Here is a 54476-nt window from a genome sequence, read left to right on the forward strand (position 1 = left end):
GCGGGCGACGACGAGGCGATCAACGTCAACCTGGCGGGTCTCCCGGCCGACATCGACAAGATCGTCTTCCCGGTCTCGATCTACGACGCGGAGAACCGCTCGCAGAACTTCGGCCAGGTCCGCAACGCCTACATCCGCATCATCAACCAGGCCGGCGGCGCCGAGATCGCCCGCTACGACCTCTCGGAGGACGCGGCGACCGAGACGGCGATGGTCTTCGGCGAGCTCTACCGCAACGGCGCCGAGTGGAAGTTCCGCGCCGTCGGCCAGGGTTACGCCTCGGGCCTCGTCGGCATCGCCCAGGACTTCGGTGTGAACGTCTGAGCGACCCCTCGCACCGCACGCACCACACGGAGCCCCCGGCCGGAAATGGCCCGGGGGCTCCGGCGCACCCCCGGGTAGGTTGCCCGGATGATCCTCGAATCCCTGCCCCTCACCGCCGACCACGACATCCCGGCCCCCCTCCTCACCGAACTGACCGCCCTGTACGCCTCCAACCGCGAGTTCCAGGCGCTCAGCGGCGACTTCCCGGACCCGGACGACATCCGGCCGGAGCAGGTGGCGAGGGCCCTCGCGGAGGAGTTGGCGAACCCTGACGTGGAGGTGCTGCTCGCCCGCGCCGAAGGACGGCTCGTCGGCGTGGTGATCACCCTGGCCCGGCATCCCGACCCCGCCGACCCCGACCCCTGGATCGGGCTGCTGGTGGTCGACGCGGGCCGGCACGGAGAGGGGCACGGGCGGCGGATCGTCGAGGGGGTGGAGGATCGGTTCCGCGGCGACGGCCGTACCGCCGTGCGGCTCGCCGTCCTCGACGCCAACCCCAAGGGACTCGCCTTCTGGACCGCCCTCGGGTACGAGGTCATCGATCACCGGTCCGATCGCCAACTCGGCCGTGCCTGTGCCGTGTTGCGCAAGCAGCTCCGCAGGGAGCGCCCCGCCGCCCGGGTCGCCGTGCTCGACCCCGACGGCGCCGTCTTCCTCTTCCGGTACTCCAACGCCGAGGACGGCGTCCACTGGGCGCTGCCCGGCGGTGGTCTGGAGGCGGAGGAGACCCCGGCGCAGGGGGCCCTGCGGGAGCTGCGGGAGGAGACGGGGTGGGAGGACCTCGTGCTCGGTCCCCTCCTGTGCACCTGGGAGCACGACTTCGTCCGGATGCGGACCCATGTCCACCAGCGCGATCACATCTACGTCGCCCGTGGCCCACGCCGGGAGCCCGTCGGCCCGCACATCGCCGCCGTCCACGCCTCGGACGGCATCCTCGGCGCACGCTGGTGGAGCCGTGAGGAACTGCACACGCCCGCCGAGCCGGTGTGGCCGCCGCAACTGGCCCAGCTGCTGGACCGGTTCGAGTCCGGCGACGAGGTCTGAGCGCGCCATGGAGTGGACCACCCTCGCCGCCACCGGCCTCGGCGCGTTCGTCGGTGTCGGCTCGACCCTGCTCGCCGACCGGGTCCGCCGGCACCACGACCTGGCCGAGCGGACCCGTCAGGAGCGCAAGGAGATCTACGTGGCCTGCCTGACGAAGTACCGGCAGGCATACGAGGACATGTACGCGGCGGCGAGCCGGCCCCCGGAAGGGGTCGCCCGGGAGACCGCCGTGCACGAGGCCTTCCGCGCCTCCGGCTGCGACGAGGTCCGCGAATCGGCGCTGATATGCGCCCCGCAGGAACTGTCCGACGTCATCGAGCGCGTCTACGAGACCCTGCGGGACCTGCTCGACGTCCTCGCTGGCGGCGAACCCCCGCTCGACTCCCCCGAGTTCCAGGAGCGTCGGCTCCAGCACGGCCGGGCCGTCTGGGCGGCCCGCACGGCGATGCGCCGCGATCTCGGCCTGCGGGACTGAGCACGCCCTCGACCGACGAGGGCCTACGCGTCCGGGAGAGACGGCTTCCCGTCCCCGTACAGCCAGTCGTCCCAGATCTCGTCGAAGTCCTCGTCAGGAGCCTGCCGCTCCACGTACGCCGTGAACTCCGCGCTGCCGGCGTTGCCGTGGCGGTGGGCGGCGGCCCAGCCCTGGACGATGTCGTAGAAGGTGTCGTCGCCGACGGTCTGCCGGATGCGGTGCAGCACCATCGCGCCGCGCTGGTAGACGGGGTTGTCGGAGATGTGCGCGGCGCTCGTGGGCTTGCCGGGCGGGAAGTCCCACAGGTCCTCGTAGGACTCCTCGCCGTGCTCGTAGAGGTCGGTGAAGGTGTCCTCCGCCGTGTCGCCGCCCTCGTCCTCCGTCCACAGCCACTCGGCGTAGGTCGCGAAGCTCTCGTTGAGCCACATGTCCTGCCAGGTCCTGGGCGTGACCGAGTCCCCGAACCACTGGTGGGCGATCTCGTGGACGAGGGTCGCGGTGTCGGGGGCGCCGGGGTACACGGGGCGGTTCTGGGTCTCCAGGGCGTAGTCGGAGTCCTCCGGGCGGTCGACGATCGCGCCGGTGGAGGAGAAGGGGTACGGGCCGAAGTTGTCCTGCGCCCACTCCATCACCTCGGGGAGCAGGCCGAGCACCTCACGGCTCGCGGTCACCTGCGACGGGTCGACCGCGACGTACACCGGCAGGCCGTCCTTCGTGGTGGAGCGGGTGACGGTGTACCGGCCGATCGCGACCGTCGCCGCGTGGCTCGCCATCGGCTCGGCGGTGTGCCAGGTGAAGGTGGTGCGGCCGTTCGCCGTCCGCTCGCCGGTCAGCTCCCCGTTGGAGACGGCCGTCAGGTCCTTCGGGACCGTCACGGCGACGTCGTACGACGCCTTGTCGGAGGGGTGGTGGTTGCCGGGGAACCAGGCCATGGAGCCGGTCGGTTCGCCCAGGGCCAGCGCTCCGTCCTCGGTGCGCAGCCAGCCTTCCTCTGAGCCGTCCGGGTCGGTGATGGTGCGGGGGGCGCCGGAGTAGCTCACGGTCACCTCGAACGTCTCGCCCTTGGCCGGCTCCTTCCGCGGCCGGACGGTCAGTTCCTGTCCCTCGCGGTCGAAAGCCGCCTCTCGGCCCTCGACGGTGACCTTCGTGACGTCCAGGCCGTGCAGGTCGAGGTCGAAGGAGGACAGCGCCTGGGTGGCGCGGGCCGTGATCACCGCCCTGCCGGTGAGGCGGTTGCCGTCCGGGTCGTAGGCGAGGGTCAGGCCGTAGTGGGAGACGTCGTAGCCGCCGTTGCCCGCCTTCGGGAAGTACGGGTCGCCGACCCCGGAGGCACCCGCGTGCGGGCCGCTGCCCTGTGCCCCGCCGTCCCCGCCGTCGTCGCTGTCGCACCCGGACAGGGTGAGGACGAGGGCCAGGGACACGGCGGCCGGAACAACACGCGCGGATCGGGACATGTCAGTGATCCTATGGGCGCGCCCGGCGCGGATGCGGGACCGTGACACCATCGCCTACGTGCTCGACATCGGCTACGCCCTCTCCAACCGCTTCCCGGATCCGCCGCAGACGGACTATCGCCGCGCGGACGTCCACGCCCTGCGCCACGACCTGTTCTGCGGTGACGTCTACCTCGCCGACACCAAGGCGGACCGGGAACTGTCCACAGCCTGGGGATGGGTGCCGGTGCTCGACTTCGCGTGGGCGCTGTGCGACATCGTGGAGCGCATCGACCAGGACCCGGCGGGTTCCCGCGCCTCCCGCCCGCAGTACGCGGAGCTGGACTTCACCGAGTCCACCGACCGCATGCTCTTCGAGCGCCGCTTCGGCTGGGTGGACATCGAGGCCGACTGGATGCCGGCCGAGGAGGCCCCGCTCACCTTCTCCCACGCCGAACTGCGCCGCGAGTCCCGCGACTTCCTGCACGACCTCCTCGCCGATCTGATCGACCTGCACGAGGACCTGGGCGAGAACCCGGCGATCTGGACCCTCCAGGCCCGCTTCCCCCGGCTCGGATAGCCCCGGCCCCTCCCCGGCTCCCATAACCCCCGCCTCATCCTCCGGCTCGCATAACCCCCGCCCCACCCTGCGGCGCGCACAACCCCCGGCCCGTCCCCCCGCTCACCCCTCCACCCTGATCCCCAGCTGCCCCGCCAGCACCGGCGCCAGGTCCAGCAGTTGGGCCGCGCTGATCACCGCCCCCGACAGCCGGTCCACGCCCGCCGCGATGCCCAGCTCCGCCGCGTCGCGCAGGTCGACGTCCGTCAGGGTCGCCGCGGTGAGGTCGGCCGCCTTCAGCGTGCAGTCCACGAACTCGACGCGCTCCAGGCGGGCGCCGCCGAAGTCCGGTTCGACGAGGACGCAGGACTGGAAGACGACGTCCCGCAGCCGCGCCTGGCGGAGGTTCAGGAAGTCGATCTTGCCGCCGCGGATCAGCACGCGCTCGAGCACCGCGCCGTGCAGCTGGGTGCCGCCCAGGCGGGCGTCGACGAGCTCCACGTCCCGCAGGGTCGCGTCCGCCAGGTCCGTGCCGACGCCCCGCACGCCGGTGAGGACCGAGTCGAGGACCCGGGCCCGGGTCAGCGCCGTACCGTCCAGCGCGCACTCCGTCAGGGCGCAGTCCATGAAGCGGGCGCCCGCGCCGTCCTGCCCGGCGAGGTCCGCCGCCCGGAACTCCACCCCGTCGTAGTCCCCGTCGGGCTCCAGCTCCCCGCCCCCGTACGGCTCCAGCGCCGGCAGCCGCACCTCCGGCCGCCGCGCACGCTTCACACCCGTCCCACTGGTCCCACCGCTCGCTCTCCTCGCCATGCCCTCCATCGTGCACCCCGCCACTGACAATCCCCCCGACCTGCACAAACACCCTCGATGTCACAGAACCGGGCCGTCGGGCCGTCGTACACACGACAGCCCCGAAGAGAGAGGCGCCCCACCATGCGACACCCCCTGACCGTCATCGGCGGCGGCTTCGCCGGCCTCACCGCCGCGATCGCCGCCGCCGAGGCCGGCGCCAAGGTCACCGTGTACGAGGCCCACCACACGCTCGGCGGGCGCGCGCGGACCGCCGAGGGGCCGTACCGCACCAACGAGGGACCGCACGCCCTCTACAACGGCGGCCCGCACTGGACCTGGCTCAAACAGCGCGACCTCATCCCCCCGCTCGCACCCCTGCCCGCCCTGGAGGCCACCCGGCTGCGGCTGAGGCACCACGGCGTCCTGCGCCGCACCCCGCCCTTCGGCATGCTCAAACTGCTGCGGCGCACCTCCCACCAGGCCCCCGTCGACCTCGACTTCCGCACCTGGGCCACCCGCCTCGTCGGCCCCGAAGGCGCCGACGCGGCCGCGAACTACTCCGCCGTCGCCCTCTTCCACCACGACCCCGGCGCCCTGTCCGCCGCCTTCGTGCAGGAGCGCCTGCGCCGTGCGACCAAGCTGCCGCCCGAGGCGCACTACCCGCGCGGCGGCTGGGCGAGCCTGATCGACCGGATGGCCGCCCGGGCCTGGAACCTCGGGGTGCGGATGGAGACCCTGTCCCGCGTCGACACCCTCCCCACCGACACCCGGGTCGTCGTCGCCACCTCCCTGGACGCCGCCCGCCGGCTGCTCCGCGACGACTCCCTGACCTGGCCCAGTGGGCGCACCGTCCTCCTCGACCTCGCCCTGCGCACCCGGCGCAGTGACGCCTTCGTCGTCTCCGACCTGGACTCCCCCGGCTGGATCGAACGCTTCACCGCCCAGGACCGCACCCTCGCCCCGGCCGGAGAGCAGCTCCTCCAGGGCCAGATCCCCGTCGCCCCGCACGAGAGGAAGGCCGACGGCGTCGCCCGCGCCGAGCAGCTGCTCGACCTCGGTTTCGAGGGCTGGCGCGAGCGGGTCACGCTGCGGCGGGAGTCCGTCGCGAGCGGCCGTACGGGCGCCGTGGACCTGCCCGGCACCAGCTGGCGCGACCGGCCCGCCGTCGACCGCGGCGACGGCGTCTATCTCGCGGGGGACCAGGTGGCGGCGCCCGGTGTGCTGTCCGAGGTGTCCTTCAACAGCGCGCTCACCGCCGTGTCCCTGGCGCTGGGCCGGCCCGCCCTTGACCTCAAGCAAGCTTGAGGTTGAAGAGTGGACCCCCGAGAACGCCGACCGGCCCGAACCGCGCCGGCCGACGGAGAACGCCAACCGATGGGGGACCCCGATGCACGCCATCCGCCTGCACGCCTTCGGCCCGGCCGAGAACCTCACCTACGAGGAGGTGGACGACCCCGTCCCCGCCCCCGGCCAGGTCCGTATCGCCGTACGCGCCGCCGGTGTCCACCTGCTGGACACCGCGCTGCGCGAGGGCGTCCAGGGCCCCGCACCCGCGCCGGCCCCGCTGCCCACCGTCCCCGGCCGGGAGGTCGCCGGTGTCGTCGAGTCCCTCGGCGCGGGCACCCCGGACTCCTGGCTCGGCAAACACGTCGTCGCCCACCTCGGGTTCGCGCCCGGGGGCTACGCCGAACTCGCCGTCACCGACGCCGACCGCCTGCACGAGATCCCGGCGAACCTGGACCCCGCCCAGGCCGTCGCGATGATCGGCACCGGGCGTACGGCGCTCGGGATCCTGCAGTTCGCCGAGCTCGGGCCGGACGCGGTGGCCCTCGTCCCGGCGGCCGCCGGAGGCATCGGCACCCTCCTCGTCCAGTACACCGGGAACACCGGCGCCACGGTCGTCGGTCTCGCCGGCGGGCCGCTCAAGACGGCCCAGGTGGAGGCGAACGGCACCGATCTGGCCGTCGACTACAACGACCCCTCCTGGCCGGACAAGGTCCGCGCCCACCTGGGCGGCCGGGCCGTCACCGTCGTCTTCGACGGCGTCGGCGGGGACGTCGCCCGCGAGGCCGTCGCCCTCCTCGGTCCCGGCGGAAAGCACCTCGTGTTCGGCTGGTCCGCCGAGGGCATCCGCGACGGAAAGGGCCACTTCGTCGAAGGCGTCTCCGAGAGGGTCCTCGGGCCGGTGATGCTGGAGAGGGCCGGAGGGATCCGCGCCCTGGAGGAGCGCGCCCTCGCCGAGGCCGCCGCGGGCCGCCTCACCCCGGCCGTCCAGCGCTTCCCCCTCGCCGAGGCCGCCGCCGCACACCGGGCCCTGGAGAACCGCGGAACCATCGGAAAAGTGGTACTGGAGCCATGAGCGACCAGAAGCCACACCGGCTGCGAGCCGAGTCCGGCAGGGGGGTGCAATTCCTCCCGATCCATGGTCTTCTGGGCCAATGAGTGTCACCCGGACAGGTGAACCCTCGACGGAGCCCGACCCCCGCCGCTGGTGGGGCCTGGTGATCATCGCCCTCGCTCAGCTGATGGTCGTCCTCGACGTGACGATCGTGAACATCGCGCTCCCCTCCGCCCAGCAGGACCTGGGCATGTCGGACGGCAACCGCTGGGGGCACCTCCCACGCCCTTAAGGCAGTGGGGGAGGGTGATCACCGCCTACACCCTCGCCTTCGGCGGCCTGCTGCTGCTCGGCGGCCGCATCTCCGACCTCGTGGGCCGCAAACGCACGTTCATCCTCGGACTGATCGGCTTCGCCGCCGCCTCCGCGCTGGGCGGCGCGGCCGTCACCCCCGGGATGCTCTTCGGCGCCCGCGCCCTCCAGGGCGCCTTCGCCGCCGTCCTCGCGCCCTCCGCGCTCAGCCTGCTGACGACCACGTTCACCGACCCCAAGGAACGCGGAAAGGCCTTCGGCATCTACGGCGCCCTGGCCGGCAGCGGCGCCGCGATCGGGTTCATCGTCGGCGGACTGCTCACCGAGTACCTGAACTGGCGCTGGTGCCTGTACGTCAACGTACCCATCGCGATCATCGCCGTCCTCGGCGCGCTCGCCCTGCTCCACGACCGCCCCGGCCACCCGGGCGTCGGCCTCGACGTACCCGGCGCGCTGCTGGGCTGCGGCGGCCTGGTCGCGATCGTCTACGGCTTCAGCGAGGCCGAGTCCCGCGGCTGGACCGACCCGTTCGTGCTGGCGCTGTTCGCCTTCGGAGCGGTCCTGCTCGCGGTCTTCGTGTGGTGGCAGACGAAGGCCCCGAGCCCGCTCCTGCCGCTGCACATCATCAAGAACCGCAACCGGGCCGGCTGCTTCCTGACCATGATGCTGGCCATCATCGGCATGTTCGGCCTGTTCCTGTTCATGACCTACTACCTGCAGGTCATCCTCGGCTACTCCCCCATGAAGACGGGCTTCGCCTTCCTCCCCCTCACCCTCGCGATCATCACCGGCTCCACCCAGATCTCCGCCCGGCTGATGAACCGCGTCGCCCCGCGCGCCCTGATGGTCCCGGGCATGATCCTCGCGGCCAGTGGCATGGTGATCCTCACCCAGATGACGGTGCACTCGTCCTACGCCACCGAGATCCTGCCCGCGCTGCTCCTGATGGGTCTCGGCATGGGCCTGACCTTCATGCCGGTCTTCGCCACGGCCACCGCCGGGGTCGCCCCGCAGGACGCCGGCGTCACCTCGGCCACCGTCAACACCTCGCAGCAGGTGGGCGGCTCCATCGGTACGGCACTGCTCAACACGATCGCCACCACCAGCAGCGCCGCCTACATCACGGCCCACCTCACCAACCCCGCCGAGCGCGACGCCGTCACCCGCGAGGGCATCGTCCACGGCTACACGGTCGCCATCTGGTGGGCCGCCGGCATCATGCTGCTGGCCGGACTGGTCGCGGGCCTGATGGTGACGACGAAACCCCCGAAACACGAGGTCCCGGCCCACACGGCCGTACCGGAGTCGGTGGGCTGAGCCCAACGGGCAACGGGTTCGGTGGCGTCCGGCGGGTTCAGTGGCGTCCGGACACCCGGTCCGCGATCCGTGCCAGCCGCGAGGACCCGGCACTGTGCCTCTCGGTCTCCCGCCGGTCGGCGGTCCGGTAGGTGGCGTACATGCCCTGCACACCGAGCCAGCGCAGCGGCTCCGGCTCCCACCTGCGCACCTTGTGCCCGACCCACGGCAGCACGGTCAGCTCGGTGTTCCCGCCCTGCCCGGAGTCCAGCAGGACGAGATCGCGCAGGGTCCGCCCGGCCAGGTTGGCGGTGGCGACCCCGGAACCGACGTAGCCCCCCGCCCAGCCGAGGCCGCCGGCCCGGTCCAGGGTGACCGTGGCGCACCAGTCGCGCGGCACGCCCAGCACCCCGGACCAGGCGTGCTCGATCCGCACCCCGGTGAGCGCCGGGAAGAACCCGACCAGGATCTCCCGCAGCGCCTCGACCGTCTCGGGCTGCGTGCGCCCGTCGTTGTCGGTCCGCGAGCCGAAGCGGTACGGCACTCCGCGCCCGCCGAGCGCGATCCGCCCGTCGGCGGTGCGCTGGGCGTACATATAGGCGTGCGCCATGTCCCCGAGCGCCTCCCGCCCCTGCCACCCCACGGCCGCCCACTGCTCGTCGGTGAGCGGCTCGGTGGCGATCATCGAGGAGTTCATGGGCAGCCAGGTCCGCTTCTCGCCCTTCAGCGCGGCCGTGAAGCCCTCCGTGCAGCGCAGCACGTACGGCGCGCGCACGGTCCCGTACGGCGTCACGGCCCGCCCGGCGAGGATCTCCGTGACCGGCGTGGACTCGTACACCTCCACCCCGAGGGCCTCGACGGCCGCCGCGAGCCCCTTCACCAGCTTCACCGGCTGCACCCGCGCCCCGTGCGGCGTCCACGTCGACCCGACGGCCCCCGCCACCCGCACCCGCTCGGCGGTCTCCCGGGCGCCGTACAGCTCACGGTCCCGCTCCCCGTACGACAGTTCGTGCGCGTGGAAGTCCCTCAGCCGGGCCAGCTGCGCGGGTGTCCGGGCCACCTCGAGGACCCCGCCCCGGTGGACGTCGGCGTCGATGCCCTCCTCGGCCGCCACCCGCACGACCTCGTCGACGGTGTCGTTCATGGCCCGCTGCAGTCGTACGGCGGCCTCGTGGCCGTGCAGGGCGGCGTACCGGTCACGGCCCGCGACGCCGTTGTACAGCCAGCCGCCGTTGCGCCCGGAGGCCCCGTACCCGCAGAACCTCTGCTCCAGGACGACGACCCTGAGCGCGGGCGCCGCCTTCTTCAGGTAGTACGCCGTCCACAGCCCCGTGTACCCGCCGCCGACGATCACGACGTCGGCGGACACATCGGCGCCGAGCGGCTCCCGTACCGCCGGAAGACCGTCGTCCGCGTACCAGAAGGAGATCCCGCCGTTCACGACATCGCTTGCCGAGGTGCTCATGGCCGGACGTTATCCGGAGAAACGCCCCCTGTCTCCTTCGGATTCCGCACTCCTGCCCGCCCCGCCACCAGCGGACGGCAGCCGAGACCGACGAGTACGGCGACGAAGTGACCGAAGTCGGTGAAGGTCGGCCCGGCGGCCAGCGGAACGGCGAAGAAGCCGAGCAGGACCGCCAGATACGCGTACCGCCACGGCGCCCGGATCCGGTACCCGAGCACCGCCGCCACCCCCGCCAGCGCGTAACTCACCCCCACATCGAGGGTGTTGACCGCCGACGCCGGCGCGATCCCGTCCCGGATCGCCACCAGCAGCGCACCCTCGCTGACCAGCGTCGCCAGCACATGCGCCGCCCCGCACACCACCAGCCAGCGCAGGGTCCCCAGCCATCGCTCCACCTGGGCGTGGAACACCGAGTACAGCACCGCGTACGGCAGCCAGTACCCGCCGTCGATCCACATCGCGCTCGCGACCAGCACCCGTACGGGGTGCCGGGACAGCTCATGAAGATTGGTCGACCGCTGCCGCAGGAACTCCCGCTCGAACTCCGGGGACATGTGGTGCAGGGCGACCGTGGTGAAGAACAGGATCCCCAGCCACACATACGTGCCGGGCGCGCTGCGGACATACGCCCACACCGCCCGCCGCGCACCGGAAAACCGCGGGAGCCGATTCACAACCGCAAGTATCGTCCGGAAGGTGATCGACATTCCGGGCGCCCTGGTGACAGAACAGGTAAAGATCAACGGCGAGGCCGGCCGGGCGTTCGTCGCGGGACTGCCCGACCTGGTCGCGGAGTTCCTGGACCGCTGGGACCTGCGGATCGACGGACCGTCCCTGCACGGCATGTGCGCCCTGGTCCTCCCGGTCGTCACCACCACCGACCGCACCCGGGCCGTGCTCAAGCTGCAACTGCTGGACGAGGAAACAGTGGGCGAGCCGATCGCCCTGCGCCTCTGGGACGGCCACCACGCCGTCCGCCTCCTCCGCCACGACAGCCGGACGGGCACCATGCTCCTCGAACGCCTCGACCCCACCCGGACCCTGTCCCACATCGACGTCCACGAGGCGGTACCGGTCATCGCCCACCTGCTGGAGCGCCTGACCTCGATCCCCGCGCCACCCGCCATACGCCGGCTCGACGACATCGCCCGGTCCATGCTGGAGCGGACCCCCCGAGCCCTCGACCGAGTCCCCGACCCCCGGGACCGCCGCCTGCTCACCGACTGCGCGTCCGCCCTGCGCGAGGTGTCGGCGACCCCCGGCGACCGCCTCCTCCACTGGGACCTGCACTACGACAACGTCCTCGCCGCCGACCACACCCCCTGGCTGGCCATCGACCCCAAGCCCCTCGCAGGCACCCCGGCCTTCGAACTGTGGCCCGCCCTGAGAAACCGCTTCGACCCCGCCGACGTCCTCTGGCGCTTCGACGCGATGACCGAGGTCCTGAACCTGGACCGGGAGAACGCCCGCGCCTGGACCCTGGCCCGCCTCCTCCAGAACACCCTCTGGAACCTCGAGGACGACAACCCACCGTCCCCGACCGACCTGGAAACAGGCCGCCGCCTACGAGACCGCTGACACGAGCGGCGATGGAGCCCCCTGTCGGACTCGAACCGACGACCTTCGCTTTACAAGAGCGGTGCTCTACCAGCTGAGCTAAGGAGGCGTGCGCGGACGTGGGTGACGTGCGTGCCCGTGCAGTGTACCCAGGTCGCAGGGGCGGCCTGTCGAAAATTTCCGCGAAGTTCACATGGCTGCGGGTACTGACAGATCGGGTGAGCGCCAGGTAGCGTCCAGGCCAGTTCACTCGTGTGGACTACACCAACCACCTTCCTACAACGGATCGTCCGGCACGTTCCTGCCGGTAGAAGGGGGCCTCTGAGCCATGGCCACTGTCACGTTCGACAAGGCGACCCGGATCTACCCGGGTTCCACCAAGCCCGCCGTCGACGGCCTCGACATCGAGATCGCGGACGGCGAGTTCCTCGTCCTGGTCGGCCCGTCCGGCTGCGGCAAGTCCACCTCGCTCCGGATGCTCGCGGGGCTCGAGGACGTCAACGGCGGCGCCATCCGCATCGGTGACCGCGACGTCACGCACCTGCCGCCCAAGGACCGGGACATCGCCATGGTGTTCCAGAACTACGCGCTCTACCCGCACATGACCGTCGCCGACAACATGGGCTTCGCGCTCAAGATCGCCGGCGTCAACAAGGCGGAGATCCGGCAGAAGGTCGAGGAGGCCGCGAAGATCCTCGACCTCACCGAGTACCTGGACCGCAAGCCGAAGGCGCTCTCCGGCGGTCAGCGCCAGCGTGTCGCCATGGGTCGCGCCATCGTGCGTGAGCCCCAGGTCTTCCTCATGGACGAGCCGCTGTCCAACCTGGACGCCAAGCTCCGTGTGTCGACGCGTACGCAGATCGCGTCCCTCCAGCGCCGCCTGGGCATCACCACCGTCTACGTCACCCACGACCAGGTCGAGGCCCTGACGATGGGCGACCGTGTGGCGGTCCTCAAGGACGGTCTGCTCCAGCAGGTCGACACCCCGCGCAACATGTACGACAAGCCCGCCAACCTCTTCGTGGCCGGCTTCATCGGCTCCCCCGCGATGAACCTGGTCGAGGTGCCGATCACCGACGGCGGTGTGAAGTTCGGCAACTCGGTCGTGTCGGTGCAGCGTGACGCGCTCTCCGCCGCCACCGACAAGACGGTCACCGTGGGTGTCCGCCCCGAGCACTTCGACGTGACGACCGACTCCGACACGGGTCTCGCGGTCACCGTGAACGTGGTCGAGGAGCTCGGCTCCGACGCCTTCGTCTACGGCACCGCCCAGGTCGGCGGCGAGTCCAAGGACCTCGTGGTCCGCGTCGGCGGCCGTGACGTCCCGGAGAAGGGCAGCACGCTGCACGTCGTCCCGCGCGCGGGCGAGACCCACGTGTTCTCGACGTCGACGGGCGCGCGCCTCTCCGACTGACGGTTCGGTCTTCACCCCGGTTGACGAGAAGGGCCCCGCAGCAGGCTGCGGGGCCCTTCTCGCTGCCCGGAAATACCCCGGCACACCAGACATTGACCCTCGTCCGGCCCAACGGCCGTCAACGTCTTACCCCAGAAGAGACACCACTTCATCCCCCGTCCGAGTGACCAAATGTCGCTGAATGATTACGGGGCGCTACCCTCTCACGCGTGAAGCACTCCTCGAACCACTCCACCCAGCGCACGCAACGCGGCCAGGGCGGCCCAGCCCGCCGGATCGGCCGCTCGCTCGCCCTCGTCCTGCCCGTCGTCATGGTGCTCTCGGGAACCCTCGCGGTCACCCGGGTGAACTGGTCGGGGGACCCCTCGGATTCGGTGCTCACCGCCTCCGACGTCTCCGCCGCGCAGCACTCCTCCCACGGCGCCGCCCAGGCCCCGCAGGACGTGCTGCGCGACCAGCTGCTGACCGAGCTCCAGGAGAAGGACCCGGGCACCGCCCTGACCCACCTCCAGGCGGCCGTGAACGGCAAGCCGTCACTGGCGAAGCACTGCACCTCCATCGCCCGCGCCCTGGGCCGGGCGGCGGTGCGCATCTACGGCCCCTCGCGTGCCCAGTCCTTCGCCCGCCCCGTCTGCGACACCTCCTTCGCCTCGGGCGTCCTGGCGGCCCACAGCTGAGCCCCCGAGCCGCCGTGGGCCGCCCGCGGCTCCCGTAGGGCTCCCGGTACTGCTCCCATGCGTTGACGTGCGGCTCTCCTCCCCGACGGGGGAGCCGCACGTCCCGCAACCCTCGCCGCGTACAGTGCGGCCATGACCCATCCGCACGCCGTGTCCCGCCCCACGCAAGCCGTCGTCCTGGCCGGTGGCCAGGGATCCCGGCTGCGTCCTTACACCGACGACCGGCCCAAGCCGATGGTCGAGATCCCCGGGACGGGGACGCCGATCATCGGCCACCAGCTGGGCTGGCTCGCCGAGGAGGGCGTCACCGACGTCGTCGTCTCCTGCGGCCATCTCGCCGAGGTCCTGCAGGACTGGCTGAAGACGGCCGACCTGCCGGTGAACGTCACTACGGTCGTCGAGAGCGAGCCCCTCGGCCGCGGCGGCGGCCTGAAGTACGCGGCCGCCCGTCTCCCCCACCCGGACCGGCCCTGGTACGCCACCAACGGCGACATCTGGACCCGCTTCTCGCTCCGCGAGATGGCCGACTTCCACACCGAGCGCGACGCCGTCGCCACTCTGGCGCTGGCGCGGCCGCGCATTCCGTGGGGCGCGGTCAAGACCGACGGCTTCGGTCACATCACCGACTTCATCGAGGCGCCGCCGACGACGTACGAGATCAATGCGGGCGTGTACGTCTTCTCACCCGAGTTCGCCGGGCTGCTGCCCGAGCGGGGGGATCACGAGCGGACGACGTTCCCTCATCTCGCCCGTGAGCGGCGGTTGGCCGGGTTCCCCATTCCGCAGGGGGCGTACTGGCGGGCCATCGACACGGCGAAGGATCTGACGGAGGCGGCGAAGGAGCTGGCGGCGCTCGGTCGTTGACCGTTGGGCCGTCGTTCGGCTGCGGGCCGGTGGGGGTCGTTCGCGCCCACGCGGCGGAGCCGCACATTGATGCAGCCCCGCGCCCCTAAAAGCAAAAGCACAGGTGCCGTGCGCTGATGAGCGCACGGCACCTGTGGCTTTTTAGGGGCGCGGGGCTGTGTCGATATGCGGCTACCGCCGCGCGGGCGCGACCAGCCCCCACCGGCCCGCAGCCAGCCCCCAACCGCTACCCCAGCAGACCCCCCACCAGCCCAGGCTGACCGGAAGACGAGGATCCACCCGACGTACCACCGGTCGAACCACCGGAGGTACTCGTGGAGCCACCCGACGCGGGCCCGGAGCTGGTGCTCGGTGCCTGGCCGCCGCCCGTCGTGGCGGACTGCTGCGGCGGAGCCTGTCCCGCCGTGCCCTGGGTCTGGCTGGGCGCGCCCGCACCCGCGCCGGTGGTGGCGGTGTCGCGGGCGGTCGGCGTGCCGGACGTGCCGGCCGTCGGGGCCGCCGACGTCGCGCCCTGGGTGGGCGAGGTGGACGCCTCGGGGCTGCGGTCGGCCTCGCGGGTGTCGGACTCCTCGGGGAGCGGGGAGCCGGGCAGCTCGTTGCGCGGGGCCTCGCCGGGGCCGGGGACGACGACCCGGTCGGCGTCGCGGACGGCACCGCCGAGCAGGGAGCCGATCAGCAGGGTCAGTCCGACGGCGATCGCGGTGACCAGGGCGCCGCGGCGCAGGACGTACCGGCGCAGCTCCCACAGGTCGGAGCGGGGGCCGAGGCGCCGCCAGGCTCCCGCGGCGAGGCGGCCGTCGACGGAGTAGACGGGGGCGCCGGCGATGATCAGCGGGGACCAGGCGGCGAGGTAGATGATGTCGGGGGTGTCGTAGACCGGGACGGTCTTCCAGCTGACGGTGACGATGAGCGCGGCCGAGAGTCCGGCGCCGACGACCGCCGCGACGCGCTGCCAGCAGCCCAGGACCGTGAGGACGCCCACGACGACCTGGAGGAAGGCGATGACGAGCCCGGAGCCCACGGGGTGGTGCAGGGCGAACTGGCGCAGCGGCTCGGCGACTTCCCAGGGGTGCAGGGTGTTGAGCCACTTCACCATGGAGCCGCGCTTGCCGCCGTCGAAGTAGACGGGGTCGCACAGCTTGCCCATGCCGGCGTAGACGGAGATGAAGCCGAGGAAGACGCGGAGCGGGAGGAGGACCACTCCCAGGTTCATGCGCCGGCCGGGGTAGTAGGCGTGCCGGGCGGGGTCGCCGTCGTTCGCGTGGCGCCTGCTGCGCGGCTCGGCCGCCTCCGCGAGCGCCTCCCCGAAGTCCTCGAACTCGGCGTCGTCGTAGGGGGGTTCGTCGTAGGCGCTGCCGACGGTGCGCATGTTCGGCAGAAGGCGGTGCTCGCCGGCGACGGGGGCGCGCTGGGCACCGACGATGGGGGTCTCGAGGGTCTGGGCGGTGAGGTCGCCGCCGTAGGGGTCGCCGACGCGGGGGATGACCTGGGTGGCTCCGGCGTCGGCCCCGGGCTGTTCGCCGTGGCCCACGCTGCCTGCCCGCACCGCCTGCAGCAGCCGGTGGGCGCCGGTGTCGTCCGGGGCGGTCTGGCCGCTCCAGACGACGGGCCGGCGGCGGGCACCGGAGGCGGCGCCCGCTCTGCCCGCCGTACCGACGACGGGGATGCGCGCGGTGTCCTCGACGGCGCTGGCGTGCCGGGCGATCCGCGGGTTCTGGTGACGCCGCGCCGAGGCGCCCAGCTGCACGCGGAAACTCGCGTGATTGACGATGACCTGCGCCGGATCGCTCGGCACCTTCACCATGCTCAGCGCGGGAGCGTCGTCGATCCCGGAGGTGAATCCCGACGAGCGATCCCCCGTGGGTGTGCGGGGTGTTCTGGTGTCCACACTCATCTAACCGAGTGACGTGTGGTTAGGACACTGCTTTGACCCGCCGGATCTGTCCGGACTCCGTCAAGGTTGCACTACCCGCCGGAATTAACCCGTTGGGGTGAGCACACGCAAGCCCGTTCAGGCCCTGCGCCTGTCTGCGCCGACTGCCGTCAGGCCCGTCGCCGGGCCGCCTCGTACAGCACGATCCCCGCCGCCACACCCGCGTTGAGCGATTCCGCGCCACCCGGCATCGGGATCCGTACCCGGAAGTCGCAGGTCTCGCCGACCAGTCGGGACAGGCCCTTGCCCTCGCTGCCCACGACGATGACGACCGGGCCGTCCAGGGCCTCGAGTTCACCGACCTCGGCCTCGCCGTCGGCGGCCAGGCCGACGACCACGATGCCGGCCTTCTTGTACGCCTCCAGGGCGCGGGTGAGGTTGGTGGCGCGGGCGACCGGCGTGCGGGCGGCCGTACCGGCGGACGTCTTCCAGGCGCCGGCGGTCATGCCGGCCGCGCGGCGCTCGGGGACGACCACGCCGTGGCCGCCGAAGGCGGAGACGGAGCGGACGACGGCGCCCAGGTTGCGCGGGTCGGTGACCCCGTCCAGGGCGACGATCAGCGGGTCCTCACCCGCGTCGTACGCGGCGTCGGCGAGGTCCTCGGGGTGCGCGTACTCGTACGGCGGGACCTGGAGGACGAGACCCTGGTGGTTGAGGCCGTTCGTCATGCGGTCCAGCTCGGGGCGCGGGGCCTCCATGAGGTTGATGCCGCCGCGCTCGGCCGCGAGCTGCAGCGCCTCGCGCACCCGCTCGTCGTTGTCGATGAACTGCTGGACGTAGAGGGTGGAGGCCGGCACGCCCTCGCGCAGCGCCTCGACGACCGGGTTGCGACCGACGACCATCTCGGAGGTGCCCTTGCCGCCCCGGCCGCGCGCCACCGGACGGCGCTGGACCTGCTTGGCCTTGGCGGTGGCGATGCGGTTCTTCTTGTGCCCCTTGCGCATCTCGGCGGGCGGGGTCGGGCCCTTGCCCTCCAGGCCCCGGCGTCGCTGGCCGCCACTGCCGACCTGCGCGCCCTTCTTGCCGGACATGCGGCGGTTGTTGGCTGCCATGACCTACCTGTCTGTGTGAAGCGTGCGTGTGTACGTATATGCAGTGTGCCGCCCGGGGGGCCGGGCGGCACAATCGATCAACGGCGGGTGCTACCGCGGACCGAGCGTCCAGCGCGGTCCCTGCGGGCTGTCCTCGATGGTCAGCCCGGACTGGTTGAGCTGGTCGCGGATGGCGTCCGCGGTCGTCCAGTCCTTGCGCGCGCGGGCCGCCTCCCGCTGGTCCAGGACCAGACGTACGAGGCTGTCGACCACGCCGTGCAGATCGTCGCCCCGGTCGGCCTCACCGGCCCAGTGCGGGTCGAGCGGGTCGAGTCCGAGGACGCCGAGCATGGCACGGACCTCGGCGAGGCGGGCCACGGCGGCTTCCTTGTCGTCTGCGGCGAGGGCGGAGTTGCCCTGCCGGACGGTGGTGTGCACGACGGCGAGGGCCTGGGGGACGCCCAGGTCGTCGTCCATCGCCTCGGCGAAGGCCGGCGGCACCTCGGCGGCGGGCTCGACGACGCCCCCGGCCAGCTCGATCACGCGCTGCACGAAGCCCTCGATCCGCCCGAACGCCGACTCGGCCTCGCGCAGCGACTCCTCGCTGTACTCGATCATCGAGCGGTAGTGCGGGGTGCCGAGGTAGTAGCGCAGCACGATCGGGCGCCACTGCTTGACCATCTCGGAGACGAGGACGCTGTTGCCCAGCGACTTCGACATCTTCTCGCCGCTCATGGTGACCCAGGCGTTGTGCACCCAGTACCGCGCGAACTCGTCGCCGAAGGCCTTGGCCTGGGCGATCTCGTTCTCGTGGTGCGGGAAGATCAGGTCGAGGCCGCCGCCGTGGATGTCGAAGGCGGGGCCCAGGTACTTGTGGGCCATCGCCGAGCACTCCAGGTGCCAGCCGGGACGGCCGCGGCCCCACGGGGTCTCCCAGCTCGGCTCGCCCGGCTTCACGGACTTCCAGAGCGCGAAGTCGCGCTGGTCGCGCTTGCCGGTCTCGCCGTCGCCGGAGGGCTGGCGCAGGTCGTCCAGGTCCTGGTTGGAGAGTTCCAGGTAGCCCGGGAAGGAGCGCACGTCGAAGTAGACGTTGCCGTCCGCCTCGTAGGCGTGACCGCGCTCGATCAGACCGCGCATCATCTCGATCATCTCGGGGACGTGCCCGGTGGCGCGCGGCTCGTACGTGGGCGGGAGGCAACCGAGGGCCTGGTAGCCGTCGTTGAACGCCCGCTCGTTGTCGTAGCCGATGGACCACCAGGGGCGGCCCTGGTCGTGCGACTTGGCGATGATCTTGTCGTCGATGTCGGTGACGTTGCGGATGAACGTGACGTCGTAGCCGCGGTACTCGAACCAGCGGCGCATGATGTCGAAGTTCAGGCCCGAGCGGATGTGCCCGATGTGCGGGGCCGCCTGCACGGTGGCGCCACACAGGTAGATCGAGACACAACCCGGCTGGAGCGGGGTGAAGTCACGGATCTGCCGGGCGCTGGTGTCGTACAGGCGAATGGTCACCACTCCAGGGTAGTGGGCGCGGGGCGATGCCCCGAGCCCGATCCCCCAAGGGCCACACATTCGTGACATGCGTCGGCATATGTCAGCCGGTGCGGACGACCAGGGCGGTCGCGACCGCCATCAACCCCTCGTCGCGGCCCGGGAAGCCCAGTCCGTCCGTCGTCGCGCCCGACACCGAGACCGGGGCTCCGGCGGCCTCCGACAGCAGCTTCTGTGCCTCGTCGCGGCGCTTGCCGATCTTCGGGCGCGGTCCTACGACCTGGACGGCGATGTTGCCGATGGTGAAGCCGGCCTCGCGGACGATCCGGGCGGCCTCCGTCAGCAGCGTGACGCCGGACGCGCCGGACCACTCCGGGCGGCCGGTGCCGAAGTGCTGTCCCAGGTCGCCCAGTCCCGCCGCCGAGAACAGCGCGTTGCAGGCGGCGTGCGCGACGACGTCGGCGTCGGAGTGGCCGGCCAGGCCCGGGCCCTCGCCTTCCCACTTCAGGCCGGCGCACCACAGCTCGCGGCCCTCCTCGAAGGCGTGGATGTCGGTGCCGATGCCGACCTGGGGAAGCGCCATGGGTGTCTCAGAAGCCATCGTTGAGCCTCCTGCGGGCCAGGACCGCCTCGGCGAGGACCAGGTCCAGCGGGCGGGTGACCTTGAAGGCCTCCTCGTGGCCGGGGACGACCACGACGGTGAGGCCGAGCTGCTCGACCATGCTCGCGTCGTCGGTGACGTCCTCGGTGACCGTTTCGTGGGCGCGGACCAGGGTGGCCCGGTCGAAGCCCTGCGGGGTCTGTACGGCGCGCAGCCGGGCGCGGACCGGGGTGGCGACGACCGGCTCGGGCTCGCCGGGGGCGGCGGCCGGTTCGACCTCCTTGACGGTATCGGCGAGCGGCAGGGCCGGGACGACGGCCGGGGCGCCGTCGCGTACGGCCTCGATGACGGCGTCGACCGTGTCCACGGGGACGAGCGGGCGGGCGGCGTCGTGGACGAGGACGATGTCGTACTCGGGCGGCAGCGCGTCCAGGCCGAGACGCACGGACTCCTGGCGGGTGTCGCCGCCGGGCACGACGAGGAAGTCGGTGCGGTCGGGCAGCGCGTGCGCGTCGAGCAGCGACTTGACCTCGGCGGCGCCGTCCGGCGGGGCCACGACGACCACGAGGGAGACGGCGCGGGAGGCGGCGAGCGCGCGCACCGCGTGGATCAGCATGGGCGTGCCGTTCAGCGCGCGGAGCGCCTTGGGGGCGCCCGGACCGAGGCGTACACCCCGGCCGGCGGCCGGAATCACCGCGGCCGTGCGGGCGGGCGCGGGCGAGGGACGCGAATCGTCAGACATCGGTTCCTGTCAGGTTTGTGTGCTCGGCCTAGTTGGGTACGGAGACAGCGTGCCGGGCGCGACGCCTTGACCGGACCCTTCCGTGACGCGCCGGTCGAGCGCTGCCCGGGCTCGGCACGCAAAGTATCGGGAGATCTCCTCCCGAGTATCCGAGTATCGGGGGATCTCTCTTCGCGAGAGTCGGCCCCGAGAGTCGGCAGAGGGTCGGCATCAGCAGGCTCGGCGTCGGCGGGCCCGGCGTGGCGCGGTCTTGCCGGACGCGAACATGCCGCAGCGCCCGGCGACGGGAAATACGTCATCGGGCACCGCGGCATTTTCGGTGTTCTTCAGTGCTGAGGCTGGCTTACGCCGGCGTCAGGACGCGAGAACCTCGTCGAGCAGGGCCTCGGCCTTGTCCTCGTTGGTGTTCTCCGCGAGGGCGAGTTCGCTCACCAGGATCTGGCGGGCCTTGGCGAGCATGCGCTTCTCACCGGCGGAGAGTCCGCGCTCGCGCTCACGACGCCACAGGTCACGCACGACTTCCGCGACCTTGATGACATCGCCGGAGGCGAGCTTCTCCAGATTTGCCTTGTAGCGACGCGACCAGTTCGTGGGCTCCTCGGCGTACGGCGCGCGCAGCACCTCGAAGACCCGGTCCAGCCCGTCCTGACCGACCACATCACGCACGCCGACGAACTCCGCATTGTCCGCTGGCACACGCACCGTCAGGTCACCCTGGGCGACCTTCAGCACCAAGTAGGTCTTGTCCACGCCTTTGATCTGGCGAGTTTCGATGGCCTCGATCAGCGCGGCCCCGTGATGGGGATAGACCACGGTGTCGCCAACCTTGAACGTCATGTGACAGGTACCCCTTCCGTGGCTATCCAGGGTAACACGGAAACTGCGGTTCCTGAATGGCGTTTTCGCAGGTCAGGGCATATCTCGGGGCTTGACAACAGCAACAGGAACGTGCTTCGGACAGTCCGCGGAAGCAGGTATTCGCAGGTCGGAGCGGCTCTCCGAGGGGGGTGAAACGCGTACGTTACACGCATCCGGAGCCCGCTCCGGACGGCCGAACGTCCACATATGTCCGCTTCCAAGCGTGCGACTTCCGCTACTCCGTTCGGTGACCGTGGCCGGATACGGATCGTTTCCGGAATTGATCAACGACGGTTCGAGCGGACCCGTGATCAATTTCCCGGACCGTCGCGCATTCCTTCACGGAAAATCCGCGAGCGGAGCGCGAGGGCGCTTAAGCGGAGGCCGGACGCGCTTATGTGAATGACGGACGAGCAGGAAGAGCAAGGGTGAAGTCGGAGTGGCCGGCGGGTCGCTTGTGAGTGGCGTGACGGGTGTGACGACCAGTGGGCTCGGGGGCCGTGGAGCCGCCGGAACGCGTTAGAGGCGGGTCGGGTGCGGCGGCGCGGGAACGGCTCGGTAACCTAAGGCCGCTGACAGACCCTTAGGGCGGCTTTATCACCAGGTGAGCTGCCCGTGTGCGTTCAAGGAGATGCCGCCGCCGTGAGCAGCAGCCTTCGACGCGGCGCCCTCGCCGCTTCCGCCATCGCGTTCTCGATCGCCTCGCTCGCCGCCTGCGGCGCCGGCAACGACTCCCAGACCCTGGAGATCAAGCCGGACAACGCCGCCACCAGCGTAGGCGACATCAAGATCCAGAACGCGGTCGTCATCACCCAGCCCGACCCCGCCGAGGGCGGGCCGGTCGCCGTCTCCGCGACCATCTTCAACACCGGCGACAAGGCCCAGACGCTGGACTCGGTCGACGTCGAGGGCCTCGGCGCCGCGAAGCTCTCCCCCGCCGAGGGCCAGAAGGAGCTGACCGTCCCGGCCGGCGGCTCCGTCGTCATCGGCGGCGAGGGCAACGCCTCCGCCGTCCTGGAGCATCCCGACGCCGAATCCATCAGCGGCAACGCCCAGAAGACCACCTTCACCCTGAGCAACACCGGCGCGGTGAGCCTGCGGGCCTTCGTCGTCCCGGCCGAGAGCTACTTCTCCAGCTGGGGCCCCACCGACGTCCCGAGCGCCCCGGCGGAGTCCCCCTCGGAGACCGCGACGGCCACCGAGTCCCCGGCCACGGGCGGCACCGAGTCGCCGTCCCCGACGGCCACGGCCTCCGAGACCGCGACCGCCGGCCACTGAGCCCCGTACACACACGACGAGGGCGGCATCCCATGCGGGGTGCCGCCCTCGTCGTACATACCGGAAACCGGTTTACGGCTCGAACTTGTAGCCCAGCCCCCGAACCGTCACCAGGTACCGGGGCGCCCCCGGGCCGGGCTCGAGCACCGTCCCCGACGCACCCCTCGCACCGCTGCGCGGGCAGCGGGACGCTGCGCCGGACTCCGTCCGCCGACCGGAACGAACCCCGGTCTACGGCTCGAACTTGTAACCCAGCCCCCGAACCGTCACCAGGTACCGGGGCGCCCCCGGGCCGGGCTCGAGCACCGTCCCCGACGCACCCCTCGCACCGCTACGCGGGCAGCGGGACGCTGCGCCGGACTCCGTCCGCCGACCGGAACGAAACCCGCTCTACGGCTCGAACTTGTAACCCAGCCCCCGAACAGTCACCAGGTACCGGGGCGCCCCCGGGCCGGGCTCGAGCACCGTCCCCGACGCATCCCTCGCACCGCTACGCGGGCAGCGGGACGCTGCGCCGGACTCCGTCCGCCGACCGGAACGAAACCCGCTCTACGGCTCGAACTTGTAGCCCAGCCCCCGAACAGTCACCAGGTACCGGGGCGCCCCCGGGCCGGGCTCGAGCACCGTCCCCGACGCATCCCTCGCACCGCTACGCGGGCAGCGGGACGCTGCGCCGGACTCCGTCCGCCGACCGGAACGAAACCCGCTCTACGGCTCGAACTTGTAGCCCAGCCCCCGAACAGTCACCAGGTACCGGGGCGCCCCCGGGCCGGGCTCGAGCACCGTCCCCGACGCATCCCTCGCACCGCTGCGCGGGCAGCGGGACGCTGCGCCGGACTCCGTCCGCCGACCGGAACGAAACCCGGTCTACGGCTCGAACTTGTAGCCCAGCCCCCGAACAGTCACCAGGTACCGGGGCGCCCCCGGGTCGGGCTCGATCTTGGCGCGGAGGCGCTTGACGTGGACGTCGAGGGTCTTGGTGTCGCCGACGTAGTCGGCGCCCCAGACCCGGTCGATGAGCTGCATGCGGGTGAGGACGCGGCCGGCGTTGCGCAGGAGCATCTCCAGGAGGTCGAACTCCTTGAGCGGGAGGTCGACCTTGGAGCCGGAGACGGTGACGACGTGACGGTCGACGTCCATCCGGACCGGGCCCGCCTCCAGCGCGGCCGGGGTGACCTCCTCCGGCTCGCCCCGGCGGCGCAGGACGGCGCGGATGCGGGCGACCAGCTCGCGCGAGGAGAACGGCTTGGTGACGTAGTCGTCGGCTCCTATTTCCAGCCCGACGACCTTGTCGATCTCGCTGTCCTTGGCGGTCACCATGATCACGGGGACGTTGGAGCGGCCGCGCAGCTGCCGGCACACCTCCGTACCGGGCAGCCCCGGCAGCATCAGGTCGAGGAGGACGAGGTCGGCGCCGTTGCGCTCGAACTCGTCGAGTCCGTCGGGCCCGGTGGTCGCGACGGCGACCTCGAAGCCCTCCTTGCGGAGCATGTACGACAGGGCGTCGGAGAAGGACTCCTCGTCCTCGACGACGAGCACTCGGGTCACGGAAGGACCTCCGGGGCGGAAAGCGTCTGGTACGCGGTCGAATCGGGGGATGAGGGGCGGGACGGGGTGGGGGAAGGGGAGTGGGAGGTACCGCCGGCCTGCCCGTCCTCGTCGTTGAGGTCGTCCAGGTCGTCGAGGGCGTCGAAGCCTTCGAGGCCGTCCGGGTCGTCGGGATCCGGATGCCGGCGTGCCCGGTCGCGGTCGCGTGCGGCGACCGCCGCCTCGGGCAGCCGCAGCGTGAAGGTGGAGCCCTGTCCCTCGGCGCTCCACACCGTGACCTCCCCGCCGTGCGAGGCGGCCACGTGCTTGACGATCGCGAGCCCGAGGCCCGTACCACCCGTCTGGCGGGAACGGGCCGGGTCGACACGGTAGAAGCGCTCGAAGATGCGCTCCTTGTCCTTGTCGGAGATCCCGATGCCCTGGTCGGTCACCGAGATCTCGATCGAGTCGCCGCCGGGTGCGTTCACGCGGCGGGCGGCTATGCCGACGCGGGTGCGGGCGGGCGAGTAGTTGACGGCGTTCTCGACCAGGTTGCCGAGGGCGGCGGCCAGCTGGCCGCGGTTGCCCCAGACACGCAGGTCGGCGCTGCCGCCGGCGGCCATGGTGATCTGCTTGGTGCCGGCCTGGTGACGGCAGCGGTCGACGGCTTCGGCGACCAGTTCGTCCACGCCGACCGGTTCGGCGTCCTCCAACGGGTCGTCGTTCTGGACCCGCGACAGGTCGATGAGCTCCTGCACCAGGTTGGTCAGCCGGGTGGCCTCGATCTGCATCCGCCCGGCGAACCGCTCCACCGCCTCCGGGTCGTCGGCGGCGTCCATGACCGCTTCGGAGAGCAGGGAGAGCGCGCCGACCGGGGTCTTCAGCTCATGGCTGACGTTCGCCACGAAGTCCCGGCGGACCGCCTCGATCCTGCGGGCCTCGGTGAGGTCCTCGACGAGGAGGAGGACCAGCCGGGAGCCGAGGGGGGCCACCCGTGCGGAGACCGCGAGGGCCTCTCCCCGACCGGTGCCACGCCTCGGCAGATCCAGTTCGACCTGCCGTATCTCGCCGTCGCGCCGGGTGTCCCGGGCCATCTTGAGCATCGGCTCGACGGCCAGTTTTCCGCCACGGACGAGCCCGAGGGCGTACGCCGCCGAGCTGGCCTTGACGACGGCGTCGGCCTCGTCGAGGACGACGGCCGACGAGCGCAGCACCGACAGGACCGTGTCCACGCCGGGAGGCAGTACGGGGTCGGTGTGCAGGGAGGTGCGGGTGGGCCGTGCCTGGTCGCGCTCGCTCCAGCGGAACGCCAGCATGGCGATGACACCGGTGAGCACCCCGGCGATCGCTGCCGCTGCGGCGACCGCCGCGTTCACGTCCATGCGTCCAGGTTAGGCACGGGATCCGGCCTGACCACAGCCATCGAGGTGCGAGCTCGAACACTCGTCGCCCAGAGTTCACCTAGGAGCCAGTGGTGGTTCATTTGAGATGGCGGAATCCGACGCGTACGGGGCGGACCGTGGCACCGTGGGGTTCGCAGCGCCGGTTCCACGGCCGGTCCTGGCCCCCGGAACCCCAAGAATGACGTACGAGAGGGAATCCTGATGCGGGACGCGTACCACGAGGAACTTGACTCGATCGGCGACAGCCTGGTGGAGATGGCCCGGCTGGTCGGGTCGGCGATCGGGCGCGCCACGACCGCCATCCTCGACTCCGACCTGAAGCTGGCCGAGAGCGTCATCGAGAACGACCAGAAGGTCGACCAGCTGCAGCACGACCTGGAGGCGAAGGCGATAGCGCTGCTCGCCCGGCAGCAGCCCGTCGCCACCGACCTGCGCATCGTCGTCACCTCGCTGCGGATGTCGGCCGACCTGGAGCGCTCGGGCGACCTCGCCCAGCACGTGGCCAAGCTGGCGCGGCTGCGCTTCCCGAACCGCGCCGTGCCGCACGACCTGCATGCCACGATCCTCGAGATGGGCCAGCTCGCGCAGCGCCTGATGGCGAAGGCGGCGGAGTGCATCATCACCAAGGACGTCGACCTGGCGCTCCAGCTGGAGTCGGACGACGACGCGATGGACCTGCTGCACCGCACGCTGTTCCAGCACCTGATCGACGAGCGCTGGAAGCACGGCATCGAGACGGCCGTCGACGTCACCCTGCTGGGCCGCTACTACGAGCGGTTCGCGGACCACGCGGTGGCGGTCGCCAAGCGCGTGGTGTTCCTGGTGACCGGCGAGCACGCGGACGAACTGCAGCCGGACATCCAGCCGGAGATCCAGCCGACCGAGAACGCGTAGCCCGCCGGGGGTGCGGCCCTACGGGGGTCGGCTCCGCGGGGCGTGTGGGCGCCTCCGTGCGCCGTTGATGCGCCCGACACAACGGGCATGCAATGGGCACAGGCCCTACGCCTCCGGGAGGAACCATGGCAGAGTCCCCCAGCACTCCCCAGCCCGACCCCACTCAGGAACGCCCGACCGAGCAACCCGCCGAGATCAGGAACCTGATGCTGATCGGCGCGTGCGGCTGCGGTTCGGGGTGCGGCTGCGGGTGCCAGTCGGGCAGCCCGTGCCAGTGCGGCTGAGCACCGTCGTACGAAGGGGGTGGGCTCCGGCGAAGGCACCGGAGCCCACCCCCGACGGGGTTCCCGTTCCTGGCCTCATCGGCGTCCCTGCGTGATCGTCAGCCGCACGGTAGCGGGTGCGCCGGGCCGGGCGCAGCATGGAGAGGACGGACATCGGCAGGGGCGGGCACGAGCACGAAACGAAAGGGGGTGGGCACCATGGCCAAGTACATGGACGTCCACCATGGCATGGAAGGCATCACGGCCGAGCAACTCCGCCAGGCCCACCAGGCCGACCTCGCCATAGAAGCCGACGAGGGCGTGCACTTCGAGGCCGCTTGGGCGGACCCCGAGGCCGGCATCATCTACTGCCTCTCCGAGGCTCCCTCGCCGGACGCCGTCCAGCGCATCCACGAACGCACCGGCCACAGGGCGGACGAGATCCACCCGGTACCGCTGTCGGTCTGAGCGACCCGGACGGGGTCGGGCGGGGCCGGCCGCCCCCGCGCGGACACGCACGCATTGTGCGACACCGGGAAATCGGCATCATGGAGTTCCACCAGGGGGAGGGGAACAAGCCATGGGCGACAGGCCGGCCACTGATTCTGCGGCGATGATCGCGGAGGCGCGGAAGGCGTTCTTCGTGATGTTCGGTTTCCTGGCGGTCGTCTGGCTGGTGCAACTCGGGAACTTCGCCGACGACTACGCACCGGCCCGCGAGTACGGCGTGGTCTCCGGCGACCTCGACACGCTGCCGCACATCCTCACCGCGCCCTTCCTGCACTGGAGTTGGGCCCACATCGAGAGCAACTCCGGCCCGCTGTTCATCTTCGGCTTCCTGGCCGCGTACCGCGGGGTGCTCCGTTTCCTCGGGCTGAGCCTGCTGGTGGCGGTGACGAGCGGGCTGGCGGTCTGGTTCTTCGAGGGCGGGAACGTGGAGACGGTCGGCGCGAGCGGCCTGATCTTCGGCTACTTCGGGTACGTCGTCGTCCGCGGCCTCTTCGACCGCCACCTCATCGACACCCTGATCGGTGTGGTGATGGCGGCGTCCTTCGCCTACATGCTGACGGTGACCGTGCCCGGCACCCCGGGGGTGAGCTGGCTGGCGCACCTCGGCGGGCTGATCGGCGGCCTGGTGGGCGCCTGGCTGTTCCGCGACCGCCGGGGCAAGCGCCCCGCCGCCCAGCCCCCGGCCCCACGCGACACGACCGGGACCACCGGCACCACCAAGACCATCAGCACCACCAAGACCTCCAGCACCACCCAGAACACCGGCGCCGACCACCCCCGGGCGGACCTCCACAAGGAACTCGGCGACCTGGGCCTGCTGTAGCCGGCGGTCACGCGCCGCAGTTTTTCTTGTTCATACCGTTGACACCCCGCACGCCCCCTCCCTAATGTGTCGCGCCAGCATTCCGACCGTGTGACGATATTTCGAACAGCTGAAAGGCGAGTGCCCTGCGCATCACCGACATCAGCACGCATGTGGGCGGAATGCCGGGCCGCGCCGACACCTTGATCGGCGATCCACGGGTCTCCAAGGCGCCTGAGCGGCGACTCGAGCAGCAGGCCGGGCGACCTGACCCGCATTCATTTCAGCGGGATCCACCGGCTGTTCCTTGCGCTTGAGAATACGCACCACGGCTCCGACGACCTCGGCGGCCACGTGCGGAACCACGAGGTCGCCGAGCTGATCCGCCCCGGCGCACCGCTCTGCCCGGGGTCGATTCGGCCTGCCCCAGGGCCTGCCCCAGGACCGGCCGACAGGGCACCCGGGAGCACCGCACTTCGCATCTGACTCTGCCCGGCCCGCACCACCGCTCCTCCCCCCCTGCGACATCTGATACGCCGTCATCCTCTCAACGACGAGAAGAACAAGGACCGATCACCATGCGCAACCGAAGAGCCGCCCTCGCCACCCTCGCCGGTGCCGCCTCCCTCGTCCTCCCCCTGTCCGCCTGCGGCCAGACGAGCGAGAGCAACAGCCCCGAGGGCGGCACCATCGGCATCGCCATGCCGACCCGGGCCTCCGAGCGCTGGCTCACCGACGGAAAGACCATCGTCGACGAACTGAAGGCCAAGGGCTACCAGTCCAAGCTGGTCTACGGTGAGGACGATCCGAAGACCCAGGCCGCACAGATCGAGAACCTGGTCAAGCAGCGCGTCGACGCACTGATCATCGCGGCCATCGACAACAGGTCGCTGAACGACGTGCTCAAACAGGCCGCCGCCGCGGACATCCCGGTGATCTCCTACGACCGGCTCATCCTCGGCACCCAGGACGTCGACTACTACGTCTCCTTCGACAACGAGCAGGTCGGCCGGCTCCAGGCCTTCTACATCATCGACAAGCTCGGCCTGGACGACGGCAAGGGCCCGTTCAACATCGAACTGTTCGCCGGCTCCCCCGACGACAACAACACCGCGTACTTCTACGAGGGCGCGATGCACCTCCTGCAGCCGTACCTGGACAGCAAGCAGTTGGTCGTCCAGTCCGGCCAGACCGCGCTCAAGCAGGTCACCACCCTGCGCTGGGACGGGCCCACCGCGCAGAAGCGCATGACCGACATCCTCGCCGAGTCGTACGGGGGCAGAGACGTCGACGCCGTCCTTTCGCCGTACGACGGCATCTCCATCGGCGTCCTGTCCGCACTGAAGTCGGCCGGCTACGGCTCCGCCGGCAAGCCCCTCCCGGTCATCACCGGCCAGGACGCCGAACTGGCCTCCGTGAAGTCGATCATCGCGGGCGAGCAGTCGCAGACCGTCTACAAGGACATCCGCCAGCTCGGCGAAGTCGCCGCGGACATGGCCGACGAAATACTCAACGGCAGAACCCCGAGAATAAACAACAGAAGAACCTACAAGAACGGCGTCAAGGCCGTACCCGCCTTCCTCCTGCAGCCCACGAGCGTGGACAAGACCAACTACGACTACGTCCTGGTCGCAGGCGGCTACTACACGGCCGCCGAACTCAAGTAAGCCCACAGCCGGCCGGAGAAAGGACGAGGGACGATGGGCGACGAGTACGTCTTGTCGGTATGCGCCGACGTACCTCACGACGTAGTGCTCACCGCCCCTGGCCCCCGTGCGCTCGACGTCGCCCAAGCCGTACGCCGCCTGACCGGACTGAGCCTCTGGCACAGCAAGGCTCTGGCGGCCCGGACACCCGCCGTGGTTCTCAACGGCGTACCACGGGAAGACGCCGAGGCAGCGGCCTTGGCACTTCGCGATGCGGGAGCCGAGGCGGAAGCAAGAGGCTTCGCCTGATGCTTGTCGCCGCTCGCCCCAGTTGGCTGTGATCCCTTGGCCTACGCTTCGGCTCATGGGGGCGACGATCTGGGGCGGTGTCCGTGAGCGGGTGGAGGCTCTGGCTCGAGCTGACAAGGCGAGGGAAGTCTTCGGGGCGTGGGACCGGTACGGCGTAGTCGGGCACCACTTCCGGCTTGCTGATCCGCTGTCGGAGGCGGAGGTCACCGAGGCGGAGGCTCAGTGGGGCGTCTCACTGCCCGTGGACTACCGGGCCTTCCTCCTCGAAGTCGGCGCCGGCGGTGCCGGACCGGGCTACGGACTCACCGTCCTGAGCCGTGGTGATGCCGGGTGGCTGTGGAGCGACCCGGGCGGCGGCACGGTCCACGAGCGACTGCGCTTCCCCTTCCCGGGCGGGGAGGAGAGCAGACGGGTCCAGGCCGAGCACGAGGGCAAGGAGCCGGTGGAGTCCGACTTCGAGGACGAAGCGGCGTTCCGTGTGGCGTATCGCGCCTGGCTGGATGAGGACGAGAGGCTGTTCGACTGGTTCTCCTCCGGTGCCGTGTGCCTCAGCCACGAGGGTTGCGGTTGTTTCCACTGGCTCGTCGTGTCTGGTGCGCAGCAGGGCCGGGTGTGGCTCGACGACCGTCCGGCGGACGGAAGATTCCGCCCCCTCGGAGAGGTCGGCTTCACCGACTGGTACCTCGACTGGGTCGAGAAGACCGAGGCTGCCGTCCAACGTGCCGGCCAGGAGAGGCAGTCAGGTGCGTCAAGCTTGAACTGATGTGAAGGGAATCCATGGACTCGACGGACGAGGTCGTCGACTTGATCCACCTGGCCGACCGGCCGGGCACCAGCGGGCACAGCGTCTCCGTGCGTGTCCTGGGCCGCTCACGGCCCGGCAACCTGCTCGGCCACGACTTCCTCGAATGCGAGATCGTCATCGTGGCGGAGTCCCTCAGCGCCACCTTCTCGGTGACCCTCCTCCCTGAAGATCTGGAGGACTGGGAGGAAGCCTTGGCGACCCTGGAGACGCGGCGATTCGCCATGTGGCTCACTTCGGGGCGGACAGTGTCGTTGGAGTTCAAGCCCGACGGCCACGACCGGATGTCGGTGTCGGCCTACGACGGACCCGCCTCAGGGGTCACCGTCACCGTCCCGCTGTTCGCACTTCCGACGGGTTGGGTCGGCAAACAGCGCGACCTGCTCGCCCGGGTGCACGAGGTCTACCCCCGCGAAGTCGTAGAGACATCACCCGGCGCCTACGAGTGGCGCCGGAACAGCGACGCCTGACGGCCCACCCGAGCAGCACCGAAAAGCCCCCGCCCTGCCGAGAAACGGCAGGTGGGGGCCCAATGGTGTGGCGTTACTTCTTCTTGCCCTGGTTCTTGACCGCCTCGATCGCGGCTGCCGCTGCCTCGGGGTCGAGGTAGGTGCCGCCGGGGGTGAGGGGCTTGAAGTTGGTGTCCAGTTCGTAGGACAGGGGGATGCCCGTCGGGATGTTCAGGCCCGCGATGTCGGCGTCGGAGATGCCGTCGAGGTGCTTGACCAGGGCGCGGAGGCTGTTGCCGTGGGCCGCGACCAGGACCGTGCGGCCGGCCAGGAGGTCGGGGACGATGCCGTCGTACCAGTAGGGGAGCATGCGGACGACGACGTCCTTCAGGCACTCCGTGCGGGGGCGCAGCTCCGGGGGGATGGAGGCGTAGCGGGGGTCGGCGGCCTGGGAGAACTCGGAGTCGTCCGACAGCGGCGGGGGCGGCGTGTCGTAGGAGCGGCGCCACAGCATGAACTGGTCCTCGCCGAACTCCGCGAGGGTCTGCGCCTTGTCCTTGCCCTGGAGGGCGCCGTAGTGGCGCTCGTTCAGGCGCCAGCTGCGGTGGACGGGGATCCAGTGGCGGTCGGCGGCCTCGAGGGCGAGCTGCGCGGTGCGGATGGCTCGCTTCTGGAGGGACGTGTGGACCACGTCGGGGAGGAGGTCGGCGTCCTTCAGGAGCTCGCCACCGCGGACTGCCTCCTTCTCGCCCTTCTCGTTCAGGTTGACGTCCACCCAGCCGGTGAACAGGTTCTTGGCGTTCCACTCGCTCTCGCCGTGGCGGAGGAGGATCAGCTTGTACGGTGCGTCGGCCATGGCTATGAGCGTAATCCACCGTCCTGATCCCTTGCGCCCCTGCTCGTACCGCGGACGGTTGACGGGATCTGTTAATTGAGTGGCCTTCCCGATCCCGTCACTCGTAAGTTCTGAGAGCCGTCTGCGCCACTTACGCCTACGCCACTCGTCTACGCCCGCACCGAGTAGCCATCACCCACGGGGGGCTCCGCCATGTCCGTCGCCACTCTCAAACGCGCCGCCCGCGAAACCCTCTCCGGGCTGCCCCGCGAGTTCTGGTGGCTGTGGACCAGCACCCTCGTGAACCGGCTCGGCGCCTTCGTCGCCACCTTCATGGCCCTGTACCTCACGCTCGACCGCGGGTACTCCGCCTCCTACGCCGGGCTCGTCGCCTCCCTGCACGGGCTGGGCGGGGTCGTCTCCTCGCTGGGAGGCGGGGTGATGGCGGACCGGATCGGGCGGCGGCCCACCCTGCTCGTCGCGCAGACCTCCACGGCCGTGTCCGTCGCGGTGCTCGGGTTCGTGACGGATCCCGTCGCCATCGCCGGCGTCGCCTTCCTCGTCGGCGCGGCCTCCAACGCCTCCCGGCCCGCCGTGCAGGCGATGATGGCCGACATCGTGCGGCCCGAGGACCGCGTACGGGCCTTCTCGCTCAACTACTGGGCCATCAACCTCGGGTTCGCCGTCTCCTCCATGGCCGCCGGGTTCATCGCCGAGGTCAGCTACCGCGCCGGGTTCCTGATCGAGGCCGGGATGACCCTCGTCTGTGCCGTCGTCGTCTTCCTCAAGCTGCCCGAGTCACGGCCGGAGCGGGGGACCAAGGCCGTGGCGGAGGACTCCGTGGGGCTCGGGACCGTGCTGCGCGACACCCGGTTCATGAGTGTCGTCGGGCTGTCCTTCCTCGTCGCGCTCGTCTTCCAGCAGGGGTCGGTCGGGCTGCCGGTGGCGATGGGCGCGGCCGGGTTCACCCCGGCCGACTACGGCATGGCGATCGCCGTCAACGGCGTCCTCATCGTCGCGCTGCAGATCCCCGTGACCCGGTTCATCGAACACCGGGATCCGCGACGGCTGCTGGTGATCTCCTCGGTCCTCGCCGGATACGGCTTCGGGCTCACCGCCTTCGCCGGGTCGGTCGGCGTCTTCGCGCTCACCGTCTGTGTGTGGACGCTCGCCGAGATCGTCAACGCGCCCACCCAGACCGGACTGGTCGTCCGCCTCTCCCCCGTCCACGGGCGCGGCCGCTACCAGGGCATGTACACGCTGTCGTGGGCCGTGGCCTCCCTTGTCGCCCCGGTGATGTCCGGACTCGTCATCGACCGGTTCGGGGCGGAGTGGCTGTGGGGGATGTGCGCGGTCGTGGGGACGGCCGCGGGAGCCGGGTACGGCGTGCTGATGCGGCGCCTGCCGGCCGAGGAGCCCGTTGCCGACACCCGTGCGGCCGAGGTGAAGGCCGACGTCAGCGCCGCCTGATCCCGGCCGGCCCACGGAAATCCACGGACGTCACGGATGCATCCGCGCCCCCTTCAGCACCTTGTCCACCGCGTTGCGCGGCCCGTACACCGCGAGGCCCACCAGGTCCAGCTCCGCCGTCGGCACGGCCCGCACCGCGGCGCGGTTGTCGTGGTCGTTGCCGGTGGCGAAGAGGTCGCTCGTGAACACCGCGCGCGGGAGGGCCCGGGACAGCACGCGCGCGTGGGCGGCGACGAGCGTCTCCTTGGTGCCCTCGAAGACCAGCACCGGCTGCCGGAACATCGGCAGGTAGCCCACGCCGTCGGCGTCCTCGTACGGCTCCCCGATCACCTCGGGGGCCACCGTGCCCAGGCCGCTGACCAGGAACGCGGTGACGTTCAGCCGCTGCCAGGACTCCAGGTCCTCCCGCAGCAGGACGGCGATCTTCGTATCGAAACGGGGTTCGGCTGTGCTCATGCACTGAGACTGCCGTCCGGTCCACGGCCCGGTCTTGTACGTTCTTTGCATGGCCACCCGGCAGGAAGTCTCCGCCTGGCGCCCGGCCGTACGAGGCGTCGTCGAGGTCTTCCACGCCCACTTCACCGAGTACGCGTACCCCATGCATGTGCATGACGCGTGGACGCTGCTCATCGTGGACGACGGCGCCGTACGGTACGACCTCGACCGGCATCGGCACGGCACCCCGCACGACACGGTCTCGCTGCTCCCGCCGCACGTGCCGCACAACGGCTCGCCCGCCGACCCGCGCGGCTTCCGCAAGCGGGTGCTGTACCTCGACGCCGACGTCCTGGGAGAGGACCTGATCGGGCCCGCCGTCGACGCCCCCGACCTGCGGGATCCGGTCCTGCGGCAGCGGGTGGGGCAGTTGCACTCCGCGCTCGTCCGGCCCGGCGACGAGCTGGAGGCGGACAGCCGGCTGACGCTGATCGGGGAGCGGCTGCGGGACCATCTCCGGCACCCCGCGGGAGCCGACGTACGGGCCCCGCGCCCCGACCCGGCCCTGGCCCGCCGGCTGCGGGAGCTCCTCGACGCGTCCGTCGTCCAGGGCATCGGGCTGGAGGAGGCCGCACGGGTCGTCCAGGCCCATCCCGCGCATCTCGTACGGGCGTTCAGCGGCGCGTACGGCATCGCACCGCACCAGTACCTGACCGCCCGCCGGGTCGACCGTGCCCGGCGGCTGCTGCTCGGCGGGGTGCCGCCGGGCGAGGTCGCGGTGGCGGCCGGCTTCTACGACCAGGCCCATCTCACCCGCCACTTCCGGAAGTTGGTGGGGGTCACGCCGGGGCGGTATCGCCGGAAGTCCTCCGTCCGCTGATCGTCCCCGGTTAGCGTCGCCGCCATGGACGAGATACAGGACACACGGAACGGACACAGACCCTCCCTGCGCCTCGGGCACCGCTTCTCGGCCACCGTCGCGGGGGCGGTGGCCCTGGTGGTGCTGAGCGTCGGCGCCGCCCTCGCGGCCGGTTCGGACGACGACGATCCCCTGCCCACACCGAGCACGTCGGCCAGCAGCGCGACGGAGACCGAGGTACCCGCCGACACCGGCGGCAGCACCGGCGACAGCACGGGCGGCAGTACCGGCGGCAGCGGTGACACCGTCGGCGCCGACGGCGGCGGGACCGTCGGCGGGACCGACCCGGACGCCACCGAGACCCCGGTCGATCCCGAGCCGAGCGCCACCTCGCCCACCTCGACACCGGACCTGGAAGAGCTCGACCGGCGTATCGCCGAGCTCGACGCCAAGGTCGACCAGTTGCCCACCAAGAAGGAACTGGCCGACGCCCTGCGGGCGTTCGCCGACCAGCTCGACCCGTAGGCCGGACGTCTCGAAGGCTCCCGGGGTCAGTCCGCCGGACGTCGCGTCAGGTGCGCGAAGGCGTCGAGGTTGCGTGTCGGCTCACCCCGGGACACCCGCCAGGCGTACTCCCTGCGGATCGCCGAGGCGAACCCCAGCTCCAGGAGGGTGTTGAAGGCGCCGTCCGCCGCCTCCAGGACCTGGCCCAGCAGACGGTCGGTCTCCTCGGGGGTGACGGAGGACAGCGGCAGGCGGGCCGTGACGTAGACGTCGCCGAGCTGGTCGACGGCGTAACTCACGCCGTACAGCTTGAGGTTGCGCTCCAGGAGCCAGCGGTGGACGCCGGACTCGTTCTCGTCGGGGTGGCGGATGACGAAGGCGTTCAGCGAGAGGGAGTGGCGGCCGACGATCAGGGAGACCGTCGTCTTCAGCTTGCGGGTGCCGGGGAGCTGGACCACGTAGGTGCCGGGCTGGGGGCTCTCCCACTCCAGCTCGGCCTCTTTCAGGAAGCCCTCCAGGATCCGTGCTGCCGTCCGCTCCGCGTCACCCATGCTGGGAGCGTACAGAACGGCGGTGGGCCTGGACCGCGGCCGTGTAGACGTCGGCGGTCGCGGCGGCCGCGGTGTCCCAGCCGAAGGACTGGGCGTGGGCGGCGGCGGCCGCGCCCATGCGGGCGGGCAGTTCCGGCGCGTCGGCGAACCGCGCGAGCACGCGCGCGTACGCCGCCGGATCGTGGCCCCGGACCAGGAAGCCGGTCTCGCCGTCCCGTACGGCCACCGGAAGCCCGCCGACCGCCGCGGCGAGCACGGGGGTGCCCGCGGCCTGGGCCTCTATGGCGACCAGGCCGAAGGACTCGCTGTAGGAGGGGACGACGAGCAGCGACGCGGCGCGGAACCAGTCCGCCAGCTGGTCCTGGCCGACCGGCGGGCGGAAGCGGACGACGTCGGCGATGCCGAGGCGGGCGGCCAGCTTCTGCAGGCCCTCCGGCTTGGCGAGGCCGCTGCCGCTGGGGCCGCCGACGATCGGTACGACGATCCGCGAGCGGAGTTCCGGGCGCTCGTCCAGGAGGACGGCGACCGCGCGGAGCAGCACGTCGGGGGCCTTGAGGGGCTGGATGCGGCCCGCGAAGACGGGGACCAGGGCGTCCTGGGGGAGGTCGAGGCGGGCGCGGGCGGCGGCGCGGCCGTCGGCGGGGGAGAAGCGGTCGAGGTTGACGCCCGGGTGGACCACGGCGACCTTGCCGGGGTCGGCGCTGTAGTGGCGTACGAGTTCGTCGGCTTCCTCGGAGGTGTTCGCGATGAGCCGGTCCGCCGCCGTGACGATCTGGGTCTCGCCGATGACGCGGGCGGCGGGCTCCGGGGTGTCACCGTCGGCGAGGTTGGCGTTCTTGACCTTGGCCATGGTGTGCATGGCGTGCACCAGGGGGGCGCCCCAGCGCTGGGCGGCGAGCCAGCCGACGTGGCCGGAGAGCCAGTAGTGCGAGTGGACCAGGTCGTAGTAACCGGGGCGGTGGCCGGCCCAGGCCTGCATCACTCCGTGCGTGAAGGCGCACAGCTGGGCGGGGAGGTCCTCCTTGGCGAGGCCCTCGTAGGGGCCGGCGTCGATGTGCCGGACCAGGACGCCCGGGGCCATCTCCACCTTCGGGGGGAGGCTGGCCGTCGTCGCGCGCGTGAAGATCTCCACCTCGATGTTGATGGCGGCGAGGCGCTGGGCGAGCTCCACGATGTAGACGTTCATGCCGCCGGCGTCGCCGGTGCCGGGCTGGTGGAGTGGTGAGGTGTGCACGGAGAGCATCGCGACACGGCGGGGGCGGCGGTGGAGCCTGAGCCGCGAGGGTACCGCCGGAGAGCGACGCCCGAGCCTGCTGACGTGGTGGCTCACGTGGCGTTCCTCCTTGCTGCGGGCATGCCGGACGGAGGGGGTGGGGCTCCCTCCAGGGGGCTGCAACACCGGAGGGAGGCATTCCCATTCCGGACGGGACGGAGCGTGAGGGGATTTTTGCCGGAGCGTTACCGTTGTCGCTCAACCGTTCGACCCCGGGATGCGTCTCTCGCGCTCCTCCCGTCGGAGCGGGCAGCGGCTTCGCACCGCATACCCTCGTAGCCATGCCCTCCCGCGCGCCCCTCCCCCACTCTCGGCTTCGCCCGAGCGGGGGGACCCCCGTCGTGGGCACCGTCACGCGCGGGACCACCAACCCCAACCGGCTGCGCCGCATGGACCGCTGGATCGCCGCGACGCACGGCGCCGAGCTGCGACGGGCCGCCGATCCCGTGGCCGTCGACCTCGGGTACGGGGCGGCACCCTGGACGGCCGTCGAACTGCTCGCCCGACTGCGTTCCGTCGCGCCACGCGCGCGTGTCGTGGGCGTGGAGATCGAACCGGCACGGGTCGTGGCCGCGAAGCCCTACGAACGCGAGGGGCTGGCCTTCCGGCACGGCGGGTTCGAGATCCCCCTCCCCCAGCGGCCGCAGCTGGTGCGCGCCGCCAATGTGCTGCGGCAGTACGACGAGGACCAGGTCGCCGCGGTCTGGGAGCGGCTGTGCGCACGGCTCGCGCCCGCGAACGGGACCTCGGCGGGCGGGCTGCTCGTCGAGGGGACCTGCGACGAGATCGGGCGCCGCCACGTGTGGGTCGCGCTCGGGCCCGAGGGGCCGCGCACGGTCACCTTCGCGGCCCGGCTGGGCTCCCTGGACCGGCCGTCGGAGCTGGCCGAGCGGCTGCCGAAGGCGCTGATCCACCGCAATGTCCCCGGGGAGCCGGTGCACACGTTCCTGCGCGACTTCGACCGCGCCTGGGCCGCCGCCGCGCCCTACGCCTCGTACGGTGCCCGCCAGCGCTGGATCCGCGCGGTACGAGACCTCACGACCGACTGGCCGGTGACCGACGGACCGGCGCGGTGGCGGCAGGGGGAAGTGACGGTGCGGTGGGGGGCGTTGGCGCCGCGCCACTGAGCGCGGGACGCACATGAGTGCAGCATCGCTGCCCCCGCGGGCCGCGTCGGCGGACGTTGACCTCTTCGACACCTCCGGGAACGATCTCCGTGAGTCGTTCGTCACATTGGCAGGGAGATCATCATTCCGGGGAGTGCCGGGGCGGGTGAGGGGGGAGGGCTCCACCCTACGGGCTGAAAGCGTGCACCTGTTCGGCACCTGTCGGTTCCGTGTCGGGCCCTGTCGTTTTCGGCCGTGACGTGGCACGATCCCCCGGGCACCGTAAGTTACTGACGGGACATCAGTTTGGGGGACGAGGTATGGGACCGGGCAAGCGCGGCCTGTTGACGGCGGCGGTGGCGGTCGTCTGCGCGGTGACCGTACTGGGGGCACCCGGCACGGCGTTCGCGAGCCCCGAACCCTCGCCGTCCTCCACGGCGACGACCAGCCCGGACCTGACGCCCGCGCCCAGCACGGACCTCGAGGAGATCCGCGAGAAGCTGGAGACGCTCTACCACGACGCCGCGGTCGCCACCGACGCGTACAACGCGGCCGAGGAAGCGGCGAAGAAGCAGTCCGCGGAGATCGTCGCCCTGGCCAGGAAGATCGTCGAAGGCCAGGAGCGGCTGGCCGAGTTGAAGAACCGCGCCGGGGCCGCGGCCCGCTCCCAGTACCGCACGGGCGGGCTGCCCGACGAGGCCCAGCTGATGCTGAGCGACGACCCGACCGAGTTCCTCGACGGCGCCGGCCGGGTCCTCCAGGGCCAGCGCGCCACCAAGGGCCTGATCGCGGAAGTGACCCGCGCCCAGGAGGACTTGGAGCAGTACTCCAAGGACGCCTCCGCCCAGTGGGAGAAGCTGGAGGCCAACCGCAAGGCCAAGGCGGCGGCCCAGAAGAAGGTCGAGAAGCAGATCGCGGCGGCCGAGAAGCTCGAGTCCCAGCTGGAGAAGGAGGAGAAGGAACGCCTCGCCAAACTCCAGGAACAGGCCGACCAGCGGGCACAGACCGCCTGGCTGGACACCGGCATCCTCGACGAGATCGACGGCAAGGCGACCGCACAGGGCAAGAAGGCCATCACGTACGCCACCGCGCAGATCGGCAAGCCGTACGAGTGGGGCGCCGAGGGCCCGAACTCCTACGACTGCTCCGGGCTGACCTCCGAGGCCTGGAAGAGCGCCGGGGTGTCGATACCGCGCACCTCGCAGGAGCAGTGGAAGCAGCTCACTCGCGTCCCCGTCCAGGACATGCGCCCCGGCGACCTGATCATCTACTTCGACGACGCGAGCCATGTCGCGCTCTACGTGGGCGACGGCGCGATCATCCACGCCCCGCGCCCGGGCCGCACGGTCACCCTCGCCGGGGCGGGCACGATGCCGATCCTCGCGGTGGTGCGACCGGACGCGTAAGGGCCCAAACACCCAAAAGGGACAGCCGCATGACCCCGGCTCGCCCCGGGGTGAGCGCCACCACGTGATCCACGGCACGTCCGGCGGCCACCAAACCCCGTACGGACGTGACGTTCGTCATCCCCACCCCCGTACCGGCCTGCCCAACTGCGGTAGGGAACGCGGCATATGACAGTGGCCTGAGATCAAGCCGCGTGCCGCACACCATTCCGTTGCGGCGCCTTCTGCCGCTATGGTCCCCGTCGGTGGGTCGAGGTCCCTCGTCCCCGCCGTGCCCTCGGGGGGAGGGAAGGAACCCGACAACCATGCCCGTACCCGTACCGCGGCAGAGAGCGATCCCGGCCGTGGAAAGTGGTCAGGCGCAGGCCGTACCCGCTGCAGGCGGCCCCTCCAACGACGTAGCCCCGCTCCGGCGGGAAGCCGCCCGCAAGGACGAGACCGTTCGCACCACCGCGACGGCTGACAACGACAGCGCCCACATCACGCTCACCCTGCTGCTGATCGAGGACGATCCCACGGCCGCGCCCGTCGTCCCCGACCTGCTCGACTCGGACGGCAAGCCGATCCGGGTCCGTACCGCCCGCAACCTCACCGAGGCCGAGCGGCTGCTCACCGACGACGTGCACTGCATCCTGCTCGACCTGGCGCTGCCCGCCCCCGGCCGGGCCGGCGAGACCGACGACGAACTCGCCGTGCTGCGCCACGTCCTGCGGCTCGCGCCCCGGCACGCCGTGCTCGCGCTCACCGCCTCCGGCGACGCCGAGCGCGGCGCCGAAGCCGTGCGCGTGGGCGCCCAGGACTACCTCTTCCGGGACGAACTGGACGGCCGGCTGCTGAGCCGCGCGATCCGCTACGCCGTGGAGAGGAAACGTTCCGACACGGCCGAACGGCGGCTCGCCGAGGGCAAGCTGCGCGCACAGGAGAACGCCCGCCTGGAGCGCGGCCTGCTGCCCACGCCCCTGCTGGAGGGCTCCCCGCTGCGCTTCGCCGCCCGCTACCGCCCCGGCCGCTCACGGGCACTGCTCGGCGGCGACTTCTACGACACCGTCCGCACCCCGGACGGCACCGTGCACGCCATGATCGGCGACGTCTGCGGGCACGGCCCGGACGAGGCGGCGCTCGGTGTGGAGCTGCGCATCGCCTGGCGGGCACTGACCCTGGCGGGGCTGTGCGGCGACGAACTGCTGGGCACCCTGCAGCAGGTGCTGGAGCACGAGCGGGACGACGACGAGATCTTCGCGACGCTGTGCACGGTGGACATCTCGCCGGACGGCCGGCGGGCCGGCCTGTGCCTGGCCGGTCATCCGGCGCCGCTGATCGCCGGCCCGGGCCGGCCGGCGCGGCTGCTGCCGCAGGAGAACAACGGGCCCGCGCTGGGGCTGGTGCCGGGCGCCCGCTGGCCGCGGATGCAGGTGGAGCTGGGCGCGGAGTGGAGCCTGATGCTCTACACCGACGGGCTGATCGAGGGGCGGGTCGGTGCGGGGCGGATGGAGCGGCTGGGGCAGGACGGGATGGTGGAGATGATCCGCCGGCAGCTCTCCGAGGGGCTGAGCGGGGAGGAGTTGCTGCGGGCCGCGGTGAGTGAGGTGCGGGAGCTGAACGGGGGCGAGCTGACGGACGACGTCGCCGTGGTGCTGTTGGATCGGGTTCCGTAGCGGGAATCGCCGTCGGGGGTGCGTGGTCTGCCGACCGCGGGCCGTCTGTGGCTGGTCGCTCCCCCACTCTCGGCTTCGCTCGAGCGGGGGGACCCCCATCGCGGCGGAGCCGCATGTCGACGCTGCCCCGCGCCCCTTGCGGGGCTGCCCTTACCGTCCGCCGTTGTACGGCCCGTACGGGCCGTCGCTGCTCGAGCCGCCTCTGCGGCTTCGGCCGCCGCCCGGGAGGGAGCGGAGGGCGGGGCGGACGTCGACCATGTAGACGATCGTCGCGACCAGGCCGATGATCGGCAGGAACGACAGGATCGGGAAGATCAGGTTCACCACGAAGGCCAGCCCGAGGATGATCATCCAGAAGGGCTTCGTCTGCTTGTCGGCCGCCCGGTAACCGTCCTCGCGGCGGACGGCCGCGTCGATCAGAGCGAAGCCGCTGAACACGATCAGGGCCAGGCTCAGCAGCGACATGAACCCTGCGAACCCCTGCATCAGCACTACGTCCACCACCCGACTCGGCACGACCCGGTTCGTCCTTACGCGGTCACCGTACCCGCAACCGCGCGCTCGTTACCCGTACAACGGGCCGGGCACCTGATGAGTGCCCGGCCCGTGATCGTATGTCTGTATTGGCGCCAGTGTCAGCCCGCGGTCTCACTTGGCCGGGGGCGTCGTCTTCTTCGCGGTGGTCTTGCGGGCGGCCGGGGCCTTCTTCGCGACGGGCTTCTTCGCCGCAGCCGGAGCCGGAGCCGCCGCGGGGGCAGGCGCGGCCTTGGCCTCGGCGGCCGGGGCGGGCTTCGGCTCGTCCTTGACCTCGGCGGTCGCGGCCTTCGGCTCGTCCTTGCCCTCGACGGCGATCGCCAGCTCCTCGATCTCCTCGGCGGCCTCGCCGCGCCAGGTCTTCACGGCCTGCTCGCCGTGCTCGGCGACCTTCTCGTAGGTCTCACGGGCCTTGACGGCGTACTCGGCGGCGACGCCGACACCGCGCAGCGCGAGGTCCTGGGCGGACTCGCCGAACTTCTTCAGGTCGGCGTCGAGCGTGGTGCCGAGCTTCTTGATGTCGCCGTCGAGGGCGGTGATGAAGTCGGTGACCTTGGTCTGGAGGGTCTCCTGAGCCTCCTTGGCGCGGGCGTTGGCCTTGGCGCCGGCCTCCTTGGCGCGGGCGGCGGCCTTCTCCTGCACGGCCTTGGGATCGGTGTTGCGCACGGCCTCGATCCGGGCCGGGGCCTCGGCGCGCAGCTGCTCCACCAGGGCCGGCACCTTCTTCGCCTGCTGGAGAGCCAGGTCGGCGGTGCCCGCGGCGAAGTAGAGCGGGGTCGGGTCGCTGAAGGTCTTGCGCAGGTCGTCGGTGATGGCCATGGTGTAGGTCCTCCCGGACGCGCGATCGGATGCGCGCTCGTCGTGTGTGTCGCGTACGTCGTTCGTGTCGCGTACGTCGTGTTCGGCTGAGGGTCGTGCTGGTCCGCAGCCGGGCGGCCGGTCCCCTGGTCCGGTCAACCTGCCGTCTGCTGCGGATCGGCGTCGCTCTTGTCCGCCTTGCCCTCCGGGGTCTCCATCACGCCCTCGCTGAATCCGTTCTCCTTGCGGAAGGACTCGTAGATCTGCAGCAGCGCCTGCTTCTGCGCCTCGGTCAGGGTGGGATCGGCGAGGATGACCGCGCGGGTCTCGACCTCGTCCCGGTCCCGCTCCGCGTCGAGGATCCCGGCCCGCACGTACAGCGTCTCGGCGGAGATCCGCAGGGCCTTGGCGACCTGCTGGAGCACCTCCGCGCTCGGCTTGCGCAGCCCGCGCTCGATCTGGCTCAGGTACGGATTGGACACCCCGGCGGCATCGGCGAGCTGCCGCAACGAGAGCTGGGCGTTGCGCCGCTGCTCGCGCAGGTAGTCACCGAGATTGCCGACGTTGAGCGATGCCATGTCCCCACTGTGCACCACCGGCGCTAACTATTGCAAGCACCCGCTTGCAAAAGTGTGTCGCGCCACTGACACTGAGCGTCCCGCCCTGGAAGGAGCCCGTCTCAGTGATCCCCGCGCAGTCCCCGCCCCCTCCCCGCCCGCGCCCCTCCGTGGGCCTGGTGCTGTCCAGCGGGGCGGCCCTGGGGGCGGCGCACGCGGGTGTGCTGCGGGCCGTGGAGGAGGCGGGGATCGAGGTGACGGTCGTGGCCGGGGCGAGCGCGGGCGCGCTGATCGGCGGAGCCTGGGCGGCGGGCGTGGACAGCGAACGCATCACCCGGCGTCTGCTGCGCGCCCAGTGGGCGGACTTCGGCACTGCCGCGATCAGCCCGCGCCTCGGACTGCTGGACACCACGCCGCTGGTCCGCAACATCGAGGAGCTGGTCGGCGACCTGCTGATCGAGGACCTGCCGACCCGGTTCGGCGCGGTGGTCACCGAACTCGGCACCACCACCCCCCGGTTGGTGACCTCCGGTTCCTTCACGGCCGCCGTACGCGCGAGCAGCGCCGTGCCCGGGCTGTTCCCGCCGGTGCGGCTGGAGGACGGCGGGGCGCTCTGCGTCGACGGCGCGGTGGTGTCGCCGACGCCGGTGTGGGCCGCGCACCGGCTCGGCGCCGAACGGGTCATCGCCGTCGGCTTCGGCCGCGGCACCACCCGCTGGCGCCGCTGGTTCGAGTCCCGCCCCGACCACCCGGCCCAGGGCCTGCTCCCCGACCTGTCCATCACCATCGACACCACCGGCCACTCCTCCTGGTCCCCCGCGGGCGTCCCGAGCCTCATCGAACGGGGCTACGAGACGACACGGGCGGCGCTGGAGGACTGGAACGGGCCGAACGGGCCGGCTTCCGGAGACAACTGAGGGCCCGACACCTGGGGCAACCCCCCTCACTGCCTCCCGAGCCACCCCTCCACCACCGCGAAGTCCCCGTCCGTGAGCCCGTACCGGTGGTCGACGCGGTGCAGGAGAGGGGGCGCGGGATGCTCGGCGGCCACCCAGGCGCGGTCGGCGTCGGTGACCTCGTCGTCGAGCCAGACGAAGGGCCTCCCCGCCGCCCAGGCCACCAGGGTCCGCGTCTTCCAGTGCAGACCGCCTGCCGGCGCCTCCTCGTCCGGCCACTCCACCACCGGCAGCGGGGGCAGCCCGAGCCAGGGCGCGAGGAGGTCGTTCGCGTCGTCCAGCCAGGTCGTCGCCCACACCGGCGCACACCCCAGCGCGAGCAGCCTGGGGCCGAGCGCCGGGTCGAGCCGGGACAGGAGGGGATGGGCCGGGGACGGCAGCTCGGGCACCCGGAACTCCGGGTAGGGGCCCGGGCCCCCGAACGGGATCAGGGTGCCGTCGATGTCCAGGAAGAGCAGCACGGCCGGTCCGTTCAGTCCTGGTGGCCGTGGAGCGCGAGGAGTTCGTCGATGCGGGCGCGGTGGGCCCGTTCCCAGCTGTCGAGTGACTCGGCGGCCTCCTTGGCCAGTTTGGCGCGGGCCGCCGCGAGGATCTCCGCACTGCGGGCGGCCGGTACGACGACCACGCCCTCCTCGTCGGCGACGACGACATCGCCCGGATCGACGTCCACGCCCCCGCACCGCACCCGCTCCCCGAGCGGCCGGACCACCGCCTTCGCACCCGGGATCGGGATGACACCCCGGGCGTGGACGGGGAAGCCGGCCTCGCGCACCTCGGCGAGGTCACGGATCAGGCCGTCCAGGACGAACGCCGCGACACCCCGCCGCTGCGCGACGGCGCAGACGTTGCCGCCGGCCAGCGCGTGGTCGAGGTCCCCGGACTCGACGACGACGACCGAGCCGGGGTCCGCGCGATGGATCGCGGCGTGCAGCATCAGGTTGTCGCCGGGCGGGCAGCTGACGGTGAAGGCGGGCCCGGCGACCCGCGGCGCCGGCCCCCACAGCGGACGTACGCCGATGTCCATGACCTGGGCTCGGCCCAGCAGGTCGGCGAGGGTGGTCGTGGGGATCGCGGAGAAGCCGGTGTCGGGGCCGGCGCTGTCGGGGCTGGTGGCGTCGGGGCTGGTGGCGTCGGGGCTGGTGGCGTCGGTTGTCATGCTCGGGACCCTAGTCGTCCCTCACTCCCCGCCCACGGCAACTCCCGCCCGTGCACCACCTCCAGTCGGGACACCGCGCGGGTCAGGACCACGTACAGCCGGTTCAGGCCGCGTTCCTCCGCCTCGGCGATGGCCGTCGGTTCCACGGCGACCACATGGTCGTACTCCAGGCCCTTGACGAGGGTGGCGGCGATCACGGTCACGCGGCCGTTCGGCTGCCGGGGGTCGATGCCGGCCGCGGTGAGGGCCTCCTCGACGCGGGCGGTCTCGGCGTCCGGGGTGATCACGCCCACCGAACCCTCGTGGGCGAGCGCGCCGCGTACGGCGGCGACGACCGAAGCCGCCAGATCGCCGCCCTCCGCGCGGCGGACGCGCAGCTCGCCGTCGCGGCGCAGGGAGCGGGCCGGCGGTACGTCCGCGTCGAGGCGGGCGAGGAGGCGGTTGGCGAGGGCGAGGACCGCGCCGGGCACGCGGAAGCCGGTGGTCAGCGGGACGATCACCGCGTCGGGCTTGCCCAGGTGGGTCATCTGGACCCGCCAGGAGCGCGCCGCCCACGGGGTGGTGCCCTGGGCGAGGTCGCCGAGGACCGTGAGCGAGCCGAAGGGGACGCGGCGGGCGATGGCCCGGCACTCCATCGGGGACAGGTCCTGGGCCTCGTCGACGACGACATGGCCGTACCCCTCGGGATGTTCGACGAGTCCGGCGATCTCGTCGAGGAGGACCAGATCGGCGGCCGACCAGCGCGCGGACTTCGGCGAGCGGGGCGGACGGGACCACAGCAGCGCTCGCTGTTCGGCCTCGTCCAGCAGGCCGTCGGCCGCCGCCGCCAGCGCCTCCCGGTCGCTCAGCAGCCGGGCCAGCACCTCCTCGGGCCGCGCCTTGGGCCACACCGCGTCCACGCACGCGCTCACCGGCCGCGCCCGTTCGATCCGGCGCAGCCAGGAGCCCGGACACGTGCCGCCACGCCGTTCCGCCTGCGCCTGGATCCGGCGCACGATCCGGCTGCGGACACGTTCGCGGCCGATCTCGTACGGCGGCTCCTCGGCGAGGACCCCGGTGACGATCTCCGTCAGCTCGCGGCCCGCGATCCGCCAGCGGTACGACCCGTCGGGCACGGCCAGATCCTCGGCGTGGCCGGCCGTCACGCGCGCGTACACCGCCCGGCGCAGCACCTCGGCCATCCGTGCGTCGTGCTTGAGGGCGGCGGCGCGGTCGGTGTCGGTCCCGGTGACCGGGTGGCGGGCGATCTCGTCCTGGAGGGTCGACTGGCGTACGCCGGTCTCGCCGAGGGAGGGCAGGACCTCGGCGATGTAGGAGAGGAAGGTGCGGTTGGGGCCGAGGATCAGCAGGCCACCGCGCTTGATGCGCTGGGGGTGGGTGTAGAGGAGGTAGGCGGCCCGGTGCAGGCCGACGGCGGTCTTGCCGGTACCGGGGGCGCCCTGCACACAGACCGAGACGGCGAGATCGCCTCGTACGAGGTCGTCCTGCTCGGGCTGGATGGTGGCGGCGATGTCGCGCATGGGGCCGACGCGGGGCCGTTCGAGTTCGCGGGAGAGGAGGTCGCCCGGCCCGGACTCCCCCCGCCCCAGGTACTCGTCCTCCAGCCCGGTCAGATCGGCGGAGTCGCCCCGGCTGCCGGGTGCCCAGCCGAACCGTCGCCGTACGGCGACGCCCTGCGGGTCGTGGGCGCCGGCCTGGTAGAAGGCGCGGGAGACGGGGGCGCGCCAGTCGACGACGAGGGGTGGGGCGGCGGGGTGCTCGCTGATCCGCAGCCGCCCGATGTGCTGCCCGGGTGCTTCCGTGAAGTCCAGCCGACCGAAGAACAACGGCCCCTCGGGAAGCTCCCGCAGGGCCTTGGCCCGGCTGCGCAGCCCGTAACCGAGCACCTCGGCGTCGGCCCCGGACGCGGAGACGTCCTCGCCGATGACGACCTGGAGGTCGGCGCCCTCGACCATGGCGGCGAGGGCGGCACGACAGGCGTCGTGGTGGGCGCGTTCGTGGTGGAGGGCGGTGGCGAGGTCTTGGTCGGGTCCCTTTACGGCAGGCTCGGCAGACGTCATACGCCCGACGATAGCGAATAACGTAACTGAGTTAAATCTTTTACCGAGTAACGCTCACGTCAATTCCCGCAGCCCCGCGCCCAGCACCGCGAACGCCCGCTCCGCCGCCGCCACCGCGTCCCGCCGCACGTCCTCCGCCCGCTCCCCCGCCGCGATCCGCCGCCAGTTCTCCTCCGCGAGGATCCGTCGCACGGCGATGATCTGGCCGGCGGCCAGCCGGGCGTCGAGCCCGCCGCCCAGGACCTCGGCGAGGGCTGCCTCGGAACGCTCCAGGTGGGCGTGGAGACGGCCGACCAGGGACGGGGTGCCGTAGAGGAGGTCGTAGAAGGCGCGGACCGCGGGGTGATCATTGACCCCGGTGATCGGGTCGCCCGCGGCGATCCCGTCCAGGAAGTGCCGGCGCAGGGCGGGAAGCGGAGCGACCCCCTCGGCCCGCCCGGCCACCACCACCCGCGCGGCCTCGTCCTCATGGTCGGCGATCCGGTGCAGGACGAGGTCCTCCTTCGCCGGGAAGTACCGGAAGAGGGTCGGCTTGGAGATCTCCGCCGCCGCGGCGACCTCGGCGACGGACACCGCGTCGAAACCGCGCTCCATGAAGAGCCGGATCGCGATCTCCGACACGGCCTGATACATCCGCTGCTTCTTGCGCTCACGCAGCCCGGGGTGGGTCATGGGGTGAGCCTACGAGTGCCCCGGGTTCAGAGATGCCCTCCGGGCGGGGATCAGGACTGCACCCGAGCCAGCGCCAGCTCAAGATAGGGGTTGGTCGTGCGAGCGGTCGGCAGGCCGAGGGCGGCGGTGGCCGCGGCCAGTGTCTCGGCGTACGAGTCCACCGCCCGGCGGACGTTGGGCGCGTCCAGGCCCGCCCTGGTCACCAGGCGATCGAGGTCGACGTAGGCCGAGCGGATGATCTCGATCCAGCGGTACTTCGCCCAGTCCAGGCGCCAGTTCGTGCTGTACTCCGGGGGCATGTTCCGCTCCCAGCGTCGGAACATGCGATCCCGGATCTCAGGCCGGGTCGGAGTCAGGTGCATGTGCCTGACCAGGTCGTAGAGGGGGTCGCCGACCAGGGCCATCTCCCAGTCGATGATGGTCAGCAGGAACCTGCCGCCGCGCACCAGGTTCCACGGGTTGAGGTCGCCGTGAAGCAGGGCCGGTGCCCGGTGAGTCACCTCATGACGCGACAGGATCTCGCCCAGCCGCTGGTGGTCAGGCAGCCCAAGCGTACGAGCCAGCTGCATCGACTCCTTTGGAAGCATCTGCACGAGGCCCACGAGCTGGTCCCGCAGCCAGGCGTAGAAGCCGTCGCTGCCCGAGACCGGATCGACCAGGCTGTGGTTGACCTTCGTCAGCGCGCACAGCTGGTCGACGAGCGCGTCCGCCTCACGCGGGCGCAGACCGTTTACCGGATGTTCGGGAGGCCCGCCGCGCCGCGACCCGATGTAGGTGTGGATGGCGAAGGGATCCTTCGTGTAACTCATGCCCAGGGCGAGGATCCGCGGGGCCTCCACCTTCACCCGCGACTTCTCGATCGCCCGGAGTACGGCGTGCTCGCTGAGGATGCTGGGCTCCCTGCGCTGCACGTTGGACAGCAGCCGACGCACCACCACGGGTTCGGGGTAGTCGCTCACCCGCACCACCGTGTTGAGGTGCGCGGTTCCCTTGAACACGTTCTCCGCGGGGGCGGCGCCCTCAGCCAGCAGCGCTTGTTTGACGGCGCTCGCCGGGAACTTCGGGTGCTCGGGAACCCGCCGGTCCCGGGTCCAGGCGATGGCCGGCCCGATCCAGTCCCGGCCGCTGATGTTGCCGTTCGTGCGCGAGGCCAGCCAGCGGTAGAGGGCGCCCTCGATCTCTTCCCGGTCGGGCACGTCCCGCAGCCGGAGCGGCTCGGCAGCAGCCTCCAGGGCCCTGCGCACCTCCGCCGTGGCCCCGTCCAGGCTCTTCTGGGTGAACGACTCTTCCAGCGACCGCGCGGCCCGCATGACGTCCGGGTAGAGGGACTGCGCCCGCTCAAAGGAGATGTAGTGGCGGAGGTCCCTGACGAGACCGTTGGTGGCCGCGGGCTGGAAGTCCAGCATGGACTCCGCCCACGCGTCCACGACCTCGCTCCACTGGTGGGCCGGGTACTGCATGCGCACCAGGTGCGTCGCCAGGTCGTGCAGCGGGTCGCCGTAGGTTGCCAGTTCCCAGTCGACGCAGATGAGGGGCGGGTCGCCGTCGTAGGACACGATCAGGTTGTCCCGGTGCAGATCCGCATGGAGCAGGCTGTACGGCCGCCGCGCCATGGCGGGAACCCGCTCGGCCAGCCCGATCAGCGCGTCGTCGGGAACGCCGAGCGTGTTGAACAGCCCCCCGAACACCTTCCGGTTGGGCTGGCGGATCTGAGCGTCGGCGAGCCGGGCCAGGGTCCTCAGGAAGCCCTGGCTGTCCGTGCGGCTGGCAGGCCACTCGCCTGGCAGCGGCGGCAGCGCGGCCAGACGCACCTGGGTCATCCGCGCCAGCAGTTCGGCCAGCTCCCCGATCAGAAGGCTGTCGACGGGCTTACCGTTTCCGCAGACCAGGGAGAGCGGCACGCCCTCCACATAGCTGTGGATGGCGAAGGACGGTTCTGTCACCAGGCACTTGGACACCTGAGGCAGAACGCTCTGTACGGCCTTGAGGACCGTGGCCTCGTCCTGCCAGGTCCTGATCACTACCGGCAGTACGTCTGGGCGCCGGATCCGCACGGTCACCGGGGTGCCGACTTCCCGGCCGACCAGCCGCGCCACGGGCTCCGTCAGCGGGAGCACATAGTTGAGGTTGTGGTGGCCACTGGACACCACCCCCGCCTGCCGGGCGGCACTGGCGAAGGCCTGGTAGACGGTGTCGTGCTGGTCGTAGGCGGCGCGCTCCCCTGGACGGTGCCGGGGAACTAGGGGGTCGGGCACTGGCCGCTCCGGTACTCACGCAGGATTGGGTAGGGCAAACGGTAAATGCGCCGTACGACCGGAACGACGATCAAGTGAGCACAATGGGTGGTTTGCCACTCATCCGCGTCAGGCCGTTCGAGACTGGCTTGTTCGCCGTCTCATACGTATGGACGGGAGCGGTTGCTCGCACAGTGCGGGCATGCTAGCGCACGCCTATTGGCTATTCGGCGAGATGCTCCCAGACCGATTCGAACCACTCCTGCCAGCTGTCGACGAAGACCGAACCCGGTGAGTCGGGGTCCGCGTCCTTCACATGATGCGTGAGCGTGGCACCCAGACCCAGCACGTCGAGCGCGTCGATCTCTTCCCCCGAGTCGAGCGTGATCCGACGGTCGATCACCTTGTACGGACCCTGTACAGCCTCGGCGCCGTTGAAGAGATAGAGCTTGAAGGCCGGAGTCAGGGCAGCGTGCCGGATCTGCAGCTCGGTGGAGGGCACGAGCCGCTCGGTCTCCAGGTCCCGCAGCAGGCCGCGCAGCGAGACCGTGGCTCTCTGCGTGATGATGTGCAGCCGGTCCCGCAGACGTACGTCGCTCTTGTCCTCCTTGGCCCGCGGGTAGGGCACGGCCAGGTTCTCGGACGGCAGGATCATGCGCAGGGCGATGCGCTCGGGGGCGATGCCCCGCCGGGGGATCCGTTCGGCCTGGACCCGCATGTGCGCGTACAGGGACTCGGCCGTCAGCGTATAGACGTCCAGCGTGAGTTCGGGGCGCCGGAAGGCGTCGTCCAGCAGGGTCTCCAGCGTCACCCTGGCGGCGGCCCGCACGGGTTTCGACTGTTGTGGCACTTCGACCACTCGTGACCCACTGCCTTGCCGGGACTCGACCCAGCCCGCCTCGACCAGCTCCCGCAGCACCCGCTGCACGGTGTCCCGGGACACCCCGAACTCCTCGGCCAAGTCCCGCTGGGACGGCAGGAACGACCGCAGCGGGTAAGTCCCGTCGATCATCCGGGCGCGCAGCACTTCGGCAACCCGGTGGAACTCCCGGCCGCCTGCGTCGCCGCCCTGCCGCTCACTCACACGGCGACCGTACCGCTTCCCGTCCGTTGGCAAACCATTTTCAGTCAAGCAACAGCCGACAATGGCTTGCTAGTTAAGGGATCAATCAGACAGGGGAAACCCACCTCAAGGCAACCGGTCCAATTGGACCGGCACTTGAAAGCTTCACTGACATTTGCAGGGAGGTGGAATGACGTGCTCCTGTTATCGGCGCTTCTGGAACTCCTCGGATACTGCGCGAGCCTGACGGCGCAGGCGAAGCTGGGCGGCCTGGGAGTGATGTTGATGCTCACCGTGATGGTGGGCGTACGGGCCCGGCACGACATGCTCGCCGTGGGGGCCGTCTGTGTGCTCGTGGCGTTGATGCTCAGGGCCGTTCCCTGACCACCCTCAACACCGTCTCCAGCGAGTTCACCACCATCGTCGCCCCCGCCCCCCTCAGCAGCTTCTCCTTGCGTTCGTTACGCGCGTAGCCCAGGAAGGGGACGCCCGCGGCGTGGGCGGCGAGGAAGTCGGAGGGGGTGTCGCCGATCATCAGGGCGGCGTCCGGGGCCGAGCCCATGGCGCGCAGGGCGCGGTGCAGGCAGTGCGGATCAGGCTTGAGAAGAGCGAGTTCCGAGGTACGACCGTAGACGTGGGGGGCGAAGCAGGAGATGAGGCCCCGGCCGGTGAGGTACTTGGCGACCACGCGCGGGGAGTTGTTGGTGGTGATCGCCAGGCGGAGGCCCACGGCGGTCCAGGTGCGTATCAGGGGGTCGGCCCACGCCGTGGGCATCGCGGAGGACGCGGCCCGCATCTCCTCCTGGGTGAGGCGTTCCTCCAGCTCGTCCACCAGGTCGCTGCCGGGCCGCAGTCGGTCCACGGCGCGCAGGACGACGTGCGGGTCCAGCGACTCCCGCTCGGACTCCGTCAGCAGGTGGTGCAGTCCTCGGCCTTCGAGCCAGTCCACCAGTCCGTCGGCCACGTCCTCCGCCGAGTGACCGGCGAAGAGCCGGCAGATCGGTCCGTCGAAGTCCCACAGGACGACCCTCGTACGCGTGATCAGCTCCCGCAGATCCGCGGTTCCGTTTCCCTTGTCGTTCTCGGTGTCGGCTGCCACCTGTTCAGTCTGCGTCGTATCAGAAGTCACTAGGAGAGTGTCAGGTCCGTCGTGATGGTTTCCCAGAGGGCGTTGAACCACTTCTGGGATTCCTCGACGAACGCGGCGTCGCGCTGACCGGCCGAGGACTCGAAGTGGAAGAGGAGGGACTCGGTGCCCATCACGTCGTACATGTCGAGGGTTCCGCTGTCCGTGGACTCCTCGCGTCGCTCGACCATGTAGTACGCCATCAGCGCCTCCGTGCCGTTGAGCAGGTACAGCTTCACGGGCGGGGTGAACGGCAGGGCGCGGAAGGTGATGGTGACGTCGATGCCGTGGGAGCGCAGGGTCTGGAGGTTGTGGCGCAGGACGTGGCCCTGGGCGTTGCGCATCGCCAGCCAGCGCTGATGGACGGGGTCGTCGTCGCCGCGTCCCTCGACCGGGACCGGGAAGGCGAGGTTGATGCGCCGGGACGGCAGCAGGATGCGGACGTCGATCTTCTGGGGGTGGATCTCGCCGGCGTGGATGAGGCGCAGGGGTTCGCCCAGGGCGGGGATCAGGCTCTCGGCGGTCAGGCAGGCCGCGTCGATGCGGACGTGCGGGGCGGAGAAGGCCTCGATGAGGCGGGGGGCCAGGCCGACCATGGTGGGCTGGGGCTCATCGTGGCCGGGGGCGGGCGGTTGGGCGATGCGCGGCGGGCTGCCCTTGCTGACGTTGGTGAGGAGGCCGTCGAGCTGGAGCTCGCGCAGGGCCTGGCGTACGGCGCCGCGTTCCACCCCGAACTCGTCGGCGAGTTCGGCCTGGGTGGGGAGGCGGTCACCCGCCTTGAGGTCACCGACGCGGATGCGTTGCCGCAGGACGTCGGCGATCTCCTGGGGCGACCTTCTGCTGCCGTTCACTGCCACGTTCTCCGCCACGTTCTCCGGGGTCACACGACCAAACGCTACAACTTTGATCCATCTAGCGGGAGTTGCTTGAAAGTTGTTTAGGGGTTGGGACCAAGTGGGGACTAACTAGTAAGAGTTGGTTGCCAACTCTATCGAGTTGGCGAATGGTTTGTCTCCCGCTCCACCCCGACGATCCTCCGAAGGGGGGAACACCATGCCTGTCCTCGCCCTCGTCTCCGCCGCCATCGTCGTCGGCGTCGAGCAGACCATCCAGTGGAAATACGGCACCACCGGTGCCTTCGGCCTGCTGCTGCTCAGTATCGGCATCAAGGTCAGGAGCCCGGCCATCAGCTCGGTCGGTGCCGTGGTCCTCGCCCTCGTGGCCACCGGACCCGCCGTCAGCTCGTGAGCAGCAGCTCGGAGCTGATCGTCTCCCAGAGTGCGTCGAACCACAGCTGGGACTGTTCCACGAACGCCGAGTCGCGCGGCCCGGCCCCCTGTTCGAAGGCGAACAGCACCGACCGCGTGCCCTCGGCGTCGTACATCTCCAGGTGTTCCTGGTCGATCGTCTGTTCGCGGCGCCGGACGGTGTAGTACGCGAACAGCGCCTCCGCCCCGTTGAGCAGGTACAGCTTCACGGGCGGGGTGAACGGCAGCGCGCGGAAGGTGACGTTGACGTCGATGCCGTGCGTGGAGCGCAGGGTCAGCAGGTTGTGCCGCAGCACCTGGCCCTGGGCGTTGCGGTGCGCCAGCCAGTGGCGCTGCAGGCGCTCGGTGGCCGACGTGTCCACCGGCGTCGGGAAGGCCAGGTCGATGTTCCGGGAGGGCAGCAGGACCCGGACGTCGATCTTGGCCGGTTTCAGCTGTCCGGCGTGGATCTGGCGCAGCGGTTCGCCGATCGCGGCCGTCAGCGAGACCGAGGTGAGGCAGAGGGCGTCGACCTCGACGTGCTCGGCAGCGAAGGCCTCGGTGATGCGGGGCGGCAGGCCCACCATGGACGGCTGCGGTGTCGCCGCCGGACCGATCAGGGGGCCGGCCGGGCCGGTCTGCGGGGCGACCGTCGCCGGGCTTCCCTTGGAGACGTTGGTGAGCAGGTGCTCGGACTGCAGGATGCGCAGCGCCTGGCGTACGGCACCGCGCTCCACCCCGAACTCGTCCGCCAGCTTGGCCTGCGTGGGCATGCGCTCACCCGGCCGCAGCACTCCGGTTCTGATCCGGGTGCGCAGCTCGTCGGCCACCTCGCGGTGCGAGCGCTGCGGCCGTTCCGCCCTCCCCCTCCGGTCGTTGACGGAGGCATG

55 protein-coding genes, 1 tRNA gene and 3 pseudogenes (2 of these 59 cut by a window edge) are annotated in these 54476 nt (G+C 71.2%); 28 read left to right on the forward strand and 31 right to left on the reverse strand.

The genetic code is table 11. The features are described from left to right. From ACIRF9_RS17190 to ACIRF9_RS17200, 3 genes are all read left to right on the forward strand, one after another. Nucleotides 1–324: the 3' portion of a TerD family protein gene (locus tag ACIRF9_RS17190; protein ID WP_403822077.1), read on the forward strand. 252 nt of this gene lie to the left of the window's left edge; 324 of the gene's 576 nt are visible here — the last part of the coding sequence; the start codon falls outside the window, past its left edge; the stop codon is at nucleotides 322–324. Between the two features lie 87 nt (nucleotides 325–411). Continuing rightward, nucleotides 412–1368: a GNAT family N-acetyltransferase gene (locus tag ACIRF9_RS17195; RefSeq protein WP_403822080.1), complete on the forward strand. Its 957-nt coding sequence runs from the start codon at nucleotides 412–414 to the stop codon at nucleotides 1366–1368. 7 nt (nucleotides 1369–1375) lie between these two features. After that, nucleotides 1376–1843, forward strand: a complete 468-nt coding sequence (locus tag ACIRF9_RS17200; protein ID WP_403822083.1) for a hypothetical protein — start codon at nucleotides 1376–1378, stop codon at nucleotides 1841–1843. Nucleotides 1844–1866: 23 nt separating this feature from the next. Here ACIRF9_RS17200 and ACIRF9_RS17205 read toward each other — a convergent pair whose 3' ends face one another. Next, nucleotides 1867–3297 (reverse strand): M1 family metallopeptidase, encoded by a 1431-nt coding sequence (locus ACIRF9_RS17205; RefSeq protein WP_403822086.1) that lies wholly within the window; start codon nucleotides 3295–3297, stop codon nucleotides 1867–1869. 58 nt (nucleotides 3298–3355) lie between these two features. On the opposite strand from ACIRF9_RS17205, the gene ACIRF9_RS17210 reads away from it, so the two are divergent. Further along, nucleotides 3356–3856, forward strand: coding sequence for a hypothetical protein (locus ACIRF9_RS17210; RefSeq protein ID WP_403822456.1), 501 nt, complete (start codon nucleotides 3356–3358; stop codon nucleotides 3854–3856). A 102-nt stretch (nucleotides 3857–3958) separates the two neighbouring features. On the opposite strand, the gene ACIRF9_RS17215 is transcribed toward ACIRF9_RS17210, so the two are convergent. After that, entirely contained in the window at nucleotides 3959–4645 is a 687-nt protein-coding gene (locus tag ACIRF9_RS17215) for a pentapeptide repeat-containing protein (RefSeq protein WP_403822089.1), read from the reverse strand. Nucleotides 4646–4768: 123 nt separating this feature from the next. Here ACIRF9_RS17215 and ACIRF9_RS17220 point away from each other — a divergent pair, with 123 nt between their 5' ends. From ACIRF9_RS17220 to ACIRF9_RS17230, 3 genes and pseudogenes are all read left to right on the forward strand, one after another. Continuing rightward, nucleotides 4769–5932, forward strand: coding sequence for an FAD-dependent oxidoreductase (locus ACIRF9_RS17220; protein ID WP_403822092.1), 1164 nt, complete (start codon nucleotides 4769–4771; stop codon nucleotides 5930–5932). 82 nt (nucleotides 5933–6014) lie between these two features. Further along, nucleotides 6015–6986: a zinc-binding dehydrogenase gene (locus ACIRF9_RS17225; RefSeq protein WP_403822095.1), complete on the forward strand. Its 972-nt coding sequence runs from the start codon at nucleotides 6015–6017 to the stop codon at nucleotides 6984–6986. A 79-nt stretch (nucleotides 6987–7065) separates the two neighbouring features. Beyond that, a pseudogene (locus tag ACIRF9_RS17230) lies at nucleotides 7066–8594 on the forward strand (MFS transporter). Nucleotides 8595–8631: 37 nt separating this feature from the next. On the opposite strand, the gene ACIRF9_RS17235 reads toward ACIRF9_RS17230, so the two are convergent. Beyond that, the gene (locus ACIRF9_RS17235) at nucleotides 8632–10038 is read right to left on the reverse strand and encodes an NAD(P)/FAD-dependent oxidoreductase (RefSeq protein WP_403822097.1); all 1407 of its coding nucleotides are present in this window, start codon (nucleotides 10036–10038) and stop codon (nucleotides 8632–8634) included. Next, nucleotides 10035–10745 (reverse strand): rhomboid-like protein, encoded by a 711-nt coding sequence (locus tag ACIRF9_RS17240; protein WP_403822100.1) that lies wholly within the window; start codon nucleotides 10743–10745, stop codon nucleotides 10035–10037. The genes ACIRF9_RS17235 and ACIRF9_RS17240 overlap by 4 nt, the downstream gene beginning before the upstream one ends. Here ACIRF9_RS17240 and ACIRF9_RS17245 point away from each other — a divergent pair. Then, complete coding sequence (locus ACIRF9_RS17245; RefSeq protein WP_403822459.1) at nucleotides 10723–11616, forward strand: aminoglycoside phosphotransferase family protein; 894 nt, start codon at nucleotides 10723–10725, stop codon at nucleotides 11614–11616. The two genes, ACIRF9_RS17240 and ACIRF9_RS17245, sit on opposite strands and share 23 nt — an antisense overlap. Before the next feature lie 12 nt (nucleotides 11617–11628). On the opposite strand, the gene ACIRF9_RS17250 is transcribed toward ACIRF9_RS17245, so the two are convergent. Then, nucleotides 11629–11704: transfer RNA gene (locus ACIRF9_RS17250), tRNA-Thr, on the reverse strand. Between the two features lie 219 nt (nucleotides 11705–11923). Between ACIRF9_RS17250 and ACIRF9_RS17255 the strand changes: the two genes are divergently transcribed. The 3 genes from ACIRF9_RS17255 to ACIRF9_RS17265 all read left to right on the forward strand — a co-directional run bounded on the left by ACIRF9_RS17255 (nucleotide 11924) and on the right by ACIRF9_RS17265 (nucleotide 14550). After that, complete coding sequence (locus ACIRF9_RS17255) at nucleotides 11924–13009, forward strand: ABC transporter ATP-binding protein (protein WP_403822103.1); 1086 nt, start codon at nucleotides 11924–11926, stop codon at nucleotides 13007–13009. 209 nt (nucleotides 13010–13218) lie between these two features. Further along, complete coding sequence (locus ACIRF9_RS17260; RefSeq protein ID WP_403822106.1) at nucleotides 13219–13686, forward strand: hypothetical protein; 468 nt, start codon at nucleotides 13219–13221, stop codon at nucleotides 13684–13686. Nucleotides 13687–13818: 132 nt separating this feature from the next. Continuing rightward, a complete protein-coding gene (locus ACIRF9_RS17265) occupies nucleotides 13819–14550 on the forward strand; it encodes an NDP-sugar synthase (protein ID WP_403822109.1) in 732 nt (243 codons plus the stop codon). 226 nt (nucleotides 14551–14776) lie between these two features. On the opposite strand, the gene ACIRF9_RS17270 is transcribed toward ACIRF9_RS17265, so the two are convergent. The 6 genes from ACIRF9_RS17270 to ACIRF9_RS17295 all read right to left on the reverse strand — a co-directional run bounded on the left by ACIRF9_RS17270 (nucleotide 14777) and on the right by ACIRF9_RS17295 (nucleotide 21185). After that, nucleotides 14777–16444, reverse strand: coding sequence for a DoxX family membrane protein (locus tag ACIRF9_RS17270; protein ID WP_403822112.1), 1668 nt, complete (start codon nucleotides 16442–16444; stop codon nucleotides 14777–14779). A gap of 149 nt (nucleotides 16445–16593) precedes the next feature. Further along, a complete protein-coding gene (gene rlmB / locus ACIRF9_RS17275) occupies nucleotides 16594–17535 on the reverse strand; it encodes a 23S rRNA (guanosine(2251)-2'-O)-methyltransferase RlmB (protein WP_403822115.1) in 942 nt (313 codons plus the stop codon). 90 nt (nucleotides 17536–17625) lie between these two features. Beyond that, entirely contained in the window at nucleotides 17626–19026 is a 1401-nt protein-coding gene (gene cysS, locus ACIRF9_RS17280; RefSeq protein ID WP_403822118.1) for a cysteine--tRNA ligase, read from the reverse strand. 82 nt (nucleotides 19027–19108) lie between these two features. Then, the gene (gene ispF, locus ACIRF9_RS17285; RefSeq protein ID WP_403822121.1) at nucleotides 19109–19606 is read right to left on the reverse strand and encodes a 2-C-methyl-D-erythritol 2,4-cyclodiphosphate synthase; all 498 of its coding nucleotides are present in this window, start codon (nucleotides 19604–19606) and stop codon (nucleotides 19109–19111) included. Further along, entirely contained in the window at nucleotides 19596–20348 is a 753-nt protein-coding gene (ispD, locus tag ACIRF9_RS17290; RefSeq protein ID WP_403822124.1) for a 2-C-methyl-D-erythritol 4-phosphate cytidylyltransferase, read from the reverse strand. Before ispD ends, ispF begins: the two co-directional genes overlap by 11 nt. 354 nt (nucleotides 20349–20702) lie before the next feature. Next, nucleotides 20703–21185 (reverse strand): CarD family transcriptional regulator, encoded by a 483-nt coding sequence (locus tag ACIRF9_RS17295; protein ID WP_003953493.1) that lies wholly within the window; start codon nucleotides 21183–21185, stop codon nucleotides 20703–20705. A 663-nt stretch (nucleotides 21186–21848) separates the two neighbouring features. Between ACIRF9_RS17295 and ACIRF9_RS17300 the strand changes: the two genes are divergently transcribed. Beyond that, nucleotides 21849–22484: a DUF461 domain-containing protein gene (locus tag ACIRF9_RS17300; protein ID WP_403822126.1), complete on the forward strand. Its 636-nt coding sequence runs from the start codon at nucleotides 21849–21851 to the stop codon at nucleotides 22482–22484. A gap of 231 nt (nucleotides 22485–22715) precedes the next feature. On the opposite strand, the pseudogene ACIRF9_RS17305 reads toward ACIRF9_RS17300, so the two are convergent. The 4 genes and pseudogenes from ACIRF9_RS17305 to ACIRF9_RS17320 form a co-directional block, all read right to left on the reverse strand. Next, nucleotides 22716–22787, reverse strand: a pseudogene (locus tag ACIRF9_RS17305) (DNA-binding response regulator); the annotation flags it as partial. An 87-nt stretch (nucleotides 22788–22874) separates the two neighbouring features. Then, nucleotides 22875–22946: pseudogene (locus ACIRF9_RS17310) on the reverse strand (DNA-binding response regulator); the annotation flags it as partial. Between the two features lie 405 nt (nucleotides 22947–23351). Then, the gene (locus ACIRF9_RS17315; RefSeq protein ID WP_015659563.1) at nucleotides 23352–24032 is read right to left on the reverse strand and encodes a response regulator transcription factor; all 681 of its coding nucleotides are present in this window, start codon (nucleotides 24030–24032) and stop codon (nucleotides 23352–23354) included. Beyond that, nucleotides 24029–25393: a sensor histidine kinase gene (locus ACIRF9_RS17320; protein WP_403822129.1), complete on the reverse strand. Its 1365-nt coding sequence runs from the start codon at nucleotides 25391–25393 to the stop codon at nucleotides 24029–24031. The genes ACIRF9_RS17315 and ACIRF9_RS17320 overlap by 4 nt, the downstream gene beginning before the upstream one ends. A 222-nt stretch (nucleotides 25394–25615) precedes the next feature. Here ACIRF9_RS17320 and phoU point away from each other — a divergent pair, with 222 nt between their 5' ends. From phoU to ACIRF9_RS17355, 7 genes are all read left to right on the forward strand, one after another. Further along, the gene (gene phoU, locus ACIRF9_RS17325) at nucleotides 25616–26308 is read left to right on the forward strand and encodes a phosphate signaling complex protein PhoU (RefSeq protein WP_403822132.1); all 693 of its coding nucleotides are present in this window, start codon (nucleotides 25616–25618) and stop codon (nucleotides 26306–26308) included. Between the two features lie 482 nt (nucleotides 26309–26790). After that, nucleotides 26791–27039 (forward strand): SCO4226 family nickel-binding protein, encoded by a 249-nt coding sequence (locus tag ACIRF9_RS17330; protein WP_403822135.1) that lies wholly within the window; start codon nucleotides 26791–26793, stop codon nucleotides 27037–27039. Nucleotides 27040–27151: 112 nt separating this feature from the next. Continuing rightward, nucleotides 27152–27904, forward strand: a complete 753-nt coding sequence (locus tag ACIRF9_RS17335) for a rhomboid family intramembrane serine protease (RefSeq protein WP_403822138.1) — start codon at nucleotides 27152–27154, stop codon at nucleotides 27902–27904. Between the two features lie 557 nt (nucleotides 27905–28461). Continuing rightward, on the forward strand, nucleotides 28462–29550 hold the full coding sequence (gene chvE / locus ACIRF9_RS17340; RefSeq protein WP_403822141.1) for a multiple monosaccharide ABC transporter substrate-binding protein: 1089 nt from the start codon (nucleotides 28462–28464) through the stop codon (nucleotides 29548–29550). A gap of 33 nt (nucleotides 29551–29583) precedes the next feature. Beyond that, entirely contained in the window at nucleotides 29584–29838 is a 255-nt protein-coding gene (locus ACIRF9_RS17345; protein WP_403822144.1) for a ribosomal protein L7/L12, read from the forward strand. Nucleotides 29839–29893: 55 nt separating this feature from the next. Further along, nucleotides 29894–30601 (forward strand): SMI1/KNR4 family protein, encoded by a 708-nt coding sequence (locus ACIRF9_RS17350; protein WP_403822147.1) that lies wholly within the window; start codon nucleotides 29894–29896, stop codon nucleotides 30599–30601. Nucleotides 30602–30615: 14 nt separating this feature from the next. Continuing rightward, the gene (locus ACIRF9_RS17355; RefSeq protein WP_403822150.1) at nucleotides 30616–31110 is read left to right on the forward strand and encodes a DUF5959 family protein; all 495 of its coding nucleotides are present in this window, start codon (nucleotides 30616–30618) and stop codon (nucleotides 31108–31110) included. Nucleotides 31111–31183: 73 nt separating this feature from the next. Here ACIRF9_RS17355 and ACIRF9_RS17360 read toward each other — a convergent pair whose 3' ends face one another. Next, on the reverse strand, nucleotides 31184–31945 hold the full coding sequence (locus ACIRF9_RS17360; RefSeq protein WP_403822153.1) for a phosphoglyceromutase: 762 nt from the start codon (nucleotides 31943–31945) through the stop codon (nucleotides 31184–31186). Between the two features lie 192 nt (nucleotides 31946–32137). Here ACIRF9_RS17360 and ACIRF9_RS17365 point away from each other — a divergent pair, with 192 nt between their 5' ends. Continuing rightward, on the forward strand, nucleotides 32138–33394 hold the full coding sequence (locus ACIRF9_RS17365) for an MDR family MFS transporter (RefSeq protein WP_403822156.1): 1257 nt from the start codon (nucleotides 32138–32140) through the stop codon (nucleotides 33392–33394). A gap of 30 nt (nucleotides 33395–33424) precedes the next feature. On the opposite strand, the gene ACIRF9_RS17370 is transcribed toward ACIRF9_RS17365, so the two are convergent. Beyond that, on the reverse strand, nucleotides 33425–33901 hold the full coding sequence (locus ACIRF9_RS17370; protein ID WP_403822462.1) for a DUF2000 family protein: 477 nt from the start codon (nucleotides 33899–33901) through the stop codon (nucleotides 33425–33427). On the opposite strand from ACIRF9_RS17370, the gene ACIRF9_RS17375 reads away from it, so the two are divergent. Then, nucleotides 33900–34709: an AraC family transcriptional regulator gene (locus tag ACIRF9_RS17375; protein ID WP_403822159.1), complete on the forward strand. Its 810-nt coding sequence runs from the start codon at nucleotides 33900–33902 to the stop codon at nucleotides 34707–34709. The two genes, ACIRF9_RS17370 and ACIRF9_RS17375, sit on opposite strands and share 2 nt — an antisense overlap. A gap of 24 nt (nucleotides 34710–34733) precedes the next feature. Continuing rightward, the gene (locus tag ACIRF9_RS17380) at nucleotides 34734–35213 is read left to right on the forward strand and encodes a hypothetical protein (protein ID WP_403822162.1); all 480 of its coding nucleotides are present in this window, start codon (nucleotides 34734–34736) and stop codon (nucleotides 35211–35213) included. Nucleotides 35214–35239: 26 nt separating this feature from the next. On the opposite strand, the gene ACIRF9_RS17385 is transcribed toward ACIRF9_RS17380, so the two are convergent. Beyond that, nucleotides 35240–35743 carry a YbjN domain-containing protein gene (locus tag ACIRF9_RS17385; protein ID WP_403822165.1) on the reverse strand — a complete coding sequence of 168 codons (504 nt, stop codon included), beginning with the start codon at nucleotides 35741–35743 and terminating at the stop codon, nucleotides 35240–35242. Next, nucleotides 35736–37073 (reverse strand): D-inositol-3-phosphate glycosyltransferase, encoded by a 1338-nt coding sequence (mshA, locus tag ACIRF9_RS17390; RefSeq protein WP_403822168.1) that lies wholly within the window; start codon nucleotides 37071–37073, stop codon nucleotides 35736–35738. Before mshA ends, ACIRF9_RS17385 begins: the two co-directional genes overlap by 8 nt. Before the next feature lie 224 nt (nucleotides 37074–37297). Between mshA and ACIRF9_RS17395 the strand changes: the two genes are divergently transcribed. The 3 genes from ACIRF9_RS17395 (at nucleotide 37298) to ACIRF9_RS17405 (ending at nucleotide 41183) form a co-directional block, all read left to right on the forward strand. Beyond that, complete coding sequence (locus ACIRF9_RS17395; RefSeq protein ID WP_403822171.1) at nucleotides 37298–38143, forward strand: class I SAM-dependent methyltransferase; 846 nt, start codon at nucleotides 37298–37300, stop codon at nucleotides 38141–38143. A gap of 299 nt (nucleotides 38144–38442) precedes the next feature. Beyond that, nucleotides 38443–39528 carry an NlpC/P60 family protein gene (locus ACIRF9_RS17400; RefSeq protein WP_403822174.1) on the forward strand — a complete coding sequence of 362 codons (1086 nt, stop codon included), beginning with the start codon at nucleotides 38443–38445 and terminating at the stop codon, nucleotides 39526–39528. A gap of 305 nt (nucleotides 39529–39833) precedes the next feature. After that, complete coding sequence (locus tag ACIRF9_RS17405) at nucleotides 39834–41183, forward strand: PP2C family protein-serine/threonine phosphatase (RefSeq protein ID WP_403822177.1); 1350 nt, start codon at nucleotides 39834–39836, stop codon at nucleotides 41181–41183. 150 nt (nucleotides 41184–41333) lie between these two features. Here the strand turns inward: ACIRF9_RS17405 and ACIRF9_RS17410 are convergent, their stop codons facing one another. The 3 genes from ACIRF9_RS17410 to ACIRF9_RS17420 all read right to left on the reverse strand — a co-directional run bounded on the left by ACIRF9_RS17410 (nucleotide 41334) and on the right by ACIRF9_RS17420 (nucleotide 43093). Then, on the reverse strand, nucleotides 41334–41669 hold the full coding sequence (locus ACIRF9_RS17410; RefSeq protein ID WP_403822464.1) for a DUF2516 family protein: 336 nt from the start codon (nucleotides 41667–41669) through the stop codon (nucleotides 41334–41336). Between the two features lie 162 nt (nucleotides 41670–41831). Further along, complete coding sequence (locus ACIRF9_RS17415) at nucleotides 41832–42536, reverse strand: hypothetical protein (RefSeq protein WP_403822179.1); 705 nt, start codon at nucleotides 42534–42536, stop codon at nucleotides 41832–41834. Between the two features lie 134 nt (nucleotides 42537–42670). Beyond that, nucleotides 42671–43093 (reverse strand): helix-turn-helix domain-containing protein, encoded by a 423-nt coding sequence (locus ACIRF9_RS17420; RefSeq protein ID WP_403822181.1) that lies wholly within the window; start codon nucleotides 43091–43093, stop codon nucleotides 42671–42673. 104 nt (nucleotides 43094–43197) lie between these two features. On the opposite strand from ACIRF9_RS17420, the gene ACIRF9_RS17425 reads away from it, so the two are divergent. Then, nucleotides 43198–43989, forward strand: a complete 792-nt coding sequence (locus ACIRF9_RS17425) for a patatin-like phospholipase family protein (protein ID WP_403822184.1) — start codon at nucleotides 43198–43200, stop codon at nucleotides 43987–43989. Between the two features lie 26 nt (nucleotides 43990–44015). On the opposite strand, the gene ACIRF9_RS17430 is transcribed toward ACIRF9_RS17425, so the two are convergent. The 6 genes from ACIRF9_RS17430 to ACIRF9_RS17455 all read right to left on the reverse strand — a co-directional run bounded on the left by ACIRF9_RS17430 (nucleotide 44016) and on the right by ACIRF9_RS17455 (nucleotide 51234). Next, nucleotides 44016–44489, reverse strand: a complete 474-nt coding sequence (locus ACIRF9_RS17430) for a hypothetical protein (RefSeq protein ID WP_403822187.1) — start codon at nucleotides 44487–44489, stop codon at nucleotides 44016–44018. Between the two features lie 11 nt (nucleotides 44490–44500). After that, nucleotides 44501–45184 carry an RraA family protein gene (locus ACIRF9_RS17435; protein ID WP_403822189.1) on the reverse strand — a complete coding sequence of 228 codons (684 nt, stop codon included), beginning with the start codon at nucleotides 45182–45184 and terminating at the stop codon, nucleotides 44501–44503. After that, nucleotides 45181–47244 carry a HelD family protein gene (locus tag ACIRF9_RS17440; protein WP_403822192.1) on the reverse strand — a complete coding sequence of 688 codons (2064 nt, stop codon included), beginning with the start codon at nucleotides 47242–47244 and terminating at the stop codon, nucleotides 45181–45183. Before ACIRF9_RS17440 ends, ACIRF9_RS17435 begins: the two co-directional genes overlap by 4 nt. A gap of 54 nt (nucleotides 47245–47298) precedes the next feature. After that, nucleotides 47299–47916: a TetR family transcriptional regulator gene (locus tag ACIRF9_RS17445; protein WP_403822194.1), complete on the reverse strand. Its 618-nt coding sequence runs from the start codon at nucleotides 47914–47916 to the stop codon at nucleotides 47299–47301. Between the two features lie 50 nt (nucleotides 47917–47966). Then, complete coding sequence (locus tag ACIRF9_RS17450; RefSeq protein WP_403822196.1) at nucleotides 47967–50171, reverse strand: aminoglycoside phosphotransferase family protein; 2205 nt, start codon at nucleotides 50169–50171, stop codon at nucleotides 47967–47969. A gap of 202 nt (nucleotides 50172–50373) precedes the next feature. Continuing rightward, complete coding sequence (locus ACIRF9_RS17455; protein ID WP_403822199.1) at nucleotides 50374–51234, reverse strand: winged helix-turn-helix domain-containing protein; 861 nt, start codon at nucleotides 51232–51234, stop codon at nucleotides 50374–50376. Between the two features lie 174 nt (nucleotides 51235–51408). Here ACIRF9_RS17455 and ACIRF9_RS17460 point away from each other — a divergent pair, with 174 nt between their 5' ends. Further along, nucleotides 51409–51597 (forward strand): hypothetical protein, encoded by a 189-nt coding sequence (locus tag ACIRF9_RS17460; protein WP_403822201.1) that lies wholly within the window; start codon nucleotides 51409–51411, stop codon nucleotides 51595–51597. Here ACIRF9_RS17460 and ACIRF9_RS17465 read toward each other — a convergent pair. Continuing rightward, entirely contained in the window at nucleotides 51581–52393 is an 813-nt protein-coding gene (locus tag ACIRF9_RS17465; RefSeq protein WP_403822203.1) for an HAD family hydrolase, read from the reverse strand. The two genes, ACIRF9_RS17460 and ACIRF9_RS17465, sit on opposite strands and share 17 nt — an antisense overlap. Next, a complete protein-coding gene (locus ACIRF9_RS17470) occupies nucleotides 52342–53190 on the reverse strand; it encodes a winged helix-turn-helix domain-containing protein (RefSeq protein ID WP_403822467.1) in 849 nt (282 codons plus the stop codon). Before ACIRF9_RS17470 ends, ACIRF9_RS17465 begins: the two co-directional genes overlap by 52 nt. Before the next feature lie 202 nt (nucleotides 53191–53392). Between ACIRF9_RS17470 and ACIRF9_RS17475 the strand changes: the two genes are divergently transcribed. After that, nucleotides 53393–53587, forward strand: coding sequence for a hypothetical protein (locus tag ACIRF9_RS17475; RefSeq protein ID WP_403822205.1), 195 nt, complete (start codon nucleotides 53393–53395; stop codon nucleotides 53585–53587). Here the strand turns inward: ACIRF9_RS17475 and ACIRF9_RS17480 are convergent. Beyond that, nucleotides 53577–54476, reverse strand: the 3' portion of a protein-coding gene (locus ACIRF9_RS17480; protein WP_403822208.1) for a winged helix-turn-helix domain-containing protein. It continues 12 nt past the right edge of the window; 900 of the gene's 912 nt are visible here — the last part of the coding sequence; its start codon lies off the right edge, out of view; its stop codon occupies nucleotides 53577–53579. The two genes, ACIRF9_RS17475 and ACIRF9_RS17480, sit on opposite strands and share 11 nt — an antisense overlap.

Source organism: Streptomyces sp. NPDC096132 (assembly GCF_044763345.1).
GTDB lineage: Bacteria > Actinomycetota > Actinomycetes > Streptomycetales > Streptomycetaceae > Streptomyces.

What these genes read in the sequence shown, in the direction of transcription:
- ACIRF9_RS17195 (WP_403822080.1), top strand. Translation starts at nt 412, where the DNA reads ATGATCCTCGAATCCCTGCCCCTCACCGCCGACCACGACATCCCGGCC.
- ACIRF9_RS17200 (WP_403822083.1), top strand. Translation starts at nt 1,376, where the DNA reads ATGGAGTGGACCACCCTCGCCGCCACCGGCCTCGGCGCGTTCGTCGGT.
- ACIRF9_RS17205 (WP_403822086.1), bottom strand. Translation starts at nt 3,297, where the DNA reads ATGTCCCGATCCGCGCGTGTTGTTCCGGCCGCCGTGTCCCTGGCCCTC.
- ACIRF9_RS17215 (WP_403822089.1), bottom strand. Translation starts at nt 4,645, where the DNA reads ATGGCGAGGAGAGCGAGCGGTGGGACCAGTGGGACGGGTGTGAAGCGT.
- ACIRF9_RS17220 (WP_403822092.1), top strand. Translation starts at nt 4,769, where the DNA reads ATGCGACACCCCCTGACCGTCATCGGCGGCGGCTTCGCCGGCCTCACC.
- ACIRF9_RS17225 (WP_403822095.1), top strand. Translation starts at nt 6,015, where the DNA reads ATGCACGCCATCCGCCTGCACGCCTTCGGCCCGGCCGAGAACCTCACC.
- ACIRF9_RS17235 (WP_403822097.1), bottom strand. Translation starts at nt 10,038, where the DNA reads ATGAGCACCTCGGCAAGCGATGTCGTGAACGGCGGGATCTCCTTCTGG.
- ACIRF9_RS17240 (WP_403822100.1), bottom strand. Translation starts at nt 10,745, where the DNA reads ATGTCGATCACCTTCCGGACGATACTTGCGGTTGTGAATCGGCTCCCG.
- ACIRF9_RS17255 (WP_403822103.1), top strand. Translation starts at nt 11,924, where the DNA reads ATGGCCACTGTCACGTTCGACAAGGCGACCCGGATCTACCCGGGTTCC.
- ACIRF9_RS17265 (WP_403822109.1), top strand. Translation starts at nt 13,819, where the DNA reads ATGACCCATCCGCACGCCGTGTCCCGCCCCACGCAAGCCGTCGTCCTG.
- ACIRF9_RS17270 (WP_403822112.1), bottom strand. Translation starts at nt 16,444, where the DNA reads ATGAGTGTGGACACCAGAACACCCCGCACACCCACGGGGGATCGCTCG.
- rlmB (WP_403822115.1), bottom strand. Translation starts at nt 17,535, where the DNA reads ATGGCAGCCAACAACCGCCGCATGTCCGGCAAGAAGGGCGCGCAGGTC.
- ispF (WP_403822121.1), bottom strand. Translation starts at nt 19,606, where the DNA reads ATGGCTTCTGAGACACCCATGGCGCTTCCCCAGGTCGGCATCGGCACC.
- ispD (WP_403822124.1), bottom strand. Translation starts at nt 20,348, where the DNA reads ATGTCTGACGATTCGCGTCCCTCGCCCGCGCCCGCCCGCACGGCCGCG.
- ACIRF9_RS17295 (WP_003953493.1), bottom strand. Translation starts at nt 21,185, where the DNA reads ATGACGTTCAAGGTTGGCGACACCGTGGTCTATCCCCATCACGGGGCC.
- ACIRF9_RS17320 (WP_403822129.1), bottom strand. Translation starts at nt 25,393, where the DNA reads ATGGACGTGAACGCGGCGGTCGCCGCAGCGGCAGCGATCGCCGGGGTG.
- phoU (WP_403822132.1), top strand. Translation starts at nt 25,616, where the DNA reads ATGCGGGACGCGTACCACGAGGAACTTGACTCGATCGGCGACAGCCTG.
- ACIRF9_RS17330 (WP_403822135.1), top strand. Translation starts at nt 26,791, where the DNA reads ATGGCCAAGTACATGGACGTCCACCATGGCATGGAAGGCATCACGGCC.
- ACIRF9_RS17335 (WP_403822138.1), top strand. Translation starts at nt 27,152, where the DNA reads ATGGGCGACAGGCCGGCCACTGATTCTGCGGCGATGATCGCGGAGGCG.
- chvE (WP_403822141.1), top strand. Translation starts at nt 28,462, where the DNA reads ATGCGCAACCGAAGAGCCGCCCTCGCCACCCTCGCCGGTGCCGCCTCC.
- ACIRF9_RS17345 (WP_403822144.1), top strand. Translation starts at nt 29,584, where the DNA reads ATGGGCGACGAGTACGTCTTGTCGGTATGCGCCGACGTACCTCACGAC.
- ACIRF9_RS17350 (WP_403822147.1), top strand. Translation starts at nt 29,894, where the DNA reads ATGGGGGCGACGATCTGGGGCGGTGTCCGTGAGCGGGTGGAGGCTCTG.
- ACIRF9_RS17355 (WP_403822150.1), top strand. Translation starts at nt 30,616, where the DNA reads ATGGACTCGACGGACGAGGTCGTCGACTTGATCCACCTGGCCGACCGG.
- ACIRF9_RS17360 (WP_403822153.1), bottom strand. Translation starts at nt 31,945, where the DNA reads ATGGCCGACGCACCGTACAAGCTGATCCTCCTCCGCCACGGCGAGAGC.
- ACIRF9_RS17365 (WP_403822156.1), top strand. Translation starts at nt 32,138, where the DNA reads ATGTCCGTCGCCACTCTCAAACGCGCCGCCCGCGAAACCCTCTCCGGG.
- ACIRF9_RS17375 (WP_403822159.1), top strand. Translation starts at nt 33,900, where the DNA reads ATGGCCACCCGGCAGGAAGTCTCCGCCTGGCGCCCGGCCGTACGAGGC.
- ACIRF9_RS17370 (WP_403822462.1), bottom strand. Translation starts at nt 33,901, where the DNA reads ATGCAAAGAACGTACAAGACCGGGCCGTGGACCGGACGGCAGTCTCAG.
- ACIRF9_RS17380 (WP_403822162.1), top strand. Translation starts at nt 34,734, where the DNA reads ATGGACGAGATACAGGACACACGGAACGGACACAGACCCTCCCTGCGC.
- ACIRF9_RS17385 (WP_403822165.1), bottom strand. Translation starts at nt 35,743, where the DNA reads ATGGGTGACGCGGAGCGGACGGCAGCACGGATCCTGGAGGGCTTCCTG.
- ACIRF9_RS17395 (WP_403822171.1), top strand. Translation starts at nt 37,298, where the DNA reads ATGCCCTCCCGCGCGCCCCTCCCCCACTCTCGGCTTCGCCCGAGCGGG.
- ACIRF9_RS17400 (WP_403822174.1), top strand. Translation starts at nt 38,443, where the DNA reads ATGGGACCGGGCAAGCGCGGCCTGTTGACGGCGGCGGTGGCGGTCGTC.
- ACIRF9_RS17405 (WP_403822177.1), top strand. Translation starts at nt 39,834, where the DNA reads ATGCCCGTACCCGTACCGCGGCAGAGAGCGATCCCGGCCGTGGAAAGT.
- ACIRF9_RS17410 (WP_403822464.1), bottom strand. Translation starts at nt 41,669, where the DNA reads ATGCAGGGGTTCGCAGGGTTCATGTCGCTGCTGAGCCTGGCCCTGATC.
- ACIRF9_RS17415 (WP_403822179.1), bottom strand. Translation starts at nt 42,536, where the DNA reads ATGGCCATCACCGACGACCTGCGCAAGACCTTCAGCGACCCGACCCCG.
- ACIRF9_RS17420 (WP_403822181.1), bottom strand. Translation starts at nt 43,093, where the DNA reads ATGGCATCGCTCAACGTCGGCAATCTCGGTGACTACCTGCGCGAGCAG.
- ACIRF9_RS17435 (WP_403822189.1), bottom strand. Translation starts at nt 45,184, where the DNA reads ATGACAACCGACGCCACCAGCCCCGACGCCACCAGCCCCGACGCCACC.
- ACIRF9_RS17440 (WP_403822192.1), bottom strand. Translation starts at nt 47,244, where the DNA reads ATGACGTCTGCCGAGCCTGCCGTAAAGGGACCCGACCAAGACCTCGCC.
- ACIRF9_RS17445 (WP_403822194.1), bottom strand. Translation starts at nt 47,916, where the DNA reads ATGACCCACCCCGGGCTGCGTGAGCGCAAGAAGCAGCGGATGTATCAG.
- ACIRF9_RS17475 (WP_403822205.1), top strand. Translation starts at nt 53,393, where the DNA reads ATGCCTGTCCTCGCCCTCGTCTCCGCCGCCATCGTCGTCGGCGTCGAG.